The 57671-nt window shown below is 61.9% G+C and carries 49 protein-coding genes (1 of these 49 running past the window's edge); 30 read left to right on the top strand and 19 right to left on the bottom strand.

What is annotated here, in order from left to right:
• The 3 genes from HOC_RS14280 to HOC_RS14270 form a co-directional block, all read right to left on the bottom strand.
• On the bottom strand, positions 1-997 hold the 5' portion of the coding sequence (locus HOC_RS14280) for an acyl-CoA dehydrogenase family protein (RefSeq protein WP_035539727.1). It extends 158 nt beyond the left edge of the window; 997 of the gene's 1155 nt are visible here — the first part of the coding sequence; it begins with the start codon at positions 995-997; its stop codon lies beyond the left edge, outside the window.
• Positions 998-1022: 25 nt separating this feature from the next.
• Positions 1023-2219 (bottom strand): acyl-CoA dehydrogenase family protein, encoded by a 1197-nt coding sequence (locus HOC_RS14275; RefSeq protein WP_035539724.1) that lies wholly within the window; start codon positions 2217-2219, stop codon positions 1023-1025.
• Positions 2220-2367: 148 nt separating this feature from the next.
• Positions 2368-3369, bottom strand: a complete 1002-nt coding sequence (locus HOC_RS14270) for a nicotinate-nucleotide--dimethylbenzimidazole phosphoribosyltransferase (protein ID WP_035539722.1) — start codon at positions 3367-3369, stop codon at positions 2368-2370.
• A gap of 138 nt (positions 3370-3507) precedes the next feature.
• Here HOC_RS14270 and HOC_RS14265 point away from each other — a divergent pair, with 138 nt between their 5' ends.
• Both HOC_RS14265 and HOC_RS14260 read left to right on the top strand, forming a co-directional pair.
• Positions 3508-3702 (top strand): DUF1289 domain-containing protein, encoded by a 195-nt coding sequence (locus tag HOC_RS14265; RefSeq protein ID WP_035539758.1) that lies wholly within the window; start codon positions 3508-3510, stop codon positions 3700-3702.
• A gap of 2 nt (positions 3703-3704) precedes the next feature.
• Complete coding sequence (locus tag HOC_RS14260; protein ID WP_051624916.1) at positions 3705-4235, top strand: retropepsin-like aspartic protease family protein; 531 nt, start codon at positions 3705-3707, stop codon at positions 4233-4235.
• Here HOC_RS14260 and pyk read toward each other — a convergent pair.
• The 6 genes from pyk to HOC_RS14230 form a co-directional block, all read right to left on the bottom strand.
• The gene (gene pyk, locus HOC_RS14255) at positions 4222-5646 is read right to left on the bottom strand and encodes a pyruvate kinase (RefSeq protein ID WP_035539719.1); all 1425 of its coding nucleotides are present in this window, start codon (positions 5644-5646) and stop codon (positions 4222-4224) included. The genes HOC_RS14260 and pyk overlap by 14 nt on opposite strands.
• Positions 5647-5737: 91 nt before the next feature.
• Positions 5738-8386, bottom strand: coding sequence for a methionine synthase (gene metH / locus HOC_RS14250; RefSeq protein WP_051624915.1), 2649 nt, complete (start codon positions 8384-8386; stop codon positions 5738-5740).
• Complete coding sequence (locus HOC_RS14245; RefSeq protein WP_035539716.1) at positions 8383-8811, bottom strand: gamma-glutamylcyclotransferase family protein; 429 nt, start codon at positions 8809-8811, stop codon at positions 8383-8385. The genes metH and HOC_RS14245 overlap by 4 nt, the downstream gene beginning before the upstream one ends.
• On the bottom strand, positions 8808-9875 hold the full coding sequence (locus HOC_RS14240) for a homocysteine S-methyltransferase family protein (RefSeq protein ID WP_156950497.1): 1068 nt from the start codon (positions 9873-9875) through the stop codon (positions 8808-8810). Before HOC_RS14240 ends, HOC_RS14245 begins: the two co-directional genes overlap by 4 nt.
• 8 nt (positions 9876-9883) lie before the next feature.
• A complete protein-coding gene (metF, locus tag HOC_RS14235; protein ID WP_035539712.1) occupies positions 9884-10783 on the bottom strand; it encodes a methylenetetrahydrofolate reductase [NAD(P)H] in 900 nt (299 codons plus the stop codon).
• A complete protein-coding gene (locus HOC_RS14230) occupies positions 10780-11757 on the bottom strand; it encodes an ArsR/SmtB family transcription factor (protein ID WP_035539710.1) in 978 nt (325 codons plus the stop codon). Before HOC_RS14230 ends, metF begins: the two co-directional genes overlap by 4 nt.
• A gap of 145 nt (positions 11758-11902) precedes the next feature.
• Here HOC_RS14230 and HOC_RS14225 point away from each other — a divergent pair, with 145 nt between their 5' ends.
• From HOC_RS14225 to HOC_RS14210, 4 genes are all read left to right on the top strand, one after another.
• A complete protein-coding gene (locus HOC_RS14225) occupies positions 11903-12649 on the top strand; it encodes an MlaA family lipoprotein (protein ID WP_035539707.1) in 747 nt (248 codons plus the stop codon).
• Between the two features lie 43 nt (positions 12650-12692).
• Positions 12693-13319: an MlaC/ttg2D family ABC transporter substrate-binding protein gene (locus HOC_RS14220; protein WP_035539706.1), complete on the top strand. Its 627-nt coding sequence runs from the start codon at positions 12693-12695 to the stop codon at positions 13317-13319.
• Between the two features lie 188 nt (positions 13320-13507).
• Positions 13508-14719, top strand: a complete 1212-nt coding sequence (locus HOC_RS14215) for a glycosyltransferase family 4 protein (RefSeq protein ID WP_084146341.1) — start codon at positions 13508-13510, stop codon at positions 14717-14719.
• Positions 14720-14803: 84 nt separating this feature from the next.
• On the top strand, positions 14804-16168 hold the full coding sequence (locus tag HOC_RS14210; RefSeq protein WP_084146342.1) for a mechanosensitive ion channel domain-containing protein: 1365 nt from the start codon (positions 14804-14806) through the stop codon (positions 16166-16168).
• A gap of 21 nt (positions 16169-16189) precedes the next feature.
• On the opposite strand, the gene HOC_RS14205 is transcribed toward HOC_RS14210, so the two are convergent.
• From HOC_RS14205 to HOC_RS14195, 3 genes are all read right to left on the bottom strand, one after another.
• Complete coding sequence (locus HOC_RS14205) at positions 16190-17068, bottom strand: DUF1444 domain-containing protein (protein WP_035539704.1); 879 nt, start codon at positions 17066-17068, stop codon at positions 16190-16192.
• A gap of 62 nt (positions 17069-17130) precedes the next feature.
• The gene (ettA, locus tag HOC_RS14200) at positions 17131-18795 is read right to left on the bottom strand and encodes an energy-dependent translational throttle protein EttA (protein ID WP_035539703.1); all 1665 of its coding nucleotides are present in this window, start codon (positions 18793-18795) and stop codon (positions 17131-17133) included.
• Between the two features lie 83 nt (positions 18796-18878).
• A complete protein-coding gene (locus HOC_RS14195) occupies positions 18879-19811 on the bottom strand; it encodes an MBL fold metallo-hydrolase (RefSeq protein WP_035539702.1) in 933 nt (310 codons plus the stop codon).
• A gap of 127 nt (positions 19812-19938) precedes the next feature.
• Here HOC_RS14195 and HOC_RS14190 point away from each other — a divergent pair, with 127 nt between their 5' ends.
• A complete protein-coding gene (locus HOC_RS14190) occupies positions 19939-20688 on the top strand; it encodes a hypothetical protein (RefSeq protein ID WP_035539701.1) in 750 nt (249 codons plus the stop codon).
• Here the strand turns inward: HOC_RS14190 and HOC_RS14185 are convergent.
• Positions 20685-21320 carry a tetratricopeptide repeat protein gene (locus HOC_RS14185; RefSeq protein WP_051624913.1) on the bottom strand — a complete coding sequence of 212 codons (636 nt, stop codon included), beginning with the start codon at positions 21318-21320 and terminating at the stop codon, positions 20685-20687. The two genes, HOC_RS14190 and HOC_RS14185, sit on opposite strands and share 4 nt — an antisense overlap.
• A 148-nt stretch (positions 21321-21468) precedes the next feature.
• Between HOC_RS14185 and HOC_RS14180 the strand changes: the two genes are divergently transcribed.
• The 6 genes from HOC_RS14180 to HOC_RS14155 all read left to right on the top strand — a co-directional run bounded on the left by HOC_RS14180 (position 21469) and on the right by HOC_RS14155 (position 28776).
• Positions 21469-23739, top strand: coding sequence for a S9 family peptidase (locus tag HOC_RS14180; RefSeq protein ID WP_035539700.1), 2271 nt, complete (start codon positions 21469-21471; stop codon positions 23737-23739).
• A 91-nt stretch (positions 23740-23830) separates the two neighbouring features.
• Positions 23831-24391 carry an NUDIX hydrolase gene (locus HOC_RS14175; protein WP_051624912.1) on the top strand — a complete coding sequence of 187 codons (561 nt, stop codon included), beginning with the start codon at positions 23831-23833 and terminating at the stop codon, positions 24389-24391.
• A 24-nt stretch (positions 24392-24415) separates the two neighbouring features.
• The gene (locus tag HOC_RS14170) at positions 24416-24838 is read left to right on the top strand and encodes a DUF1330 domain-containing protein (RefSeq protein WP_035539698.1); all 423 of its coding nucleotides are present in this window, start codon (positions 24416-24418) and stop codon (positions 24836-24838) included.
• Complete coding sequence (locus HOC_RS14165) at positions 24835-25818, top strand: glutathione S-transferase family protein (protein WP_035539696.1); 984 nt, start codon at positions 24835-24837, stop codon at positions 25816-25818. The genes HOC_RS14170 and HOC_RS14165 overlap by 4 nt, the downstream gene beginning before the upstream one ends.
• Positions 25811-26920: a cystathionine gamma-lyase gene (locus tag HOC_RS14160; protein ID WP_035539693.1), complete on the top strand. Its 1110-nt coding sequence runs from the start codon at positions 25811-25813 to the stop codon at positions 26918-26920. The genes HOC_RS14165 and HOC_RS14160 overlap by 8 nt, the downstream gene beginning before the upstream one ends.
• Before the next feature lie 71 nt (positions 26921-26991).
• Positions 26992-28776 carry a carboxylesterase/lipase family protein gene (locus tag HOC_RS14155; protein ID WP_035539691.1) on the top strand — a complete coding sequence of 595 codons (1785 nt, stop codon included), beginning with the start codon at positions 26992-26994 and terminating at the stop codon, positions 28774-28776.
• Here the strand turns inward: HOC_RS14155 and HOC_RS14150 are convergent.
• Positions 28741-29208 carry a GAF domain-containing protein gene (locus HOC_RS14150; RefSeq protein WP_084146339.1) on the bottom strand — a complete coding sequence of 156 codons (468 nt, stop codon included), beginning with the start codon at positions 29206-29208 and terminating at the stop codon, positions 28741-28743. The two genes, HOC_RS14155 and HOC_RS14150, sit on opposite strands and share 36 nt — an antisense overlap.
• A gap of 143 nt (positions 29209-29351) precedes the next feature.
• On the opposite strand from HOC_RS14150, the gene HOC_RS21375 reads away from it, so the two are divergent.
• The 6 genes from HOC_RS21375 to HOC_RS14120 are packed head-to-tail and all read left to right on the top strand — an operon-like array spanning position 29352 to position 35597.
• Positions 29352-30179 (top strand): hypothetical protein, encoded by an 828-nt coding sequence (locus HOC_RS21375; RefSeq protein ID WP_156950495.1) that lies wholly within the window; start codon positions 29352-29354, stop codon positions 30177-30179.
• Complete coding sequence (locus HOC_RS14140) at positions 30176-31396, top strand: DUF4350 domain-containing protein (protein ID WP_035539687.1); 1221 nt, start codon at positions 30176-30178, stop codon at positions 31394-31396. Before HOC_RS21375 ends, HOC_RS14140 begins: the two co-directional genes overlap by 4 nt.
• Positions 31383-32339, top strand: a complete 957-nt coding sequence (locus HOC_RS14135) for an AAA family ATPase (protein WP_035539685.1) — start codon at positions 31383-31385, stop codon at positions 32337-32339. The genes HOC_RS14140 and HOC_RS14135 overlap by 14 nt, the downstream gene beginning before the upstream one ends.
• A complete protein-coding gene (locus tag HOC_RS14130) occupies positions 32336-33649 on the top strand; it encodes a DUF58 domain-containing protein (RefSeq protein WP_035539684.1) in 1314 nt (437 codons plus the stop codon). Before HOC_RS14135 ends, HOC_RS14130 begins: the two co-directional genes overlap by 4 nt.
• Positions 33646-34650, top strand: coding sequence for a stage II sporulation protein M (locus HOC_RS14125; protein WP_035539682.1), 1005 nt, complete (start codon positions 33646-33648; stop codon positions 34648-34650). The genes HOC_RS14130 and HOC_RS14125 overlap by 4 nt, the downstream gene beginning before the upstream one ends.
• On the top strand, positions 34647-35597 hold the full coding sequence (locus HOC_RS14120) for an RDD family protein (protein WP_241767034.1): 951 nt from the start codon (positions 34647-34649) through the stop codon (positions 35595-35597). Before HOC_RS14125 ends, HOC_RS14120 begins: the two co-directional genes overlap by 4 nt.
• 3 nt (positions 35598-35600) lie before the next feature.
• On the opposite strand, the gene HOC_RS14115 is transcribed toward HOC_RS14120, so the two are convergent.
• The 3 genes from HOC_RS14115 to HOC_RS21370 all read right to left on the bottom strand — a co-directional run bounded on the left by HOC_RS14115 (position 35601) and on the right by HOC_RS21370 (position 39218).
• Positions 35601-36272, bottom strand: coding sequence for a hypothetical protein (locus tag HOC_RS14115; RefSeq protein WP_035539679.1), 672 nt, complete (start codon positions 36270-36272; stop codon positions 35601-35603).
• Positions 36273-36362: 90 nt separating this feature from the next.
• Positions 36363-37892 (bottom strand): M20/M25/M40 family metallo-hydrolase, encoded by a 1530-nt coding sequence (locus HOC_RS14110; RefSeq protein ID WP_035539676.1) that lies wholly within the window; start codon positions 37890-37892, stop codon positions 36363-36365.
• A 144-nt stretch (positions 37893-38036) separates the two neighbouring features.
• Positions 38037-39218: a DUF3137 domain-containing protein gene (locus tag HOC_RS21370; RefSeq protein ID WP_051624910.1), complete on the bottom strand. Its 1182-nt coding sequence runs from the start codon at positions 39216-39218 to the stop codon at positions 38037-38039.
• A gap of 212 nt (positions 39219-39430) precedes the next feature.
• Here HOC_RS21370 and groES point away from each other — a divergent pair, with 212 nt between their 5' ends.
• The 7 genes from groES to HOC_RS14070 all read left to right on the top strand — a co-directional run bounded on the left by groES (position 39431) and on the right by HOC_RS14070 (position 49778).
• Positions 39431-39724 carry a co-chaperone GroES gene (gene groES, locus HOC_RS14100; protein ID WP_035539675.1) on the top strand — a complete coding sequence of 98 codons (294 nt, stop codon included), beginning with the start codon at positions 39431-39433 and terminating at the stop codon, positions 39722-39724.
• A gap of 58 nt (positions 39725-39782) precedes the next feature.
• Positions 39783-41426: a chaperonin GroEL gene (gene groL, locus HOC_RS14095; RefSeq protein WP_035539673.1), complete on the top strand. Its 1644-nt coding sequence runs from the start codon at positions 39783-39785 to the stop codon at positions 41424-41426.
• Between the two features lie 116 nt (positions 41427-41542).
• Complete coding sequence (locus tag HOC_RS14090) at positions 41543-41989, top strand: hypothetical protein (RefSeq protein ID WP_035539671.1); 447 nt, start codon at positions 41543-41545, stop codon at positions 41987-41989.
• A 69-nt stretch (positions 41990-42058) separates the two neighbouring features.
• Positions 42059-44065: a TonB-dependent receptor family protein gene (locus HOC_RS14085; protein ID WP_035539669.1), complete on the top strand. Its 2007-nt coding sequence runs from the start codon at positions 42059-42061 to the stop codon at positions 44063-44065.
• A 4-nt stretch (positions 44066-44069) separates the two neighbouring features.
• Entirely contained in the window at positions 44070-45428 is a 1359-nt protein-coding gene (locus HOC_RS14080; RefSeq protein ID WP_084146338.1) for a PepSY-associated TM helix domain-containing protein, read from the top strand.
• 228 nt (positions 45429-45656) lie between these two features.
• Positions 45657-47993, top strand: coding sequence for a TonB-dependent receptor domain-containing protein (locus tag HOC_RS14075; protein WP_035539666.1), 2337 nt, complete (start codon positions 45657-45659; stop codon positions 47991-47993).
• Between the two features lie 102 nt (positions 47994-48095).
• A complete protein-coding gene (locus HOC_RS14070; protein WP_035539664.1) occupies positions 48096-49778 on the top strand; it encodes an alkaline phosphatase D family protein in 1683 nt (560 codons plus the stop codon).
• Positions 49779-49796: 18 nt separating this feature from the next.
• Here HOC_RS14070 and HOC_RS14065 read toward each other — a convergent pair whose 3' ends face one another.
• Entirely contained in the window at positions 49797-51032 is a 1236-nt protein-coding gene (locus HOC_RS14065; protein WP_035539662.1) for an acyl-CoA dehydrogenase family protein, read from the bottom strand.
• 141 nt (positions 51033-51173) lie between these two features.
• Between HOC_RS14065 and HOC_RS14060 the strand changes: the two genes are divergently transcribed.
• The 4 genes from HOC_RS14060 to HOC_RS14045 all read left to right on the top strand — a co-directional run bounded on the left by HOC_RS14060 (position 51174) and on the right by HOC_RS14045 (position 56888).
• Entirely contained in the window at positions 51174-53078 is a 1905-nt protein-coding gene (locus HOC_RS14060) for a CocE/NonD family hydrolase (protein ID WP_035539659.1), read from the top strand.
• Positions 53079-53171: 93 nt separating this feature from the next.
• The gene (locus HOC_RS14055; protein WP_035539657.1) at positions 53172-53957 is read left to right on the top strand and encodes an SDR family oxidoreductase; all 786 of its coding nucleotides are present in this window, start codon (positions 53172-53174) and stop codon (positions 53955-53957) included.
• Positions 53958-54086: 129 nt separating this feature from the next.
• Complete coding sequence (locus HOC_RS14050; protein ID WP_035539740.1) at positions 54087-55673, top strand: acyl-CoA synthetase; 1587 nt, start codon at positions 54087-54089, stop codon at positions 55671-55673.
• Between the two features lie 48 nt (positions 55674-55721).
• Positions 55722-56888, top strand: coding sequence for a CaiB/BaiF CoA transferase family protein (locus tag HOC_RS14045; protein WP_035539655.1), 1167 nt, complete (start codon positions 55722-55724; stop codon positions 56886-56888).
• On the opposite strand, the gene HOC_RS14040 is transcribed toward HOC_RS14045, so the two are convergent.
• Positions 56885-57586, bottom strand: a complete 702-nt coding sequence (locus HOC_RS14040) for a VOC family protein (protein ID WP_035539651.1) — start codon at positions 57584-57586, stop codon at positions 56885-56887. The genes HOC_RS14045 and HOC_RS14040 overlap by 4 nt on opposite strands.
• Positions 57587-57671 lie beyond the last annotated feature (85 nt).

The following is a 57671-nucleotide window of genomic DNA, read 5'->3' as shown; positions in this document are numbered from 1 at the left end:
TCGCCTGTTGGCCGACATAGCGCCCGCCCTGGCCGATACGCACTTTGGCAGCTGATGTAGCCTTCTTGCGGATCACTTCGTCTTCATCAAGCTTCAGCGTGGCCATATAGGTCATGGAAACCGACTGCTCGTGCTCCATGAACATGTCGACCATGCGGTGCTGCAGCACCTGGAATTTGCCGATCGCCGTGCCGAACTGCTTGCGGTTACGCGAGTATTCAACCGTCATGGCGTGGGCAACCTTCATCGCACCACAGGCCTCTGCACATAGGGCGGCAATCGCCTCGTCCGCGACTAGCTCAATAAGCGGCAAGCCATTGTCGACTTCGCCGATCACGGCATCGGCGCTGACAGCCACATTCTCGAAATACACTTCCGATGCGCGGCGGCCGTCGACCGTTGGATAATCACGCGTCGAAACGCCTTTGGCATCCTTGGCAACAACGAACACAGTCACGCCCTTGGCATCGCGGCGATCGCCCGATGTGCGAGCTGTCACGACGAAATGCGTGGCCCATGGTGCGCCGATAACCACGGCCTTGTGACCGTTCAGGACAAAGCCCGAACCGTCTTTCTTGGCGGTGGTTTCGAGGTCAGCCAGATTATAGCGGCCGCGTGGCTCTGCATAAGCGAATGCAAAGATCGCTTCGCCTGACATGATGCCGCCGAGATACTCGGCCTTCTGCGCATCAGAGCCGCGCTTCAGGAAGCCGCCGCCGCACACAACGCTCGGCAAATAGGGCTCGACCACGAGGCCTTTGCCGAATTCTTCCATGACCACCATGGCGTCGATCGGGCCGCCACCGAGGCCGCCGTCTTCTTCGCTGAACGGCGCCATCAGCAGCCCGAGTTCGGCAAACTGGGCCCACATTTCCGGGCGCCAGCCGTCTTTCGACGCAACGACCTTGCGGCGCGTGTCGAAATCATACTGCTCCCGGATCAACCTCGAGAGGCTGTCGCGGATCATGGTCTGCTCTTCGGTGAAATTGAAATCCATAAAGTTTCTCCCTGCCCCGAGTGCCCTAAAGGCCCAGGATCATTTTGCTGATGATGCCGCGCTGAATCTCGTTCGATCCGCCATAGATCGACGTCTTGCGCATGTTGAAATAAGTCTCTGCGACGAAGTGCGAGTGATCCGGGCCAACACCCAGTTCATTCGAGCCATCGGACTCCATACCAGCCGTGTAAGGCTCGGCATAATTACCCACCGCTTCAAGCGTCAGCTCGGTAAGACGCTGCTGGATTTCGGTGCCCTTGATCTTGAGGATCGAGCTTTCAGGTCCGGGACCTTTACCGGCCGATTCTGAAGCAAGTGTGCGAAGTTCGGTGAATTCAAGCGCCGTCAGATCGATCTCAAGCTGGCTGATCTTGCGAGCAAAATCATTGGTCTGGATCAGCGGTTCGCCATCAACAAGCTCGGTGCTTGCAATCGCGCGCAGCTTCTCGACACCGCGCTTCGAACGGGCAACGCCCGCAATACCGGAACGCTCATGAGCGAGAAGGAACTTGGCGCATGTCCAGCCTTCGTTTTCCTTGCCGACAAGGTTCTCGACAGGCACGCGAACGTCTGTCAGCCAGACTTCGTTCACTTCGTGGCCGCCATCGAGCAGTTTGATCGGACGCACTTCAACGCCGGGTGTTTTCATGTCGACGAGGATGAAGCTGATACCTTCCTGCGGCTTGGCAGCCGTCGGGTCGGTGCGGCAAAGGAAGAAGCCCCAGTCAGCGAACTGGGCGAGTGTCGTCCAGGTCTTCTGGCCGTTGATGACCCATTCGTCGCCATCGCGAACAGCGGTGGTCTTAACGCTGGCAAGGTCAGAGCCGGCACCAGGCTCGGAATAGCCCTGACACCACCACACATCGCCCGAGAGGATGCCCGGAAGATACTTCTCTTTCTGCTCTTCGGTGCCGAACGTGTAGATAACCGGCGCAACCATCGCCATGCCGAACGGAAGCGGCATGATGGCGTCAACGCGCGCATTCTCTTCGGACCAGATGTAGCGCTGCGTCGAGGTCCAGCCCGTGCCGCCATACTTCTTAGGCCAGGCGGCTGCAGACCAGCCCTTCTTGCCGAGGATCTTGTGCCAGGCGAGGAATTGCTCGCGTGTCAGGTCTTCGCGCGTACCGACGCCTGCGAGTTCCTTGGGATAATTTTCGCTGATGAAGGCACGTACTTCATCCCGAAAGGCGATTTCCTCGGGGGAAAATTCAAGGTTCATGGGTGGACGACTCCTCCGGACAATTTTTGAGTGGGGTGACTTGAACCCTCTATGTCAGTCAAATGTGGCCCGTGGCAAGGTTACGCGCACGTAAACGTAAACTTTGCCGCAGCTTTTCACTGCATTTTCGCAAACTAACCATGCAGAATCAGGAGGCGGCCGGTTCCGCAATGAACGGTGCACATGCGGTCTTGAGCAGGCCGATGGCCGAAGCTGATCCGAGTCCGCCACCCGTCTGGAATTCGAGCTGCATGAGCGGACGCAGGCCAAGGCGCTCAAGCGCTGCCTCATGCGCCGGGCGCTGCGTACTATGCGAGGCCAGGCAATGGCTGATGGCTTTCGGGTCAATGGCATGAACCACACCGGCCGCAATCGTCGTCGCGAACCCGTCCAGCACAACAGGCACACCCTCATGACGCGCAGCAATGATGGCGCCCACGCAGGCCGCAAGCTCACGCCCACCAAGGCAGCGCAAGGCTTCCAGCGGGTCTGACAGGTGCCCCCGGTGCAGGGTCAGGGCGCGACTCACCAGTTCGCTCCGCCGTTTCGAGATGGCCGGCGGTGTATGGTTGCTCGGCCGCACCCAGTAATCCGGCGAACCGCCATAGAGCGCACAGGCAACAGCCGCAGCTGCCGTACCAACACCCGCGCCGGACACGGCAAGGGCCAGAAGGTCCGGCTTGTCTTCGATAGCCTCAAATCCGAAGGCAATCGTGGCGGCACATTCGCGCTCAGACATGGCCGCCGTCTCGGCAATGCTTGGCGTTGGCCTGTCCAATGCAAGCTCGAAAACCCGAATATTGGCGCCCGCCTGGGTGGCGATCGCCGACAGCGGGGCCTTGCCCTCACGAAGCGCATCGACATGGGCACGGGTGTCGACATCGCTCGACAGCGACACGCCCTCGTCCACAAGACCGTGCGAACCGGCAAAGATCGCCAGGACCGGGTTTTCGATGCGCGGCGGATACCGGCGCTGCCAGTTGGCCAGCCATTCGGCCGCTTCGCCCAAGCGACCAAAATCGCCCTCACGCCCCATGGTCAGGAGCGCCTCGCGCACCTGCTTGCCCGGCTCGGTATCAAGCGGAATCCGCTTCAGAACGAGCGCACGAACATCATCAAGCGGCGCTGCGGAATTGGCAGGTTCAGTCACGTCAGTAAGTCTCCCGGTCCCGCGCAAATGGGGACAGTGCGAATCTATCAGAGAAAACGGCTATTGCACGACAAGGATTTGTTACCTTGAAGCATGGCATACTTGCCCATTCTGCTCCATGAATTACGCTGTATATTGATGACCGACCAACCAATAAAGACCCCGTGTATCAAAGTCTGCGCAATCGACGCCTCCACAGGGTGGTGCCTCGGTTGTGGCCGCACACTGCCCGAGATCGGCGGATGGATGGCCATGGGAGGCGATTCGCGTGACCTGGTGATGGAGTCGCTTCCTGAGCGCATCTCGAAACTCCAGGCCATGGGAAAACGCTGACCGTGGGCAGCTGGGTCGCAAATACGGTCTCGATGGTTGCGGCAGCTGCCATGATTACAGCCGGTGTCGTCATTTTCATCGTGCCAAAGCTGCAGGAAAATCACGCGGCCGCCGAAACGCCCATCGTCGCCAGCGCCGTCGTTTCCACTCCAAGGGCGGCATTTGACAACGCCGCCATCATTGATCGCGAAGCGGATGGCCATTACTGGACCCGTGCGGACGTCGACGGCACAGCCGTCAAATTCATGGTGGACACTGGCGCCAGTACAGTCGCCATCACGTTCCGGGATGCTCAGCGCATTGGCCTGAAACCGGAAGACCTCGATTTCAAATGGGAAATCCGTACAGCCGGTGGAATCGTCCACGGCGCCGCCGTCACACTGGAAAAGATCAGCATTGGCCGGGTCGAGGTCGATAATGTCGAGGCTATGGTCCTGCGTGAAGGCCTCGATCAATCCCTATTGGGTATGACCTTCCTCGGCGAACTTTACTCTTACGAGTTCCGCAAGAGCCAACTGGTCATACGCCAGTAACAGGCGTGCCGTCCTTGCCGACGCCAATACCGATTTCCCAGGCAAACCGACCGTCCTCTCCGGCCCACCGCGCATAGGCCACGCGCCCATCCAGACCCGCCGCATTCATGAGGTCACGATACCAGTGAGCTTCGCCAGCATTCAGCTTCTGTGGATGCACGCCCCAGAGCAGGCAGGCCTGACGCAGGCGCTGGTCGTCGAGCGAACCATATAGAATTGGCGCCGCCCCCCTCACGCGGGAGAATCGCGCCAGGCGGTCAAACGCTCCCGTACGCAGCGCCAGCGCCGACGCGCCCGCAGCCTCCGCCATCGCCTGCGCTGTGCGGGCCACAACATCGACCGCACTCTCACCCACGGAATCCCCGTCGAACTGCTCAATCGACCGGCGATAGTCCTCGGCATTCTCTGTCGCGCGGATGATACGGGACATGATCGCAACCGCCGTCGCCGGATGGCGCCCCACCGCCGTCTCAGCAGACAGCATCACCGCATCGGCGCCTTGATAAATCGCCGTCGCCACGTCGCTGGCCTCGGCACGCGTCGGCGCCGCATTCTCGATCATCGATTCCAGCATCTGCGTCGCCACGATCACTGGCCGCCCCGCCGCGCGCGCGGCCCGCACAATGCGCCTCTGGATAACTGGCACTTCCTCGGGCGCGAACTCCACGCCCAGATCGCCCCGCGCAACCATCACAGCATCCGCCGCCTCAACGATGGCCAACAGGTTTGTGATCGCCGCCGGCTTTTCGATTTTCGCCACCAGTGGCGCCCTGCCCGCAATGATGGCTTTCGCCTCCATCACGTCCTCCACCGTCTGCACGAACGAGAGCGCAACAAGATCCACGCCGATCTCGAGCGCAAACGCAAGATCGCGGCGATCCTTGTCCGTCAGCGCCTGCACCGGCAGCGCTTTGCCGCGCACAGTAAAGCCCTTCTTATCTCCCAACTTGCCGGGCACTTCGGCCCGCACGCGCGGCTTGTCACCGGCCTGTGTCACCGTGAGGATCAGCTTGCCGTCATCGACCAGGATCGTATCGCCCTCTTCCAGCATCGCGACGATCTCTGCGTGCGGCACCGGGATCGCATCATCGCGGTCCGTGTTCTCGGCCGCAATCAGGTCATATTCCGCCCGGAAGCCCAGCCGCATCGTCCCACCGGGAAAACTGCCCACGCGCACCTTTGGCCCCTGCATGTCGGCGAGCACAGCCAGTGGCTGGCCCGTCGCCGCCTCGGCGGCACGCACAGAATCAAGCGCCTCACGGTGGGCCTCGTGCTCGCCATGGCTGAAGTTCAGCCGGAAGACATCGACGCCCGCTTCAGCCAGCGCACGGATCTCCTTGCGCGAGCGGCTGCCCGGCCCAAGCGTTGCGACAATCTTTGCATTCTCAGCGCGTAGTCGGTTCTGGCCCATTCTTCATCTCCCCTGCCGCGCGGTGCGCTGGTTACGTCATATGCGACTCGTGGCCCGGCCACCAGTAGTCATGATAGCGCAAACATTTATGTCAGGCGACACCATCCGCCAGAACGGCCAGCGGGTCATAGTTCAGGATTGGCGCCAGCCAGCGTTCGGCCGTCCGCATGTCCCAGCCCTTGCGGCGCGCATAATCCTCAACCTGGTCCCGTTCGATCCGGCCGACAGCGAAATAGACGCTTTCCGGGTGCGCGAAATACATGCCCGACACGCTGGCCGCTGGCGTCATCGCAAAGCTCGATGTCAGCGAAACGCCGATCTGGTTCTCGGCATCGAGAAGCTTGAACAGGGTCGCTTTTTCCGTGTGCTCCGGCTGGCTCGGATAGCCGGGGGCCGGGCGGATGCCCCGATAGCTTTCAGCGATCAACTCGGCAGGGCTCATGTCCTCGTCGGACGCATAAGCCCACAGCTCCTTACGCACGCGCTCGTGCATATATTCCGCCATGGCCTCGGCAAACCGGTCCGCCAATGCCTTGACCATGATGGATGAATAATCGTCGCCCTGCGCCGCGAAGTCCGCTGCGATCGCCTCGACCTCCGGCCCAGCCGTCACGCAGAAGCCGCCGATCCAGTCTTCACCTTCCGGCGCGACAAAGTCCGACAGCGCAAAGTTCGCGCGCGTATTGTCCTTCACCATCTGCTGTCGCAGCGTATGGAACACGTCGCCTGTTTCGAGATGGATGTCGTCAACGTCGCCATTTGCTTTCCAGAACCCGACAACCGCCTTCGGCCGGAACCAAGCCTCGCCAACAAGGCGCTGCATCATGGCTTCAGTGTCGCGCCAGAGACCGCTCGCCGCCTCACCGACCACTTTGTCCGTCAGGATAGCCGGGTACTTGCCCGCCAAATCCCACGCCGAGAAATAGGGCGTCCAGTCGATATAGCGCGCCAATGTGGCCAGATCGATGTCGTCAAATGTCCGCACACCGGAATAGGTCGGCACAGGCCGCTCATAGGCGTCCCAGTCGATTTTCATGGCGGCGGCCCGCGCCTCTGCCAGCGGCAGGCGCGGCTTGGGCGGTCCATCCTTGCGTGCATCCCGCATACGCTGGTAGCGCGCCTTGGTCTGCGCCAGGAAACCGGGCTTGTCCGTCTCGCTCAGCAATGTGCTCACCACACCCACAGCCCGGCTCGCGTCGGACACATGGATCACGGGCGCGCACTGGATCGCCGGCTCCACCTTCACCGCGGTGTGCGCCGGGCTCGTCGTCGCCCCGCCGATCATCAGCGGTTGCGTCATGCCGCGCCGCTGCATCTCGGAGGCCACATAGACCATCTCGTCTAGGCTTGGCGTAATCAGCCCTGACAGACCGATGATATCAACGTTCTGCTCAATGGCCGTGTCGAGAATCTTCTCCGCCGCGACCATGACACCAAGGTCGATGATCTCGTATCCGTTACAGGCGAGCACTACGCCGACAATGTTCTTGCCGATGTCGTGCACATCGCCCTTCACGGTCGCCATCAGCACCTTGCCATTGGACACATCAACCGTCCCGAGACGAATCTTCTCTTCTTCCAGATAGGGCTCGAGATAGGCCACAGCCGCCTTCATCACGCGGGCCGACTTCACGACCTGCGGCAGGAACATCTTGCCGGATCCAAACAGGTCGCCGACGACATTCATGCCGTCCATCAGCGGCCCTTCGATCACATGCAGCGGACGCTCGAACGACTGGCGCGCTTCTTCCGTGTCCACCTCGATGAACTCCGTGATGCCGTGCACAAGGCTGTGCTCAAGCCGCTTGGCGACCGGCGCCTCGCGCCAGCGCGTATCCTTCTCCTGAACCTTGCCCTTCTGGCCGCGAAATGTCTCGGCAATATCGACAAGGCGCTCTGTCGCTTCAGGGTTCCGGTTGAGGATCACATCCTCGACCGCATCGCGCAGCGCGGGCTCGATATCGTCATAAATATCCAGCTGGCCTGCATTCACGATGCCCATGTCCATGCCTGCGGGAATTGCATAATACAGGAACACAGAGTGCATCGCCCGGCGCACCGGCTCATTGCCCCGGAAGCTGAACGACACGTTCGAAAGCCCGCCCGAGATATGACAGCCCGGGCACGTCTCGCGGATCACCTTTGCGGCCTCGATAAAGTCCACCGCGTAATTGTTATGCTCCTCAATCCCCGTCGCTACCGCGAAGATGTTCGGGTCGAAAATGATGTCTTCAGCCGGGAAGCCAACCTCTTCGGTCAGTATCTTGAACGCCCGCTGGCAGATCTCGATCTTGCGCGCGGCTGTATCGGCCTGCCCTGCCTCATCGAATGCCATCACGACCACGGCTGCGCCATAGGCGAGGCACGCCCTGGCATGCTTGCGGAAAATGTCCTCGCCTTCCTTCATGGAGATCGAATTGACCACAGCCTTGCCCTGCACGCATTTCAGGCCCGCCTCGATGACATCCCATTTCGAGCTGTCGATCATCACCGGCACGCGCGCGATATCAGGTTCGGCCGCGATCAGATTCAGGAACGTGCGCATGGCCTCGGCCCCGTCGAGCATGCCTTCGTCCATGTTCACATCAATGATCTGCGCCCCATTCTCGACCTGGTTGCGCGCCACTTCCACGGCGTCAGCATAGCGCCCTTCGGTAATCATCTTCCGGAACACGGCAGACCCGGTCACGTTCGTGCGTTCGCCGATATTGATAAAGCGGGTGGAGGCAGATGAAGTCATTTGCGGGTGCGTCCCCTGTCGAGCGGCCAGTTGCCGTCCGGAATGTCAGTGAAGCCCTCTGTGGGCTGATTGTACCAGTAGATCCAGGCCCGCTCGCCGGTCGGCGCGCCATGGTCATCCAGCAGCGGAATTTGTTGTCTCGTATAAAGCGACGTTGCTGGATCGTCCGTCACGTCCTCGAATTCATCCATCGCGTCAATGATCGACACATCGTTCAGCTCATAGCGCACGCCATGGCACAGCTGCTCGCCCTCAACGACACCCGGAAAGCCGCCAAGGTCCAGCAATCGCCCGCGAAACCGGCAGGCCCCGAGAAACTTGCCCGACACTTCCAGCGGCAAATCTGCCGGCTGCCCCGCCGAGCCCTGTTTCAGCAGGCCGTAAAACACGAACAGGTCGCCTTTTTTGACCGCTCCGCCACTCATGATGCCAGCACGAAAGGTTCAAGCCCGGAAAGACGCATGTCATGCGATGTCGGCGCCGGGTCACGTGGCTTCAGGCCCGCCGTCGCCTTGGCGATCGCCGCGATATGCTCCGGCGTCGTGCCGCAGCAGCCACCCAGGATGTTGACAATCCCGTCCTTCGCCCAGCCGCCCACGGCGCCGGATGTCTGGCCAGGCGTCTCGTCATACTGGCCCATCTCGTTCGGGAGGCCCGCATTCGGATAGGCAGCCACCAGCGTATCGGCAATCCGCGACAGCGACGCGATGTGCGGCCGCATCAGGTCCGCGCCGAGTGCGCAATTGAACCCGATGGCGAATGGCTTCGCATGTCGCACCGAATTCCAGAACGCTTCGACCGTCTGGCCGGACAGCGTGCGTCCGGACCGATCGGTGATCGTGCCTGAAATCCAGATCGGCAACTGATCCATGCCCTCGGCTTCAAGGTCCATGATCGCCTTGATACAGGCCTTGCAGTTCAGCGTGTCTGTGATCGTCTCGATCAGATAAAGATCGACCCCACCTTCGTTCAGCGCCTGAACCTGCATCCGATAGGCCTCATAGACCTCATCAAATGTCACCGCGCGGTGGCCCGGATCGTTCACGTCCGACGACATGGACAGCATCTTGTTCAGCGGCCCGATCGAACCGGCCGCAAAGCGTGGCTTGTCCGGTGTCTTCGCCGTCCACGCATCCGCCGCCGCTCGTGCCAGTTTGGCGCCTTCAAGATTGATGTCGCGCACGGCCTCAGCGTCCAGCTTGTAGTCATCCTGCGCAATGGTCGTCGCCGAGAACGTATTGGTCTCGGAGATGTCCGCGCCCGCTTCGTAATAAGCATTGTGCAGGTCGGTCACGATATCCGGTCGCGTCAGACAAAGGATGTCATTGTTGCCCTTCATCTGCCCTTCATGACCAACGAAACGGTCTCCGAGGAAATCGGCCTCGTCCAGTCCGCGCCGCTGGATCATCACGCCCCACGATCCGTCGAGGATGAGGATGCGCTCTTTGGCGGCGGCTTTGAGCGCGGCGATACGGTCTTTGCGTGTCATTTGGGGCCTCATGCAGCCTGTACAGGCTTGGGTTTCATGCCGAGCAGGCGGCAGGTCGACAGCGCCAGCCCCGCCCGGTTCAGCGTGTAGAAGTGAAAGTCGCTGACGCCTTCATCAGCCAGCTTGTGGCACAGTTCGGCGGCCACAGTCGCTGTTACAAGGTCTCTTGTCTCGTCATCGCTGTCGAGCCCGTCATACAGTCGGTCCAGCCAAGCCGGAACACTCGCCTGCACCATGCTTGCCATCCGCTTCAAGCCGGCAAAATTGGGCTGCAGCATGATGCCAGGCACCAGCGGCATGGTGATGCCCTTCGCGCGCGCCTTTTCGACAAAGCGCAGGTAAGTATCCGGCTCGAAGAAGAACTGCGTGATCGCGCGCTTGGCGCCTGCATCCTGCTTCGCCTTCAGGAAGGCGAGGTCCTCGTCCCAACCCCGGCTGTTGGGGTGGGGCTCCGGGTAACACGACACCGAGATCTCGAACTTGCCAGCTTCCGACAGCGCCTCGATCAGCTCGACCGAATTGGCAAACCCGTCCGGATGAGGCGTGAAAGCAGCGCCCATGCCCTCGGGCGGATCGCCGCGCAGGGCCACGATATGATGTACGCCAGCAGCGGCGTAGGAATCCGCGACGTCCAGCACTTCGGCCTTGGTCGCCGACACGCAGGTCAGGTGCGCCGCCGGGCGCAGTGCCGTGTCACTGGCAATCCGCTTCACCGTGTCATGCGTGCGCTCACGCGTGGACCCACCGGCGCCATAGGTCACCGACACAAATTCCGGCGACATCGGCTCCAACCGCTGCACGGTCTCCCACAGGCGCGTCGCCATGGCCTCGCTCTTCGGCGGGAAGAATTCAAACGACACGGACGGCGCTGCATCCTTCTGACGGTTGGCAATCGACAGACTGCTCATGCTTTGGCCTCCTCAGGCAGGGCCGGCTTATCAGCGACCCAGATATTGACCACCAGTCCCGGGCCAGAGGCCTCGGGCGGCGCGAATGAAGCGGGCTGGGACAGCTTCAGCTGCGCATCCTGGGCCCAGGCTTCCATATTATCGTTCCGCATCCCGAGCCGGTGGTGACCGTGCTCGGAGCGCAGGAATTCGAGATCATGCGCGGCAAAATCAACCACGAGCAGGCGCCCGCCGGGTTTCAGCACCCGGCTCGCCTCGGCAATCACCCTGCCCGGCGCATCCATGAAGTGCAGCACCTGGTGAATAATGACGAGATCGGCCGACGCATCCTCAAACGGCGCAGACGTAACATCGCCCTGGCGCACGCGTGCGCCCGTTATGCCCGCCCGCTCAAGATTGGCGCGCGCCACGGTCAACATCTGGTGGCTAAGGTCGATGCCTTCGGCCTCGCGTGCCAATGGTGCAAACAGCGCCAGCATGCGGCCTGTGCCTGTGCCGAAATCAACAACCCGCTCAAACGGTCCGGGACCAGCCATGTCCAGAAGCGCCGCTTCGATGGCCTCGTTCGGATAGTGAAGCGAACGGATCGTGTCCCATGTACCGGCCAACTCCGAAAAATAGGACTCAGCCGAGGCTGCCCGCAGGGCCGTCACTTCTTCAAGCTGCTCTGAATCGCGCTGGAATGTCGGCGATTCGACAGCGATCTGCTCGAACAGGGAATCAAGAAAGGCTCTCCCGTCGCCGCGGCTGGCCGCGCGATAAAAAACAAACGAGCCCTCCGGCATGCGCTCCACCAGTCCCGCGCTCGTCAGGGCCTTCAGATGGTGAGATAATCGCGGCTGGGACTGCGCAAGGACCTGCACAAGCTCACCAACCGACAGGTCTCGCCCCCGCAATAGCGCCAGGATGCGCAGCCGCGTTGGCTCGCCCGCTGCGCGGAGCCGGTCGAGGATGGGAACGAGATCAGGCTTCATATCATTATATAAACATGGGTTTATATGTTCCGCAATAAACATTTCATGTGTTCATGCAGAATGAATTTACCAAACTATGAGTTGATGGAGCGGTTTCGAATTACCATTCTAATAATCCAACCCAACCTCCCAGAGGGCTTTCCTCATGCAAATACGTTTCCTTGGCGCCGCCCTGACACTGGGTTTGGGCGCCTGCGCATCGGCTCCCCCGCCCGAACCCGGCACGATTGCCGACCCCTATGAAGGCTTTAATCGCCAGATGTTCGCCTTCAACAACGGTGTTGATCGCTACGCGCTGGAGCCCGCTGCCAATGTCTATGAGACGGTCACGCCATCCTTCGCGCGCGACCGCGTCGGTGACTTCCTGAGCAACCTCAAATCGCCTGTCATCTTTGTGAATGACGTGCTGCAGGCCGAGCCAGGGCGCGCAAGCGACACGTTCTTCCGATTCACCCTCAATACCACGATCGGGCTCGTCGGCCTGTGGGATGCGGCGCATTATTTCGGCCTCGAAGGCCACTCCGAAGACTTTGGCCAGACGCTCGCGGTATGGGGCGTCGACAGCGGCCCGTACCTCGTCATGCCCCTCCTCGGCCCGACAAACCCCCGCGATCTTCTCGGAACCGGCGTCGATGTGGCATTCGATCCGTTGAACTGGACCGAATTCGAAGGCCAACCCGATCTCGATGACCAGATCGCCATGGGCCGCCGTGTACTGGGCGGCCTCAACGCGCGGGTCGAATTTGATGATCAAATCAAGACCCTCAATGAGCAGCCCGAACCCTACATCGCCCTTCGTAGAATCTATTCATCTCAGCGTCAGGCAGACATCCGTAATGGTAAGCCGGTCGATGACGCGGATGCGTACGAAGATCTCCCTGATTTTGACTAATTTGGGACTTAGCAAGGCGCTTACGAAAAGCAGGAGCAGTCGCTTGAAACGCACTATCACACTAGGTCTGGCCATGGTCGGTCTGGCGCTCACCGCTTTGCCTGCAGCAGCAGACGCAAAGACAGAGGCCTACGTCCAGACCAATGCGAGCGAAGTCCTGGCAACGCTTAATGACCCCTCTTTGACCGCTGAAGAGCGGACGAAGGCGTTCAGCGTGTACATGGACAAGTTCACCGACCTCGACGCCGTCTCCAACTTCGTTATTGGCAAATATAGCCGCCGCTTTACAGACGCGGAACTTTCCGCCTATCGCAAGGCATTCCGCGCCTACGCCCTGGCTGTCTATGAATCCCAGCTTGATGACTATCGCGGCAAGGAAGTGATCGTGAAGGATTCCGTTGACCGTTCGGCCGATGATTCCATCGTGAATACGGTCATCAAGCGCCAGGACGGTAAGGATATGGATGTTCGCTGGCGCGTACTTAACCGCGACGGCAAATATCAGGTCGTCGATGTGGCCCTCAATCTCGACGGAAACCTGATCTGGCTCGGCATAGAACAAAGGGCCCAATTTATCGCCCTGCTCGACCGCTCGAACGGGTCGGCTGAAGTATTAATCAAGAAGATCGAGAGCAGGACCACTGAGCTGAAAACGTCAAAACGCAGCTAGATTCTGTTAAACTTTATACGTTTCAGTGCATTAACCTGCATTTCCCGGAAAAATTCGCGATTTAGTCATATACTTGGACTAGAACTCGGGAATTGAATGGTCAGTGCGGCGTTTACCTCAACATTTGGCGCGTCTGGCCCGTTTCCTGCACACCCCGGGGGTGATTTCCGGATGGGTACAACGTTGCGATGAGAGTCTCAGTTTACAAAGACAGGTATCCCACCTCTTTCGTGGTGCCCCGTCGTAGCGGGCACCAGATCAATAGTCGCTTGTTCCTGCCCTTCGACAAACTGCTCAACAAGCTCGACGGCATCGCCTGGATGGCGCCTTTTCACAACGCAGATCTGGTCCACGCCTTCAACCGCGTGCCAATCGGCGAGCGCAAATATGTCATCTCGTTCGAGAGCCACCTTCCCCGCCGGTTCAGCATTGCACGGGACAACGCCTATACGGATTGGATGACGCGCGAGATCTCGAGCCGGCATTGTCGCCGTATCATTGCCCTGTCGCACTACGCCCGTAATCAGTTCATCGACCAGACCAAGGACGCGTGCACGGCGGAAGCCCTGAAGGCCAAACTGCTGGTGCGCCACCCGAACGTGCTCATGGGCCCGGATGTCGACCCGCTCGCTGCAGAGCTGAGAGACGGCCGTATGGACGAACTCGTGATCACCTTCGTCGGCGCCCACTTTGCACGCAAGGGCGGTTGCGTCGCGGTGAAGCTCGCGCAGAAGGCGCTTGAACAGAACCTGCCCGTACGTATCCAGATCGTCTCATCGATGACCGTCGGCGCATCCGTCTGGACGGACCCGGCCTCCGAAGCCTTTTTCAAGCCTTACATGGACCTGCTCGACCTGCCCAATGTCACGCGCTTTGAAGGCCTGCCAAATGGCGCCGTCCGTCAGATGCTGGGCCGCTCGCACTTCGGCTTTCTCCCGACATTCTCCGATACGTTCGGCTATTCAATCATTGAGGCCATGGCAGAGCACACGCCCTCCATTGCCACGCCAGTTCAGGCGATCCCGGAATTTGTGAAGGACGGACTGAACGGCCTGATGCTGCCACTTGATGTCGATGAGCTTGGCCACTGGAAGCAACCCGTCGGCGTCAAGCATAATGAAAACGCCTACGAGGACTTCTTTGCGGACGAAATCGAAAAGCTGGCAGATCACGCGCTGGCAGCGATACGGCCCTACATCGGCGCGCCCGAAAAGCTGTTGCCCCTGCGCCGCGCAGCCCGTTTGACGGCCGAGAAGATGTTCTCCCCCGCCGTTTCCGCGGCCTTTTACGACCCCTTCTATGACCGCGTTGCGTCCGAAAACCCGTCCACAGACCCGAAAAACGACCCGCTGGATGTGTCATCGCCGACAATTTCGGATATCGAAGACCAACTGGCCTGACAGCGATCCACGCAAACCTGCGGAACACATGCGTCGCTCATGCCTTTACAGCACATGGCTGAGGGAAACGGCGCGATGGCCATAATGACAAAAAGATTGACCCACTTGCTGGCCGGCCTCTGCCTGCTCGCCATCATGCCCACGCTTCAAACACACGCACAGGCGCCCGTCGAACAGCCCGCGCCGCAAATCGTCCAGACGGCGAGCGATGCTCCGTCAGACAATGCCATTGAAAGCCGTATCGTCGCGATCTTTTCGGAGATCGACTCGCTCAAGCGCGTTGAGGTCGATGTCAGCGAGGGCGTTGTCACGCTTTCCGGCGGCGTTTCGAACTCAGCTGCCGCGAACCGTGCCATCGACATTGCAGGACGGCTCGTGGGCGTCGTGACAGTCGAGGACAAGATTGACCGCACGCTGGACATTGAAGGCAACGTCTCCCCCCTCGTCGACACGTTCCATGCCCGGCTCAAGAGCTATTACCGCGCCCTGCCCCTGCTCGGCCTTGGCCTCGCGCTCTTCCTGATCATCAGCCTTCTGGGCCACCTTCTGGCCAGCTGGATGTGGTTGTGGCGCCGCCTGCTGCGTAACGTCTTCCTCGCCGAACTCGTCTCGCAGGCCGTCCGTGTCATTGCCATCGGCATAGCGCTGGTACTGGCGCTCAGCCTTGTCGGCGCTACCGCGCTGATGGGTACGCTGCTCGGCGGCATAGGCGTGCTCGGTATCGCGGTGGGCTTTGCGGTGCGTGACAGTCTTGAGAACTATATCTCGTCCATCATGCTCAGCCTGCGCCAGCCTTTCCGCGCCAACGAGCATGTCGTGATTGGCGATCAGGAGGGCAAGGTCGTCCGCCTCACATCCCGCGCCACGGTGCTGATGACGCTCGACGGCAACCATTTGCGCATTCCGAATGCGGTGGTCTTCAAGGCCGTGATCCTGAACTACAGCCGCAACCCCGAACGCCGCTTCGAGTTCGACCTTGGCGTCGATGCCGAAGATGACCCGATCGCCGCGATGAACCTAGGGCTCGACACGCTGGACACGTTGCCCTTCGTGCTGAAACAACCTGACGCGAGCGCCTTCATACAGACGGTTGGCGATTCCAATATCGTGCTGCGCTTCCAGGGCTGGGTGAACCAGAACCAGACCGACTTCAACAAGGCGCGCGGCCTTGCCATCAGCGCCACGAAGGATGCCCTCGAAACCGGCGGCTTCACCCTGCCCGAACCCATCTATCGCCTGCGCTTTGACGGCCCGGTCGATGCAGCCAAGGTCGTGCAGGACATGGGCGGCACGACGACAGAGCGCCGCAAGCCGGAACGCCCCACCTTGCCGACAGGCTCGGACGCGCTCAGCGTCGCGCCGGATGATCACATCGAGAAAAAGGTCGATGAAGAACGCGCCGAAACCAAGGAGACCGATCTCCTCGATTCCGACCGTCCTGTGGAATAGAACTGCGCCTGCGGTTACCGGTTATTGCGCCAGTGCGTAAACGTCAGCGGCGGACCATATGCCAGAATCGCAGCTCAATAACGTCTGGGAAAAACCGGCATTCTGCTTTCTGGCTTTCACCAGATAGCTCGCCAGTGCTGCGACACCCTTCGTCGCAGAAGCTGGCGTTCGAGCATACGTATCCCTGTCCAGAACAACGGCATAGTAGGGCGCCGTATCGGCGTCACATGATTCAGGAAGCGACAGATGGCCAGTCGCCAAACCTGAAACAGCCGATACGAACTCAATGTCCTTATCCGTCTGTATCTGAAGTTCATCAACACGTTCGCGCGTGTTTTCAAACGCAAGCGCATATAGTTCGCTTTCCTGCATATCGACATCGCCTAACATCTCTTTAGTCACAGCCGCGAGACTATCCGGGCTATCGAGTGCCAGCAGGACGACCATGTCACCAGCGAAGGGCTTCTTTACGACTGGAATGGCCGGTACGCCGGGTATGCTTTCGCCATATCCTGCTGGCCGCAACAGGACGACGATGCGTTCGCGAAAATCATCGGGCATCAAACCGATCTTATCCTGGTCTGTCAGTGATGCGACCGACATAGACACAAGCCTGGCTATCACCGCGTCCTTGGCTAAAGGGTCGGCCAGATAAGCTTCATACATGTTGTCGGTAAAAAAGGTGTGGGTCTGGCAGTCTTCCGAATCCGCTCCGAAACTGAAACTGCCATCGTCTATCGGCTCAACGCACGCAACCTGCTCGTTCGCCTTCACCGCAGACATCGCCTCTTGGGTGAAACTAGCTCGCGAAAGATGTTCGCGCATTACGGAATGCTCGTCACTGTCCGCCGGGCTACAGGCCGCAACCATTAATCCGATCGCTGAAATGATCCACCGCATCAACCTCTCCCCAATAAAATCGAAGTGAGTTGATGCGAAAGATCCTACAAACGCAACCTATACTACCGTCCGAACTTCTTGAATTTCAGGCGCTTCGGATTGACGGCGTCTTCGCCGAGGCGGCGCTTCTTGTCTTCAAGGTAGGACGAGAAATCGCCCTCGAACCACTCAACGTGACTGTCGCCCTCGAAGGCGAGGATGTGCGTCGCCATGCGGTCAAGGAACCAGCGATCGTGCGAGATGATAACGGCGCAGCCGGGGAAATTGTCGAGGCCTTCTTCGAGGGCCTGCAGCGTTTCCACGTCAAGGTCGTTGGTCGGTTCATCGAGGAGGAGCAGGTTGTGGCTGCCCTTCAGCATCTTGGCGAGGTGGACGCGGTTGCGCTCACCGCCTGAGAGCAGGCCGACCTTCTTCTGCTGGTCGGTGCCCTTGAAGTTGAAGGCGCCGACATAGGCGCGCGACATGACCTGCACACCGCCAAGGTCGATCATGTCCGTGCCGCCCGAGATTTCCTCCCAGACGTTCTTGCCCGGATCGAGCTTGTCGCGGCTCTGGTCGACATAACCGATTTTCACCGTCTCGCCGACGCGCAGGCTGCCCGAATCCGGCTTTTCCTGATCGAGGATCATCTTGAACAGCGTCGATTTACCAGCGCCGTTCGGGCCGATCACACCGACAATGCCACCCGGTGGCAGTTTGAAATCGAGGTCTTCGATCAGCACGTTCTCGCCAAAGGCCTTGTTGAGGCCTTCCGCTTCCAGCACGACGCCGCCAAGGCGCGGGCCGGGCGGGATGCGGATCTGCGCGGTCATCACCTGCTCGCGCTCGGCCTTGGAGGCCATTTCCTCATAGGCGTTGATACGGGCCTTGGATTTCGCTTGACGGGCCTTCTGGCCGGAGCGGACCCATTCAAGTTCCTTGGCCAGCGTGCGCTTGCGGCCGGTATCCTCGCGGGCTTCCTGCTCCATCCGCTTGGCCTTCTGCTCGACCCAGCCGGAATAGTTGCCCTGGAAGGGCACGCCGCGGCCGCGGTCGAGTTCGAGGATCCAGCTGGTGATATCGTCAAGGAAGTAACGGTCGTGGGTCACGAGGATGACGCAGCCGGGGAAATTGATCAGGTAGTTCTGCAGCCAGGCAACCGTCTCGGCGTCGAGGTGGTTGGTCGGTTCATCCATCAGGATCATGTCGGGCTTGGACAGCAGCAGCTGGCAGATCGCCACGCGGCGGGCTTCACCGCCGGAGAGGGCCGACACGTCGGCATCATTCTCGGGGCAGCCGAGCGCCGTCAGCGCCATGTCGATCTTGGAATCGATGTCCCATGCGTCAGCGGCGTCGATCTGCTCCTGCAGCTTGGTCATCTCTTCCATCAGCTCGTCGGAATAGTCTTCGCCGAGTTTTTCGGAGATGGCGTTGAACTGTTCCAGCATCTGCTTTTCAGGGCATTTGGAGGCGACATTCTCGAACACGGTGAGCGTCGGGTCGAGCTTCGGCTCCTGTGGCAGGTAGCCGACCTTGATGCCGTCAGCGGCCCAGGCCTCGCCCTGATAATCCTTGTCCTCGCCCGCCATGATGCGCAGCAGGGTCGACTTACCGGAACCGTTGACGCCGACCACACCGATCTTGGCGTCAGGCAGGAAGTTCAGGTGGATGTTCTCGAACACCTTCTTGCCGCCAGGATAGGCCTTTGTGAGGCCTTGCATGTGGAAAACAATCTGGGGACCGGCCATGGCGCGTATTCCTGTTCGAGCGGGAGGGAGAATGCGCTCTACTCGCGCGCGCGCAGCGGAAAATCAAGCCGTCAATGGCAATGCTAGTCCTGAAAACTCCAGCTGATCAGGCCTTGCTGCTCCAGCATTTCCAGCCATGTGCGGTCGTGACTCGGGAAAATGGTCAGTTCCGGATTGGCCTCCCAGAGGTCGTGCAGGGCGCGGATCTGGTCCTTGACGGCTGTGCGGTCCTCGTTCGGATCGATCACGGCGTACTGGGTAAAGACGGGACGCATCACCAGCTCGTCGAGCGAAGTCATGGTCCAGACGATATCGCCGATCATCAGGTATTCATGACCATTCTCCAGCGTGATGAAGACCATCTGGCTGCCCGCCGTATGGCCGGGCACGGGGATCGCAACGACACCCGGCGCCACTAGCTGAACCGAACCATCGAGACGCGGGGCAACATCGCGCACGGCTGGCGCCAGCTCACCAATCGCAAACTGCGGCATGGCGGCAATCTGCGGCGCGTTGAGCACAAGTCGCGGGGCCAGTGCGTCCGGCTGCGGGTGGCGCGCAATGGCCATGACATGATCAAGATGCTCATGCGTGATCAGCACCTGATCGGCGCGCAGCATGGCCGCCGTCAGCTGCTCATAGGCTGCGTCATCGAATGACCAGTCCTTGGGGGCGGCCACCATGCCTTCGGATGTCTGACGGTCGAGGGCGCCACCGATAATGATGGTCTTGTCCGGATAGACCAGCTGGACGGAATTGTAGCTCGTCTGCCATTTGCCGCCGAACGCCCCGGCACGCGCCGCCACCATGGGCGCGGAATCCCGGCCGACTTCCAGCACGCGCACCTCTGTCGGCAGCGTGCCACCGCCTTCGCGCACCATGCTGCGCCATTGGTCCATGTCCATCAGGCCCGCCGCTGCCTTTGGCGCGTGACTGAACCCGACAAACAGCCACCAGCCAGCTGCTGCCGCCACGACGACAAGCGCTCCGGCGATACCCAGAATCCATTTCAGCATTTTGTGTCCTCCCGCTGGTAGCCTAGCAGCATTCTGAACGGGGTAAAATTTGTTTATCGTTCAGAGCCTTTTGCCCCATGCTTGATTTCACGCGCAAATAGCCTCCAATGGACTGAGGAGTCCCGCTATGAGCGAACCGGTGACACAGGCCAGACCGGCCGATGACGACATGAGCCGCGCGTCCGGCTGGGACGCGCTGCTGGACGACCTGTTCGGCCTGAATGTCCGGGCGCTGGCCTCGATGTGGGCCATCCTCGCCACGCCCCGCAAAGTGTTCGCGGCGGCGCGGGATGCGGACTGGCTTGGCAAGTATACGCCGTCGATCCGGCTGGTCTTCACGCTGATCGCCGCCATGGTCTTCCTGCGCTTCCTCTGGGGCGGCGCGAATAGCGCGCTGCACGAGATGACGAAGTCAGGGCTCACCGATTCCAATGTGCTCGGCTATGGCGACATGGACACGTTCACCCAGGACTATCTCGGCCTGTGGCTGATCATGTTCCCGTTCAGCTATTTTTTCGTTCACGGGCTGCTGGCCCTTGTGGTGCGGATCTGGGGCAAAGGCACCGGCGCACCTGTGCGGCTGCGCCTTTATTTCGCGGCCCTGCTGCCGGGCCTGTTGCTGGGCGTCCTGTCGACGGTGGCCATCCCCCTGCTGGATGTGGCCCTGTTCGAGCGGACACTCATGCCGGCGCTTGTGCTGACAGGTGTGATCTATGCACTGACTGTGTTCCGGGGGCTGCCTGCGGCCGTGAGCAAGATGGGCCGGGCGTGGCGCAGCCTTCTGTTCGCGTGTGTTGCGCTTTGCGGCGACCTGTTCATCGCCTTGTCGACCTTCGTGATCGGCTATGCCTGGCTCTATGAGCGCGGGCCGGTCTAGCGCGCGGCGCAAGCCTTGGCGGCGGCGTGTTCCTCGTCGGACATGACGCTTTCCAGCCGCTCAAGCTCTACGACTGCCCCGGCATTGCCGAGCCTCTCAGCTTCCCGGAACCAGTGCCATGCGGCGATGAAGTCGGACTCGCCCCAATGGCCGCCGGCATGGGCGATGCCAAGATTGAAGGCGCAGCGGCTGTCGCCCAGCCGGGCGCCGCGTGTCCACCATTCGCGGGCAGCGCCAAAATCCTGATCACCGCCCGTTGCAGTCATCATCATGGCGCCAAGGTGGGTGATCGCGTCGACCTCGCCATCCTCTGCCGCCAGCAGGAACAGGGTGCGCGCGCGGGGCAAATCCTTCTCGCCGCCGAGGCCGCGCACGAGCATGAAACCCAGGTTGAAGCGCGCCGTGGGCAAGCCGGTTTCGGCCGCCTGATGGTAATAGGCACGGGCCGCAGCGAGGTCCTTGTGGACCCCCCGACCGTGATGGAGCATGGTTCCGAAATTGTTGGCCGCCGCTGCGTGGCCGGCATTCGCCGCCTTACGCATCGCCTCAGCCGCTTTCACGAGCGACTCGCCCCCCTCACTGCCCGCGAGCAGTGCCTGAGCGTGTTCGTAGATGGCGTTCCCCTCATCCATAGGTGTACTTTAATTCACGTCTTCAACCTGACCAGACAGGAAACACAGTTTCGCCACAAATTATCAATCTGTGCGCGATTTCAGGGCTGCGGGATGACACAAGCCCGATGATCGCTAGTGTGCGCTACAGAACACGCGGAGAGCACCATTGCCTGAATCCCCTACAGTCCTGACGATTGAACGCCTGTATGGCTCGCCTTCCCTGTCAGGCCCGGCTCCACGGGGAGTAAAATTCTCGCCGGATGGCCAGCGCGTGACCTTCCTGAAAGGCCGTCCGGACGAACAGGACCGGTTCGATCTCTGGCAGTTTGACGTGAAAACGGGCCTGCAGAGCCGCCTGATCGATTCGCAACTGCTTCAACCTGTCGAAGCAGAACTCTCCGAAATGGAGAAAGCCACGCGCGAGCGCAAGCGGATTGCAGGCGCAAAAGGCATCGTTGATTACGATTGGGGCACGGCGGATACGCTGCTGGTCCCGATGGGCGGCGACCTGTTCCTGGTGACGCTTGGCGACGGGGCGCCTGAGGTTCGCCAGCTGACCGAGAACGACGCTTTCGAGACGGATGCGAAGGTCTCGCCGGGCGGGCGGTATGCCAGTTTTGTGCGCGACGGGACACTCTACGCGATTGACCTGCCCAGCGGTGAGGAGACCCGCCTCTCCCCCGCCGCCGAGCCGGACAAGGCCATTTCGTATGGTGTCGCCGAATTCGTGGCACAGGAAGAGATGCATCGTTTCACCGGTTACTGGTGGAGCCCCGACGACCCCTATGTCGCCTATACGCGCGTGGACGAATCCACGGTCGACATCATACCACGCTTCGACATAGAGGCGGATAAGGTCAGCGTCATCGAACAGCGCTATCCGCGCGCCGGACGGCCAAATGCCGTGGTGGACCTGTTCGTTCGCGACATGGCGACGGGGGAGACTGTCGAGATCAAATGGCGGAGAGATGATTGGGGGCCTGCGACGGACCAGTATCTCGCGCGAGTGAACTGGGCGCAGGATACGCTCTTCGTACAACGTGTGAACCGCGATCAGACGGATCTCGATCTTGTACAATTCATGGCTTTCCAGCATCCGTCAAAAGGCGTGCGCCTCTACGAGGCCTCCCATCGAACCCTGGACCGGCAGCCGAACTGGATCAATCTCTCAACAGACTTCAAGAGCCTTGGCGGATGGGGCAGCGCGCTCAGCGACGAAACGACTGGTTATCGTCAGATTTGCCTGCTTCCCGCTTCAGGCAGCGCGCCGCCCCGTCACATCGGTGGTGACTGGACGGTCGACGAGTTGAAGATGGCCAGCGCCGCGCGCATGGATATCCACTTCACGGGCTTCAAGGATTCTCCCCTTGAACGCCACCTGTACCGGGCTGGAATTCCGGCGCTTGGCGGCACCACTGCCCAGCGCCTGTCGCGTGATGTCGATCTCGCGCCCACGCGCATCACCGAACCCGGCAAGTCATGGGCGATCACCATGGCGCCGGACGGCAAGTCCTTCGTCGGCACCAGCTCCTCGCCGGGCCAGCCGCCGCAGGTCGGGCTGTACAGGGCCGACGGGTCGCTGATTGCGTGGATCGAGGAAAACCGGCTGGACGAAAACCATCCCTATGCGCCGTTTCTTGCCAATCATTCCGAACCGGAATTCGGGACGCTGAAAGCCGAGGACGGGCAGGACCTCCATTACTCCATCCTGAAGCCGCCGGGCTTTGACCCCGCCAAAAAGTATCCCGTGATCGTCGAAGTCTATGGCGGGCCGCATGTGCAGACCGTGGTGAATGAATGGGCCCGTGTGTCGGACCAGTTCTATGCGCGTGAGGGATACATCCTCTTCCGGCTGGACAATCGCGGCTCGGCCAACCGGGGCAAGCAGTTCGAGGACGTCATCTATCGCCGCACGGGCGGGCCGGAAGTGCGCGACCAGCTGGTCGGCGTCGACTGGCTGAAAAGCCAGCCCTTCGTGGACGCGAGCCGCATCGCCATTCAGGGCTGGTCCTACGGTGGCTACATGACGCTGATGACGGTGCTGCAGGCTCCGGAGGGCACGTTCGCCGCTGCCGCCGCCGGCGCGCCCGTCACCGACTGGCGCCTCTATGACACGTTCTATACCGAGCGCTACATGGACACGCCGGAAGACAATCCGGACGGCTACGAGGCCTCCAGCGTTTTCCCCTATGTCGACAATCTGACAACGCCCCTGCTGCTGATGCACGGCATGGCCGACGACAATGTCACCTTCGACAACACGACCCGCCTGATGGCCGCGCTGCAGGAGAAGGGCAAGGCGTTCGAGCTGATGACCTATCCCGGCCAGCGCCACGGCATTCGCGGCGAGAAACTGCAGGTGCACCTGATGAGAACGCGCATGGCGTTCCTGAACAGGCACCTGAAGTCACCCAATATCCCCGAAGGCTCACCCTGAGCGACGTCGAAGGGCGAGCCGGGCTAACACACGTCTCGCGCGCGCCCGTCCTTCGACGTCGCTCAGGATGAGCGCTCACATGAGGCAGTCAATGATCAAACCCTGGACGACACTCGAGAGCCACCAGACCTTCAAGGACAAGTTCCTGTCGGTGCGCACAGACAGGTGCGAGCGCGATGACGGCCATGTCGTGCCGACCTATCATGTGCTGGAATTCACCGAATGGGTGACGCTGATCCCCATAACGGATGAAGGCAATGTGGTGTTGATCCGCGAGTATCGCCATGCGGGCGGCATCGTGCTGCTCGGCGTTCCGGGCGGTGTGATGGATCCGGGCGAGACGGACAAGGAATCGGCGGGGCGGCGCGAGCTGCAGGAGGAGACCGGCTATACCGCACGCGAGATGGTGCATGTCGGGACCTGCTTTGCGAACCCGGCGCTGCAGAACAATCAGGTGCATTATTTCCTCGCCACTGGCTGCACAAAGACGCACGCGCAGTCGCTCGACCCGAACGAGGAGATCGAAGTGCTGGAAATGCCGTATGAGGAATTTCTCGCCTATGAAGACCTCGACGCCCAGCACGGCCTTCACGCGGCGGCATTGTTTTACACCGAGCGCTATTTCGGCAAGCATCCGGACAAACGCCCTTAAGGGCCATCACCACGAGGAAACAAGATGCCAGCCTTCCAGCCCACCGCCGACCAGTTCCGCGCCTTCCGAGATGACCCCCATGACGGGCCCGTCGCGCAGGTGAACCTGCTCAAGTTCCGCGTGAAGGCGGAATACGGGCCGGACGATCCGGAACATGGCGAGGCGATCAGCGGCGAGGCAGCCTATATGCGCTATTCCGAAGCCTTCACGGAAGCCGCAAAAGAAGTCGGCGGCTCGACCCTGCTGCTGGCATCGACCGAACGCTACTTCATCGGACAGGGCGACTGGGACGGCGTGCTGGTGAACCACTTCCCGACGCGGCAGGCCTTCATCGCCACGCTGAACCACAAGGATTACAAATCAATGTCGCGCCACCGCGAGGCAGGCCTGCTCTGCCAGGAGCTGATCGTGACGCGGCCGAGCTGGGTGAATGGAGAGAAGACATGAGCGGCTATGAAGTCTACGGCGCGCTCGGCTCGCCCTATTCGATGAAAGTGCGCGCGGCGATGCGGGCGAAGCGCCTGCCTCACACATGGACCGGCATGACGGGCGAGGAACGCGGGCAGATCATGCCGAACGTCAAGGCGCCGGTCATCCCGGTCATCAAGCGCCCTGATGGGACGTGGACGAATGATTCCACGCCGTTCCTCCTATCAATCGAAAGCGAGGGCCGCTCCCTGCTGCCGCCGGACCCGGCCCAGCGTTTTGCCTGCCTGCTGCTGGAGGACATGGCGGACGAATGGTTCATGAAGGCCATGTTCCACTATCGCTGGTTCTACGAGGACGACGCAGAATGGTGCGCCAACTGGCTGATCTTTGACACGCTGCCGAATGGTGGGCGCGCAGCCGTTGAAGAGACGGCGGCGGGCATCCGCGCGCGGCAGATTTCGCGCATGGCGCTTGTCGGCTGCACGCCGGAAACCGCGCCGCTGATCGAGGCGAGCTGGAAGCGGGTGAACCGGGCGCTCGAGGCCATGGCGCTGGGGCCGACGCGCTTCCTGTTCGGCGATGCGGTGTCGCTGGCGGACCTCGGCTTTTACGGGCAGCTGAAGGTCATGTCCTATGACCCGACGCCGATGGCGTGGCTGCGCGCCGAGACGCCTTACCTCTATCGCTGGCTGGACCATGCCGATGATGCGGGCGGCATCGAAGGCGGCTGGACGGACGGCCTCAGCGACCCGGTCAAGGACCTGCTGGCGATTTGCGGCGACACCTACCTGCCCTTCCTGCAGGCCAATGTGGAGGCGCTGGCGGCGGGAGCGGAGACGTTCAGCCTGACCGTCGAAGGCGGGCGCTATGAGCAGGGCGTGTTCAAGTATCAGGCAAAATGCCTTGAGGCCCTGAAGCGCGAATGGGCCGCACTGGACAGCGATGCCAAGGCAGCCCTTTCTGCCGCCATTGGCAAAGGAGCCTCCCTGCTTGACTGACACAACATCGCCGATCAGCCGGCTGCTGCATTACCGCACCGAGCACCTTGCAAAGGGCGAGGCGGTGGCGCTGCCGATCCATGCCTCATCCACGTTCCACCTGCCCGGTGACCCGGACGGCAGCCATTTCTATGGCCGCAACGGCAACCCGACCGTGGAAACGGTGGAGGCTGAAATCGGCATCCTGGAAGCGGCGGACGTGATCTGCTTCCCGTCCGGCATGGCGGCGATTGCCTCGGTTTTCTATTCCGTGCTGCGGACTGGCGACACGGTTCTGGTGCCGTCCGATGGCTATTACAATGTGCGCAACCTGCTGAGCACCCAGTTCGAGCCGATGGGCGTGACCATGCGCACCTGTCCGACGGCGGAGATGGCCGAGGCGGATTTCAAGGGCTGCAAGCTGGTGCTGATCGAGACGCCGTCCAATCCGGGCCTCGCTGTGTGTGACATCGCCAAAACCGCCCAACGCGCGAAAGCGGCGGGCGCGCTGGTCATGGTCGACAACACGACCGCATCGCCGCTGATCCAGCAACCGCTCGACCTTGGCGCCGATTTCAGCGTCATGTCGGACACCAAGGCCATGGCAGGCCATTCGGACGTGCTGTGCGGCCATGTGGCGACGCGCGACGCGAAACTGTTCGAGGGCGTGAAGACATGGCGGCGACTGGCGGGGGCGATTGTCAGCCCGTTCGATGCCTTCCTGCTTCATCGGGGGCTCGCGACCGTGGAGGTGCGCCTCGCCCGGATGAACGCCAATGCGCTGGCCGTGGCGGAGGCCGTTCAGGGCCATGTGGCCGTGAATGCCGTGCATTACCCCGGATTGGGGAATGACCCGTTTCACCAGGTGGCGCTGAAGCAAATGAACGGTTTCGGGCCGATTGTGAGTTTCGTACTCGCCGACAAGGCGAATGCCGAACGCTTCATCGCAGACTGCCACCTGCTCTCTCCGGCCACCAGTTTCGGCGGCGTCCATTCGAGTGCGGAGCGCCGCGCCCGATGGGGCGACGACGTGCCGGAGGGCTTCATCCGCTTCGCCGCGGGTATTGAGCCGACCGCTGATCTTGTGTCCGCCGTGACGCGGGCCCTCGACACACTGTCCTGAGACGGACCGGTTATCGTGACATAGCTCTCAATCTGGTATAGTTCTTGCGAATTGCAGGTGGGAACCACGCAATGAAACGTCTTAGTATAGTCCTCTTCTTTATTCTGGTCGCCGGAGTGGCCTGGGGCTGGTTCAAACTGAACCAGCCGGCCGCGCCGTTGGAGCGCACCGAACCGCTGCGCATTGCGCAAGGCGTGATCATCGGCGGCGTGGACGAGGATAACCCAGATATTCAGGTCTATAATGGGCTGCCCTATGCCACCGCGCAGCGCTGGAGCGCGCCGGATATACCGCCGCAATGGGGCGCCATCCCCCGCGATTCCCGCACCTTTGGTCCCGAATGCCTGCAGGGCCGTGACAGCCTCACCGGCTTTGTCGATGACATCCTGAAGGGCAATGGCCTGCCTTGGTGGAAACGGTTCGTGGCCGAGAAATACCTCGCCGCACAGCCCGCTCCGCAGGAATCCGAAAGCTGCCTCTTCGTGAATGTCCGCACGGGCAACATGAGCGGCGCAGCGCCGGCTCCTGTCATGGTCTGGATCCATGGCGGCGCACACAAGGCGGGCTCGGGCTCCTCCAGCTTCTATCAGGCGAACGGCCTTGTCGAAAAAGGCGTCGTTCTGGTCACGATCAATTACCGTCTCGGCGCCCTCGGCTATCTCGCCCATCCGGCGCTGACGGAAGTCGACGGCACGTCCGGCAATTACGGCCTGCTGGACCAGATGGCCGCGCTCAAATGGGTGCGCCAGAACATTGCAAGCTTTGGCGGCGACCCTGAAAACGTGACCGTGTTCGGCGAGAGCGCCGGCGCCGGATCGGTGAGTGAACTCATGGCCTCTCCGATGTCGGCCGGCCTGTTCGACAAGGTGATCCTCGAAAGCGGATCAAGCAGCGGCAATGCCATCCACCTGTCGAAATCCCCACTGGCCAGCGTGCGCAGCGCCGAGGATGTGGGCACGGAATTCCTGTCGACCCTTGCGCCGCCTGCCGCGACCGCTGCTGAGCTGCGCGCAATTCCGGCGGCTGCGATCATCTCGCGCGCGAAGGTGCGGGGCGACCTCGGCGACTATTTCCTTCCCGTCGTTGACGGCAAGGTGCTGCCGGAAATGATCGGCAAGGCCATCCGTGATGGCGAAGTCCCCCACCTGCCGATGCTGGCAGGCTACAATGCCGATGAAGGCACACTGTTCTATGATGGCATCCGGTCGCCGACCCTGTTGGCGGGCCCGATGACGGGCACACTGGACGAACGCGAAGAGATGCTGGCCGATGTGTTCGGCGCCAATCCGGCCAAGGCGCTGCAGTCGCTTTATGGCATGGAGAGCCTGGAGACCTGGGACAAGGGCGCGGTGGACATGCTGGGCGATGATACGTTCGGCGTGCACATGCGCTTCCTCGGCAAGCATAATGCCGATAAGGGCCAACCGACCTGGATGTATATTTTCTCGCGCGTGCCGCCCTCCAAACACCAGACACTTGGCGCCTACCATGCCGCCGAAGTGCCGTTCGTTTTCGGCAAGCCCTTCCCGCTTCTGCCTGTCACGCATAGCGACGAGAAACTGTCCGAGACGATGGTGACCTATTGGACCAATTTCGCGAAGACGGGCAATCCGAACAGCAATGGCGTGCCGGTATGGCCGCCCTACACGTCCGAAACGGATACGTGGATGGAGCTGCACTATCCGCTGGCGCCGCACCGCGAATTGCGCGCCCGCAAGCTTGATATCCTTGAAGAAAAGCTCAACGAGCGGATCGACATGGTGACCGAAGTTGTGGCCCCGCGCGACATGGCGCTGAACGTTGACCCGCTGGCCGTGGTGTCAGGCGATGAGGAGGCTGTTGCAGATAGCAACTAGACCTGCCTGATCCACATCATCGAACGCGTCGAGCAAGGTTGAATCCACATCCAGAACCGCCGCCAGTTTGCCCTCGGCATCAAAGACCGGGACGACGATTTCCGAATTCGAGGCCGAATCGCATGCGATGTGACCCGGGAAGGCGTGCACGTCCGGCACGATGATGGGTTCGCCTGTGGCCGCGACATGACCGCAGACGCCCCGGCCGAAGGGAATTCGCAGGCAGCCGAGCGTGCCCTGATAGGGCCCGACCACGAGTTCAGCCTCCTTCAGCGGGTCAACCACATAGAAACCCGTCCAGAAGAAACGCGGCGCCATGGCCTGGGCCAGGATGCAGGCCGCCGTGGCATAGCGCGCCGTAATTGAGGTTTCGCCAGCCACGACGCTGTCGATTTCGGCCTTCAACTCGCGATAGTGTTCTGCCTTGTCCATATTCCGCCTCATCCTTGCCGTGGAGCGGCTATATCGGGTGGATGGCCCGATAGGGCAATAGGTCGTTGAAGCGGCGCGCAACCTCTGGAATAGTCTGCCAGACGCGCAGGCAAACGGGGTGCCTGAAGCAGGAGGGTCGACACGTGCGCATTCCGGTCCGGATGGGAGCCTTGCTCGCGCTTTGCGTCGCGATGGCCTCGCCCGTGGGACTGGCGCAAAACACGCTGCCGAAAATGACACCCTCCCCCGCGACGGACGGCCTGCACGATGACAGCGTCGACACCTATGATGACGACACTTATGTCTATGATGAAGACGACGATTACGGCCCGCAGACCGACCTTGAGGCGCTGGATCAGGCCCATGCGGCCTATCTGAAGAAAACGGACCTGCAGCTGAAGCGGCCGGAATATGATGCGCCGCCCAAGGACTTCAAGCCACCCAAGCCGCCGCCACGCTGGCTGCAGGCGATCTTCAGATTTATCGGGAACCTCGGGCCACTCTTGCAGGTGGTCTTCTGGATTGCATTGGCACTGGTTATTGTCGGCGTGCTCTATTTCCTGTTTGGCGAGGCGCTCCGCGTGCGCTTTGGCCGTGACGGCAAGGGAAAGGTGGACAATCCGGATGATGTGCTGCCTGACCTGCGGCCCGACACGCAGGAGGCGCTGACCCTGCTGGAAGAGGCCGATGCGCTGGCTAGGGCTGGCAAGTTTGCCGAGGCCGTGCACCTGCTGCTTTTCCGCTCGATCAACGACATCCAGCAGCGCCTTGAAGGCGGCGTCCCGCGCTCGCTGACGGCGCGGGAGATTGGCAGCCTGCGTCACCTGCCGGAGCGGGCGAAGCGCGGCCTTGGCCCGATCATCCAGATTGTGGAGCACAGCTTCTTTGGCGGACGTGACGTGGACGCGGCAGGCTGGAAGACGGCGCGCGAATCCTATGAGCATTTCGCCTTCGGTGAGGGCTGGGCATGAGCGAGACGAATACCGGCTCTCCCTTCGCGGCGCGGACCGTGGCGATCATGCTGACAATTGCGATTGTCTCGTTCGGCGCGGTGATGGTGCTGGCTGGCTGGTCGCCGGAGCTGCGGGATCGCAACCATGCGGGCGACCATCCCTTCTCGACCTCTGCCATAGGCTATAATGGCATCGTCCAGCTGCTGGAGGCGCAGGGCTATCCGGTGGAAGTCTCGCGGCTGGAAAGTCGACTGAGCAATCGTGACTGGGGCGTGATGGTGCTGACTCTGCCCGCACGGGGCGCTGGCGATCTTGAGAATACAGTCATGCAACCGACGACGCTGGTCGTTCTGCCCAAATGGAACGGCGAGACCGACCCGTTCAACACCAAGCGCCAGCGCGATACCAAGTTCACCGATGCCAGCGCCGTGAACGACCTGCTGGGCAAGCTGAATGTGACGGGCGAGATCGGGCGGATCGATGTGCCGCGCCTGACCGAGACTCCGTTTGGCGACATGAAGCTGAAGCCCGACGTGAAGATGCAGGTGATCAAGTCAGACACGCTGGTCGAGATTGCCGGCACCGAGGATGGCATCCTTCTGGGCAAGATGGCTGACGAGGACATCTACATTCTCGCCGACCCCGACATGCTGAACACGTTCGGCCTGGCCGAACGGGAGAATGCGCTTTTCGCCGTGCAGCTGATGGACTGGATTCGCTATGACGAAGCCGAGCCGATCATCTTCGATGCGACGCTGCACGGCTTCGTCCGCTCGGAAAACCTGATGCAGATGATGTTCGATATTCCCTATGTCGGCGCGACGCTGGCGGCGCTGGCAGCGGCCTTCCTGCTCGGATGGGCGGCACTCGTTCGCTTTGGCCCGACCGTGCGGGATGGCCGCGTTATCGCGCTGGGCAAGCAGGCATTGGTGGACAATTCAGCCGGGCTTTTCACCATGTCGCATCGTGAAACGCGGATGGCGCCGGGATACCTCGCCATGATGCGGCGGCGCGTTGCGCGCGAGATCGCCGCACCGAAGACAATGACCGAGGCACAGCTGTCGGACCTGTTCGACCGGCTCGGTCCCGAAGAACAATCCGGCAAGCGGTTCTCGCAAATGGAGGCGGGCCTCAGAAATCCCTCCGCCAACCGCGAGGAACTGATGACAAAGGCCCGCGAACTCTATCGCTGGCGACGCGACATTCTCAGGAGAGGCACACATGAACGTAAGTGACATCAAGGACCTGGCGGCGAAGATCCGCGGCGAGGTACGCAAGGCCGTGGTTGGCCAGGACACGACGGTCGACATATTGCTGACGGCGCTGTTCTCGTCCGGACATGTGCTGCTGGAAGGGCCGCCCGGAACGGCGAAGACGCTGCTGGCGCAATGCTTTGCCAAGGCGATCTCGCTGGACTTTGGCCGCATCCAGTTCACGCCGGACCTTATGCCGGGGGATGTTCTGGGCACGAACCTGTTCAATTTCCAGACCAATGAATTCAGCCTGACCAAGGGGCCGATCTTTACAGACCTGCTGCTGGCCGACGAGATCAACCGGACGCCGCCAAAGACGCAGGCCGCGCTGCTGGAGGCGATGCAGGAGCGCAAGGTGACGATCGACGGCGACGCCTATCCGCTGAACCCACGCTTCACCGTGATCGCGACGCAGAACCCGATCGAGCAGCAGGGCACCTATCCCCTGCCCGAAGCGCAGCTGGACCGTTTCCTGTTCAAACATACGCTGGCCTATCCGAGCCGTGAGGAAGAGTTCGCCATCGTCGCGCAGCACGGCACGCGCACCGGCATGAACACGCCAGCCTCGTTCGGCATCGAGTCCGCCATCAGCGCGGCGGAGCTGGACACGGCCGTGGATACGGTCGCCGGGGTCAAGCTGAAGGATGATATCATCTCCTATATTGTCGACCTGATCCGGGCGACGCGGGAGACACCGGCGCTGGAGACAGGCGCGAGCCCGCGCGCGGCGGCGGCGTTGGCCACGGCAGCACGGGCGCGTGCGGCGATTGACGGACGTGACTTCGTGATCCCGGATGATGTGAAGACGCTGGCCTTGCCCGCACTTCGCCACCGGATCCTGCTGTCACCCGGCGCCGAGATCGAGGGCAAGACGACCGACGAAACGCTGGCGGGCATTATCGAACAGACGGCGGCGCCCCGGTGATTTCGCCGACGCCCCGCGCGATCTTCCTGATGCTGCTCGGCGTACCGCTGATGCTGGCCATCGCATTGATGGCGCCTGCGCTGTGGATCGTGTCGGCGGGCTGGATTGTGGGCGTGGGGGCGCTGATCCTGCTGGACGCAATGATGGGCGCCTCGCTGCGCGCCTATGCGCCTGAGCTGGAGATACCACCGCTGCTCTATGTCGGCGGGAGCGATCCGCTGCCACTGGTGTTGCGCTTCAACGGGGGGCCGCTGCCGCGCCGGGTGCAGGTGAAGCTGGAGATGAATGAGCTGCTGGAAGACATTCCCGCCAAGGGCCTGCGTGGCTGGGAGGGCAATGAGCGGCCCTATGAGTTTGACCTGACGCCGAAGCGCCGCGGCATGGCGAAACTGGTGCGCCTGTGGAGCCGGTGGCAGGGGCCGCTGGGCCTCATCCAGAAGCGGCACATACTCGAACTGGACCGGGATATTCCTGTGACGCCGAACATTCGCTGGGTGAAGGACGAGGCGATCCGCCTGTTCTCGCGCGACGCAGCCTTTGGCATCAAGACGCAGATCGAGCGCGGCGACGGAAGCGAGTTTGATGCGCTGCGCGAATTTTCCAGCGGCATGGACCGGCGGGCCATCGACTGGAAACATTCGGCGCGGCACCGAAACCTGCTCGCCAAGGAGTTCCGCACCGAGCGCAACCACAATATCGTCTTCGCCTTCGATACCGGGCGGCTGATGAGCGAGCCGCTGGGCGGGGTTCCGAAGATCGACCGGGCAATCAATGCGGGCCTGCTGCTGTCCTATGTCTCGCTGCGCCAGGGCGACCGGACCATGTTCTATGGCTTCGATTCCCGGCCCGGCCTGACGACCGGGTTCCTGAGCGGGCCACGCGGCTTTCCCAAGGCGCAGGGCATGGCGGCAGGCCTCGAATATTCGACGCAGGAAACCAATTACACGCTGGCCCTTTCCACGCTGGCGAGCCGGCTGGAGCGGCGCAGCCTTGTCATCATCTTCTCTGATTTCGTCGATACGATCTCGGCCGAGCTGATGCTGGAAAATGTAAAACGGCTGACGGACCGGCACCTGGTGCTGTTCGCGACCTTCGAGGACGAAGCCCTGTCGGGCATGGTGGATGCACCGCCGGAAACCACAGAGGACGTGACGCGCGCGGTGATCGCAGACGGGCTACTGGCCGAGCGGGACGTCGTGTTCCGGCGTCTGCAGCGGATGGGCGTGCAGATCATCGAGACGAAACCGGAAGCCTTTGGTGGCGCGCTGATTTCGCGCTACCTGCAGATCAAGCAGAGGGACATGCTGTGAGAGGCGATACGCTGAAATCCTATCGCTTCCGCGAGGAGCGCGAAGCCGACTGGCGCAAGCTGGACCTGATCCTGACGCGGGCCGAGAATAGCGGCGTCAACGCGCTGAGCGACGAAGACATGACGGCCCTGCCCCGGCTGTACCGGCAGGCGGTGAGTTCGCTGTCCGTGGCGCGGTCGATCTCGCTGGACCAGAACGTCATCACCTATCTGGAGAGCCTGTGCACGCGGGCCTATTTCTTTGTCTACGGCGCGCGCACGACGCTGGGCGAGCGCATCATGGACTTCCTGCGGCGTGGCTGGCCACAGGCGGTGAGCGGCGCGGTTGGGCCCACCTTGCTAGCCTTCCTGTTTTTCTTTGGCGGCATCGCGCTCGCCTTCTTCCTGTGCATGCAGGATATGGACTGGTTCTGGACCTTCCATAATGAAAGCCTGTTCGACGGGCGCAACCCGGATGCGACGGTCGAATATTTGCGCTCGACCATCTATACCGATCCGAACGATCACGGGCAGAGTGACCTGGCCGCGTTTTCGGGATTCCTGTTCAACAATAATGCGCGGGTTTCGCTGTTCGCCTTTGCACTCGGCTTTGCCTTCGGCCTGCCGACGGCGTGGCTGCTGCTATACAATGGCGTTACAATCGGGTCGCTCTATGCCGTGTTCTGGCAGAAGGGCCTCGGCTTCGAGTTTACCGGCTGGCTGATGATCCATGGCGTGACGGAACTGTTCGCGATCACGCTGGCGGGCGCGGCCGGTTTTGTGATTGGCGGGGCGGTGGCCTTTCCGGGGCGGATGACCCGGATGGACTCGGCGCGGGCCGCGGGACAAAAGGCGGCAACCATCGCGATGGGCTGTGTGATCATGCTGGTGATTGCGGCGCTGCTGGAAGGTTTCGGGCGGCAGCTGATCAATTCCGACGTGGCGCGCTACACGATTGCGGGCGTGAGCCTGTTCCTCTGGTGCGCCTATTTCTACCTGCCGCGTGCGGGGCGTGACACATGACGAACACTGCTGTTCCTCCCGGTCGTCCGGGCATCAGCATGGAGGCGGCCCAACGCCGCCGGGCGCGCATGGCCGAGCAGATGCGCGTGGGCAAGATGACGCGCACGCTGGTGACGCCGGAAGGCGCTGAGATAAAGCTGAAGCTGGCCAGTGTGGCCGAGCGCGCCGGGGCCTTTGCCATCGACGTAGCGATCCAGTGGGCCATCGTGATCGGCGTGCTGTTGGGCATGATTTTCACCATGGGCGCGATGGGCATGGAGCAGGCGAATTTCGCCTTTGCCTTCTGGATGGTGTTCTACTTTTTCGTGCGGAACTTCTATTACATCTTCTTCGAGATCGGCCGGAAGGCGGCGACGCCGGGCAAGCGGGCGCTTGGCCTGAGGGTGGCGACACGCGATGGCGGGCGGCTGACGGCGGATGCCGTGCTCGCGCGCAATTTCATGCGGGAGGTGGAGCTGGGCCTGCCGCTGCAATTCGTTTTCATGGGACTGGGCGGCGACCAGGTCGGCGGATGGATGGCACTGTTCGGGCTTTGCTGGTCCTGCGTGTTCCTGTTCTTCCCGGTGTTCAACAGGGACAAGATGCGGGTGGGCGACCTGCTGGCCGGAACATGGGTGATCAAGTCGCCCAAGGCGCAGCTGATGAGCGACATCACCTCGGCCATCATGACGCCGGAACAGGGCGCGCGCTTTGCCTTCACGCCGGCGCAGGCGGATGCCTATGGCATTCATGAGCTGCATGTCCTGGAGGATGTGCTGCGCCAGTCCACGCCTGAAATCAAACAGCAGGTGGCCGGGCGAATCCGCGACAAGATCGGCTGGGCACGGACGGCGGGCGAGACGGACCTCGCTTTCCTGGAGGCCTATTATGCCGCCCTGCGCAAACGCCTCGAACAGCGCATGTTGCTGGGCGAGCGGAAGACCGACAAGTTTGACATGGGGCGATAGGGGCTAGCCTGGCGGGGCGTGTGCCTTGTAGTGGGCGGCGGCGTTGAGAAATTCGGCGTCGGCGCGCAGGTCAGGGTCGAGGCGCTGGCGGTTGAGGCCCGGAACATTGTCGAAATTGAAGGGCACGGGGCGCGTGGCGCCCGCAGCGCGGCGCCGGGCGAGCCAGCGGGCAAGACGTTTGGCGTGGGCGTCGGGATGATTGATGACATCCCGCAGGGCCATGATGCGGGCCAGAAGCCTTGCACCGGACTGCGGCGCGCGCGGGGGGCGTTGCGGCCTGGGGGGAAGCGGCGGGCCGTCGAGGAAGCGGATGCGGGGGCCTTGGGGTTTCGGTGCGGAGCCGAGGGGTTCTGTGAAGCGGAATGTGGCCTTCCGGGATGCCGCTCCTGCCTGCGCAGGGGACACGGGAGATGGGTGAGTGGGAGCGTTAACCGCGTGGCCGGAGGGGCCGGCTTTCATAAGAGGCACGGACATTTCAGGTGCAATCAGGTAGAGGAGACGCCGGGCCATGGCTTCACCGGGTTTGAGGACTGCCAACACTTTCGCGGCAAGGCCGCGTGGCAGGACGTCGAGGGCTTCACCGAAGAAGGCAAGGGCCATGGCCACGATCGAGCCGAGGCGCAGCCAGCTCTCGGGCGCCACAATGTCCATATCCTGATCATCGAGCGGAAACATGGAGGCATTGTAGGCATGGTTTTGAAGGGGGTGGAGAGAGCGCCCTCTTTCCTCCCCCTCTTCCCTGCCCTGCCGGGCGATGTGGCCTGACTAGTCCGCAGGAATAGTCTCGAAGGGCGTGAGGAAAAGGCCGTGGAGGGCGCGGACGCCGTCATAGTAGTTGCCGACGCGCATGTTCTCGTTGGCGGCGTGCTGGTTATTGTCGGCATTGACCAGCGGCAGGAGCATGATGGGCGCGTCAAGCGACAGGAGGCCGGACGTGGGGACGGAGCCACCCATGAGCGGTATACGGACGGGCTCGGCGTTGAATGTCTCTTTCAGAGAGGCCGTGATCCACTTGCCGACGGGGGCGCCGAGCGGCGTTTGCAGGGCCTTGCCGCCGCCGCCACCCTTCATGGAGGCGAGGCGGGGATATTTCATGCGTTCCTCTTCGGTCGGTTCGCCGTCGACCAGATGGTAGCCCTGCGCCTCGATATGGGTGCGCACGAGTGCGATGAGGCGCTCGGGCGGCGTAGCAGGCACGGTGCGCATGCCGATGGCGGCGGTGGCATATTCGGGAATGATCGTGCGGCGGTTGGCGCCAACATCAGCGGCCTTGAGGCCCGCAATATTGAACGAGGGATAGTTGATCGCCTCCTGATAGGAGAGGCCGACGCAATCGGGCTGGGCAATGCCGAGGCGAGCATTGATGGCGGCTTCATCATCGGGCACCGAGGCGAAGGCGGCTTTGGTCTCATCATCAAAAACGACGCCGTCATAGAAGCCCGCGACCGTAACGCGGCCGCATTCATCCTTGAACGTGGCGAGGAGTGCGGCAAGCAGCTGGGCGGGGTTGGGCGAGTAATTACCATAGTGGCCGGAGTGAAGCTCGGTGCGGGCGCCGAAGACGGTGAGTTCGAAGCCAGCGCCGCCCCGGTGGCCGTAGACCACGGTGGGGCGGTTGGAGATGTGCATGGGCCCATCGAGCATGATGACGGCATCGGCGGCGAGCAGGTCGGCGTTGCGTTTGACGACATCCTTGAGCGTGGGCGGGCCGCCCTCTTCATGGGAGTCGAGCAGGATCTTGATATTGATGGCGGGTCCGCGGCCTTCCGCTTTCAGGGCGTTCATGGCGGCGAGCAACATCATGATGGGCGCCTTGTCGTCAGCGGCGGAGCGGGCGAAAAGGCGGTCGTCGGGATCGGACTCTCCGTTCAGGAGGCGGTCGAGGGGCAAGTCTGTCCACGCGCCGTCCGCCATTGTTTTGAGGACGGGGGAGAACGGGCTCTCCTGGTCCCATTCTTCGGGCTTCACGGCCTGGCCATCCATGTGGGCATAGAAGAGGACGGTCTTGCGACCCGGCGACTGGGTCGGCCACGCGGCATAGACCATGGGTGTTTCGCCGTCTTCGAGTTGCTGGGCGGTGTAGCCGTAGCGCTGGAAGGCATCCTCGATCCAGTCGGCATTGGCGCGGATTTCCGCTGTGGAGCGCTTGGTGATGTTGGGCAGGCGCAGGAAGGCGACCCATTCCTTGAGGCTGTCCTTTGTGGCGGTTTCGACGGGCGTGTCTGCGAGGGCGGGCTGGGCGAGGCAGGACAGGAGGGCGAGCGCGGCGAGGAATGGACGGGGAAGAAGACGCATGCGGGCAGACCTGTCTGATTAGGGAAAACAGGGATCACCTAATCAGCGGGCCACGCGGCACGGCAAGCGATATGGCGCGGCGTTCGGGAATATCGCAGCGTGTTGCCTGCAGACGTGGCAGCGGGCGCGAACCTGCCCTGTTTCCTACAGTTTGTCCTGCACCCAGTCGCGCGTGAGGAAGCCATCGATGACGTCGCAGACGAGGCCGAGTTCGATGAGGGCGGTGGCGAAGCGGGCGGGGTCGACGAGGGGTTTGAAGATGGAGCCGGCCTCGAACTGGTTGGGGGCTTCGAGGGCGAGCGTCATGTGGCCGTCCTCGAACACACCGCGCAGCTTGCCGCCGGAGAAATGGCGCTCCAGCGCGATGAGGCGTTCGAGGCGGTCGGGCGTGAGCAGGATGCGGGCTTCGACCTGATCATTGGAATAGACGGTGAAGGCCTTGTCGAGTTCGGCGGAGATGAGGCGGACCTTGTTGAGGTCTTTCGAGGCCTTGCCGCGTTTCCACCAGCGCGACCGGGCGAGGAGCGTGCGGCCGAGGAAGCGTTCGGGATACTGGACGTGGAACAGGAGACCCTGGAAGACGGTGCCGCCATTGTCGCCGCTGGTTTCGAGGCGGCATTCGACGAGGGCGAAGTCGGCGCCGGCGCGCGTGCCCTTGATGAGGTCTTCGAAGGCGCGGGAATCGTGGCCCGGCAGGAGGCTGGCGCTTTCGAGTATGTCGTAAGCGGGGGTTGGGCAGTCCGGGCCGGAGGCATTGGAACTGCCGAAGCTGGCGCTGCCGAAGGGCGTGGTGACGCGCGTTTGCGCGCCGCGTTTGCGCTTCTTCGCCGTCTTGGCGCCCGGCGTGCCGTATTTCTTCTGGTAGGCGCGGCCGACGGCGACGAAGCTTTTCAGGTCGGTGATGCGGGAGACATCGGGCGAGAGGGTTTCGTAGGTGAAGTCGAAGCATTGGCAGGCGGCGCCGAGGACGAGTTCCTTCGTGGTGGCCTTCATATGGTAGACCTTGAGCCAGTCGAGCCCGGCGACGAGGACGACGGAAATGCCGGAGCCGAAGAAGAGCACGATGGGCCAGCCGCCGAACAGGAACGGGTATGGCACCGACAGGACCAGCAGCAGGAGCATGGGGAGCAAACCGGCGATGATGGTCTTGCGCCAGGCCTTTTTGACGGTCGTGCGCCGGTCGGCCTCGCGGGCCTGAAGGGCGGGCGCGAGGGTTTCGCCCCAGATGCGCGGACCGGAGAAGAATTCGGGCCGTGTGAGCGCAATCGCTTCCAGTGCAGGCACTTTAACGGGCTGGCCCGAAGCATCATATGCGAGTTTAACCATGCCCTGCCCCTCTAGATGCCTGTTTTTATAGCATCTGCACGCCCTGTTTGAGCAAAAAATTCACGGTTGGCCCGTTGACGTGCGCCTCCGGCCCTCCTACTTCCGCTGCAGCGTTAGCAGTCGGAACGGGTGAGTGCTAACAGTGCCCTCCGTTCCTGAGCCAACGCCCCAGATTCAACCCCGAACCTACGTAGAAAAGCGAGAGGCTCAATATGAAACTTCGTCCCCTCCACGACCGCGTTGTCGTGCGCCGCGTCAAGGAAGAAGAGAAATCCAAAGGCGGGATCATCATTCCCGACACCGCCAAGGAAAAACCACAGGAAGGCGTCGTTGTCGCCGTTGGCGCAGGCCTTCTTGATGATAACGGCAAGCGCATCCCGCTCGACGTGAAAGCGAAAGACCGTGTCCTGTTCGGCAAATGGTCCGGTACCGAAGTCACGGTCGAAGGCGAAGAGCTGCTGATCATGAAAGAGAGCGACATCATGGGCGTGCTGGACGCCAAATAGGCTCCCGCCCCTGCTGCGATCTCCTGAAATTCCAAACCATTCAAAGAGGTAACTCACTATGGCTGCCAAAAATGTAGTTTTCGGCTCCGACGCCCGCGAAAAGATGCTCAAAGGCGTCGACACGCTGGCTAACGCCGTGAAAGTCACGCTCGGCCCTAAAGGCCGCAACGTCGTCATCGAAAAATCCTTCGGCGCACCGCGCACCACGAAGGACGGCGTCACCGTCGCTAAAGAAATCGAGCTTGAAGACAAGCTGGAAAACATGGGCGCACAAATGCTGCGCGAAGTCGCTTCCAAGGCCAACGACGTTGCCGGCGACGGCACGACGACGGCCACGGTTCTCGCACAGGCCATCGTTCGCGAAGGCATGAAGCGCGTTGCCGCTGGCATGAACCCAATGGACCTGAAGCGCGGTATCGAGAAAGCCGCTGCGGAAGTCGTTCGCGACCTCGCACACAGCTCCAAGAAAGTGAAAACCAACGAAGAGATCGCCCAAGTCGGCACGATCTCCGCAAACGGTGACACGGAAGTCGGCGCGATGATTGCTGAAGCCATGGCGAAAGTCGGCAACGAAGGCGTCATCACGGTTGAAGAAGCCAAGTCGCTCGAAACCGAACTTGATGTCGTCGAAGGCATGCAGTTCGACCGCGGCTACCTGTCGCCTTACTTCGTGACCAATGCTGACAAGATGAACGTCGAACTCGAAGATGTCCTCATCCTGCTTCACGAGTCGAAGCTTTCCTCGCTCCAGCCAATGCTGCCGATCCTCGAAGCTGTTGTTCAGTCGCAGAAGCCGCTGCTGATCATCGCTGAAGACGTCGACGGCGAAGCACTTGCCACGCTGGTCGTGAACAAGCTGCGCGGCGGCCTGAAAATCGCTGCTGTCAAAGCACCGGGCTTCGGCGATCGTCGTAAAGCCATGCTGCAGGACATCGCTGTCCTCACAGGCGGCCAGGTCATCTCCGAAGACCTCGGCATCAAGCTTGAGAACGTCGGCATGGAAATGCTCGGCAAAGCCAAGCGCGTGTCGATCACGAAAGACGACACGACCATCGTTGATGGCGCTGGCAAGAAGAAAGACATCGAAGCACGCGTTTCGCAGATCCGCGCGCAAATCGAAGATACGTCTTCCGACTATGACCGTGAGAAACTGCAAGAGCGCCTGGCCAAACTGGCTGGCGGTGTTGCCGTGATCAAGGTTGGCGGTGCGACCGAAGTCGAAGTGAAAGAGAAGAAAGACCGTGTCGACGACGCGCTGAACGCTACGCGCGCAGCTGTTGAAGAAGGCATTGTTCCCGGCGGTGGCGTGGCCCTGCTGCGCGCCTCGAAAAACATCCAGGTCGTTGGCCTGAATGATGACGAGAAAGCCGGCATCGACATCGTCCGCAAGGCACTGGAAGCTCCGCTTCGTCAGATCGTCGAAAACGCAGGCGTCGAAGGTTCGGTCGTGGTCAACGCGATCCTGCAGAACAAGTCGCGCTCGTACGGCTTCAACGCCCAGACTGAAGAATATGGCGACCTGGTTGCCATGGGCGTCATCGACCCGGTTAAAGTTGTCCGCTCTGCCCTGCAGAACGCAGCTTCGGTCGCAGCGCTGCTGATCACGACGGAATGCTCGATCTCCGAAGCACCGAAGAAAGATTCGGGCGGCGGCGGTGGCGGCATGCCTGACATGGGCGGCATGGGCGGCATGGGCTTCTAGTCCAGGCCCCAAGCCTACCGAAACGAACAGACGGCCCTCCGGAAACGGAGGGCCGTTTTGCTATGTGCGACACTATCGCAATTGCCGGTTTCATGCCGGCTGGCTAAGGGAGCCGCATGCGCAAGGGCCTGCTCTCTCGTCTTTCCATGTTCCGGGCGGTCGCCACCCTGATGCTGGTGGCGCTGCTGGTGCGCGCCGCTGTGCCGACCGGCTGGATGATTGCCCCCGCCGAGGCAGGCACCGGCTTCACGATCGAGCTGTGCTCCGGGCGGACCGTTGTGCTGGATCCGGTGAGCCGCAAGGTGACCGGCCTGCATGGCGACGCGCAGCCAGACACGCCTTCCGATAGCGCGCCTGATGGCGACCATGGCGACCCGGGCCATATGGCGCCGTGTCCGTTTGCGGTCGCCTCGATCATGGTGCAGGCGGATTCGGGCCATGTGTTCGATGTGCCTGCAATGCGCCGTGACAATGACCGCATGCTGCCGCCACTGCGGGCACCGCCTGCATCGCGCGTCATTACCGCCCCCCTGCCCGCACGCGGCCCCCCTCTCTTCAGCTGACACTGAGCCTTTAATCCTGCCAGACCAAGCGCGCGCCCATGGCCGCGCCAGAAGAGAAAATACCTTTCAATGAAACATCTCAAATCGGGCTCCCATGTGAGCCTCATCGCGCTGAGTGCCATGCTCGGCTGTGCGCCATTTGCTGCTGCGGATGATGCAACGCTCTATCAGGACACGATCATCGTGACCTCCAATGCCAGCACGCTGGAAGCCGAAGCGCTGGTGGCGAAGACGGCCGGCGGCGCGGAAGTCGTGTCGCATGACGCATATGCTGACCGGTTCCTCGTCTCGCTGCGCGACACGCTGGCCTTCTCGCCGGGCGTCTACACGCAGCCACGCTATGGGCAGGAAGTACGGATTTCCATTCGCGGATCGGGCCTGAGCCGGGGCTATCACATGCGCGGCCTGACGCTGTTGCAGGACGGCGTGCCGATCAACCTGGCCGATGACAATGGCGACTTCCAGGAACTGGAGCCGATCTTCTTCGACCATCTCGAAGTGTTCCGGGGATCGAACGCGTTGCGTTTTGGCTCGGGCACGCTGGGCGGGGCGATCAATGGCGTGACGCCGACGGGCCGGACAGCGCCGGGCGTGTATGTGCGGGCGGATGTGGGCAGCAATGATACGGCGCGCCTGCTGGTTTCAGGCGGCATGGCGGGTGACCGGCTGGATGCGTGGGGCGCGATCAGCACCGATACGTCCGACGGTGACCGCGACCACGCCAAGCGCGAGTCCGTGCGTTTCAATGGCAATGTGGGCTATGCGGTGACGGACCGGATCACGACGCGCTTCTATGCCAGCGTGAACCAGCTGAACCAGGAATTGCCGGGCGCACTGACCGAAGCGGTTGCGCTTACCGATCCGAAGACCGGCAACTTCGTCGGCGACCAGGGCCGCGATATCGAGTCTGTCCGTCTGCAGAACCAGACGGTGATTGCCTTCGACAACAGCGAGTTGAAGGTCGGCGTGTTCATGAATGACAAGTCGCTGCACCACCCGATCTTTCAGGTGATCGAGCAGGACACGCAGGACCGCGGCGCCTTTGCGCGCTGGGACTGGGCGGGCGACAGGTGGGAAGCCACGATTGGCGGCGAGGCCCGCTTCGGCGATGTCGATTACCAGCGCTATATCAACAATAATGGCGCGAGCGGCATGCTGAGCTTCGATGCCGACCAGAAGGCCTATACGAGCAATGTCTATTCCGAAGTGCGCTATCATGCGACCGACAGGCTGACGCTGATCGGCGGCGGCATCTATGCCAATGGCAAGCGCGAACAGTTCGAGAAATTCAACCTGTTCTCGGGTGGCGCGACCGGCATAAAGGGCGAAAAGGAATTCAATGCCTTCTCGCCGAAATTCGGGGCGCTTTATCAAGCGACGCCAGACATTCAGGTCTATGGCAATTACAGCAAGTCTGCCGAGTTCCCTGGCTATGCCGAACTGGCGCAAGTGGCGGGTTTCGTTCCGGTTGAGAAGCAGACCGCATGGACGATGGAAGCCGGCACGCGCGGCCACCACGGCATCGCGGAATGGGATGTGACCGCCTATCGCTCGGAGATCGACGGGGAACTTCTTCAGTACACAGTGAATGCTGAAATCCCCGCATCGACCTTCAATAGCGACCAGACGATCCACCAGGGCATTGAGGCCGGGCTGTCGCTGCAGCTGAACGACTGGCTGCGCCTGCGGCAGGTGTACACCTATTCAGACTTCAGGTTTGATGGCGACGTGCAATATGGCGACAACCAGCTGCCGGTTGTGCCAGAGCATGTCTACCGCGCCGAGCTGCGCATCGGGACGGAACGGCTGCACGTGGCGCCGAGCGTGGAATGGGTGCCCGAGGGACCCTATGCCGACTATAACAACACGAAGAAGGTCGACGGCTATGTGTTGCTGGGCGCAACAGCCAGCTGGAGCGTGAATGACCGCATGGACCTGTTCCTTGATGCAAGGAACCTGGCCGACGAGAAAGCCATTGGCGATGCCAGCGCGGCGATCACGGCGACCGATGCGTCGGCAATCTACTATCCTGTAGAGCGCCGGGCAGTGTTCGGCGGCATTCGGGCGAGGTTCTAGGACCATGGCGAGTGCGTTCCGATCAGGACTTCAGCACCGTGTGTGGCGCTGGCATTTCATCGCCGGTCTGGTGGTGATCCCATTCGTTGTGATCCTGGCCCTCACGGGGTCGGCCTACCTGTTCAAGCCGCAGGTGGAGGCCGCGATTGAAGCGGGGATCAATGCGACGGCGTCACGGGAGGCGGGCACCATTGTGCCGGCCGACACGCTGGTCGCGAATGCGCTCGCTGCCCATAAGGGCTATGTTCTCAAACGCTATGTGTTGCCGGACGGACCGGACGACCTGACCGCGGAAGCGGAGATCGTGGGTGACGGCCCGGCGCGCTATATCTGGCTCGACACGCATACGGGCGCCATCCTGCATGATGTGAAATCCGATGCGCGTATCATGACATTCGTATCGCGCATCCATGGCACACTGCTGGGCGGCAATCGCGGCTCGCTGGTGGTGGAGACGATGGCGTCTTGGACGATCATCCTGATCGTGACGGGCCTGTATCTGTGGTGGCCGCGCGGCGTGGCGTGGTGGCGCGTGTTCGTGCCGGACTTTTCGGTACGCGTTGGGCGGCGGGATGTGTGGAAGAAGCTGCATGGCGCGACGGGCGCATGGATCGGCGTGCTGGTGCTGGTCATGCTGCTGTCGGGCCTGCCGTGGACGCAGGTGTGGGGCGCGGGCTTCACGCGGGCGAAGGCGCTCGCGGGGCTGAAGACGCCGGGGCAGGAATGGTTCGTGACGTTGCAGTCCGGTGATCCGCATGCGGGCCACGACATGGGCGGTGCGGCCCTCTGGAAGACCGGCAGCGACGCGGACGAGAATGCCATGATTGCCGAGATGGGCGAGATGGCGGCGGCCGGGATTTCGCTGCAGGACGTGGTGGACAAGGTGGTGCCGCAGGGCCTTTGGGCGCCGGTGAACATCCAGCCGCCGCGCGGAGAGAATGGCGTGTGGACAGTGCGGGCGATGCCGCAGTTCCGGCCACGCTACGAGACCGTGCATTATGACAAGTGGAGCGGCGACGAGGTAATGCGCATCCGTTTTGCCGACCAGAACGTGGCTGACCAGACGGTGGCCTACGGCGTCGCTTTCCATGAGGGCGCGCTGTTTGGCTGGCCGAACCAGGTGCTAGGCGTGATCGCCGCCCTGGGCGTGGTGATGCTGAGCGTGACAGGCGGCGTGATGTGGTGGAAGCGGAAACCGCAGGGCCAGATCGGCGTGCCGCCCATGCCGGAGGACCGGCGGATCGCAGCGGGCGTCATTGTACTGATTGTCTGCCTTGCATTACTCCTGCCGATGGCGGGTGTGACACTGTTTGCCGCACTTGTTCTGGATACGGCGTGGCGCGCGGTGAGCACGAAACGTTGAAGCCCGATCACGGGAGCTTTTGTGACGGAACGGACAATAAATTGTGGCGACAGTTACTTGTAAGCTAACTGTCACGTGATCGTCACCTAGAGGTCGTAGCTGACCAAATCAGCAGCACAGATCATCCCTTCCGCAGAGTCGCGGAAGGGACCCCAACACACAGGCCAGTGGCCTGCGTGAACGGGGAAGTGCGCGCGCGGATCATACGTCTTAAACAAGGGAATAGAGATGAATACTTACTGGAAAGCCGGCCTTCTGGCCGGTGTCAGCATGGGCCTGGTTCTTGGCGCCTATGCCGACGATGCTGCAACGACCGAGGATGAGTCCCGGTCGCTCGACACGATCATCGTGCTCGGCTCGCAGCAGACCTATTCGTCAGCTGAATCAACAGAGGCCATGGCGCTGCAACAGTCGCCGATCACGAGCCTTCTGGCACAGATCGACAACCTGCCCGGCGTGCTGGTGACCGAAGGCGACGCGTTCGGCTTTGACGACTGGTCGACTGGCGTTGCCGTTCGCGGCTTCCAGAACAGCCTTGGCGAACAGCAAGTCGGCATCACGGTCGACGGCATTCCGAACGGCGGTTCGGGCTATGGCGGCGGCTCGAAAGCCAACCGCTTCATCGACACGCAGAACGCCGGGGCGATCGAAGTGTCGCAAGGCACGGCGGACATTGCCACACGCTCGAACGAAGCGCTGGGCGGCACGCTGAACTTCACGACGCAGAACCCGCTCGATGAGCGCCGCGTCCGCGTTTCAGCCTCGCTTGGCGACTATGATGCACAGCGCTTCTATGGCCGTTATGATAGCGGCCTGCTGGCTGACAACAAGACCAAGTTCTGGGTGTCGCTGTCGACGCAATCTGCCACCGACCATGTGAACCAGTCTGCCGACAACCAGCGCGACCATTTTGCAGCCAAGCTGCAGACCGAGCAGTTCGGCATCGACTGGACGAGCTACCTTTCCTATGATGACACGACCGAGAACAACTATCAGCGCCTGTTCTCGCCTGCCGATTATGCCACTGATCCGAACTCGGACCAGCTGACAGCTGAATGGACCGGCATTCCCTATATCGACCAGCTTTACCGGAAAGCCTGGGGCACGCTGCGCGAAAACAGCCTTTTCTACCTCAAGGGCGAGAAGGAATTGTTTGACGGCGTGACGCTGGAAGCCGGCGTCTACCGGCATGACAATGCGGGCCGCGGCGACTGGGTGCCACCTTACCTCGTGAACGTCGGCCAGTTCGGTGCCTCGACCAATCCGCTGGTCTACTATGTCGACGCTGGCGGCACGCCGCTGAGCCCCACGGACGGCTGCGTTTCTTCGATCACGTTCCCCTATGGCGGCGCTGGCGCTCAGTATGACCCGGCCTGCTACCAATCGGGCGCTGTTCCGGTCCAGTCCTACCGTCATACGCATTACCAGAAGGAACGCACGGGCGTTTATGGCGATGTGGAATGGCAGACCCAGATCAGTGACGCGGTCAACAACACGGTTCGCGGCGGTGTCTGGTACGAAGACGCAACACGCTTCGAGTACCGTGACTGGCACAAGCTGATCGATGCCCGCATCGGTGCCGACTATGACAACACGGCCTACTGGGTGCAGTACAATCGCGAGTTCCCGCAGACGACCTTCAAATGGTATGCTGAGGACGTCGTGGAAGTGGCGGACTTCACCTTCCGCGTCGGTGTGAAACAGTTCTCGAACGAACTCGAGCGCGTCGACAATTTCACGCCGAACGACCCGACCCTGAACTTCAAGATCTCGAGCGACTCTGACGTGCTGTTTTCGGGCGGTGCCGCCTGGACACCTTCGGCCATGCCGGGCGTGGAACTGTTCGCCGGTTATGCCGAGAACTTCAAGGCCATCCCCGATGGCGTGCTGGAAGTGCTGGGTGGTACGGGCGTGCCTGATCCGGAAACCTCGAAGAACATGGAAGCTGGCGTGCGCTATGTCGGTGACCGGCTTCGCGGTTCGGTCGTGTACTTTGAATCGACCTTCGAGAACCGCCTGTTCCCTGCCCCGACCGAGTCGGTCGATGGCATCGACTACCTGGAATCGTCGAATGGCGGCTTCATCAATGGCGGCGGTATCGACTCCAGCGGCATCGAAATGGCCGGCGAGTTCCGTGCAACCGACAGTCTGTCGCTGTTCGCATCGTACACATACAATGATGCGACCATCCTCGGCACTGGCGACACAGTGCTCGACGCAGCGGCTGGAATCTTTGTCGGCAACACGGTGCCGAACATCCCCGAGAACATGTTCGTTCTCAGCGCCGACTATACGCAGGGCAACTTCAATGCCGGCCTGTCGACGAAATGGATTGATGACCGGTTCGTGAACCTGTCGAACACCTGGGTGGCAGACAGCCATGTCGAGGCTGACCTCTATGCCGGCATCTCCGGTTCAGCCCTGTCGGACGACCTGTCGAATGTCGACTTCAGGCTGACAGTGAACAACCTGTTCGACCAGAACTACCTGGCGGGCATTTCAGGCAACGGTGCCTGGATCTCCGCGCCGCGTACGGTCGTGTTCACGGTCACGGCTGATTTCTAGTAGAGTTGTATATTGAGAAGGCAGGCCCGCGCGGGCCTGCCTTTTTCCATTTCACATTCCGATAACAAGGCCGCACTGTGCGGCACCGCCGAGGAGGCCGAGATGCCGAAACTGGATCGCCGACAGACACTGGCCCTGATGGCCGCAGGCACGCTGCACGCGTGCGCCACGTCACCCGAGACAGCGACGGCGTTCGCCCCGACTGTCTCGCCGATGTTCGAGCATGGCGTGGCAAGTGGCGACCCGCAGGCGACCAGTGTGGTGCTGTGGACGCGCGTGACGACGGATGCAGGCGATCTTGCCGGGACCTTCCAGCTGGCGCGGGACGACGCTTTCACGGAGATGGTTCTTGAAGGCGCCGCGGTCGCGACTGCCGACGCCGATCATACAGTGAAGCTGATCCCGACGGGACTGACACCCGGCACGACCTACTATTACCGCTTCGTGTTTGACGGTGCGATGTCGCCCGTGGGCCGGACACGCACACTGCCGGTGGGCGAACTGAAAAAGCTGGGCATCGCGCTGGTGTCCTGCTCGAACTATCCGTTCGGGCACTTCAATGCCTATGACGCCATCGCAAAGGATACTGCGATCGACGTGGTGCTACACACGGGCGACTATATCTACGAATATGGTGCGAAGGGCTGGGGCGCGGAAACCGGCGCCAGCATCGGACGGGTCCATGTGCCCGCGAACGAGATTGTCAGCCTGGCCGACTATCGCGCCCGTCACGCGCAATACAAGACCGATGCGGGAGCGCGGGCCATGCATGCGGCGCATCCCTTCGTCGCTTGCTGGGACGACCACGAGAGCGCGAACAATCCGTGGGTGGGCGGCGCGCAGAACCATCAACCCGATACCGAAGGCGCGTGGGATGATCGGCGCACGGCGGCGATCCGCGCGTATTATGAGTGGATGCCGATCCGGGAACCTGCACCCGGCTTCACGCGCGCAGAATTCTGGCGGACTTATGCGTTCGGTGATCTTGCGACGCTGGTGACGCTGGAATCGCGCCATACCGCGCGTGGCAAGCAGGTCGACTATGCCGAATACTACGCGACGATCACATCACCGGAAGCCCGTGACGCGTTCATGCACGACGTGATGGATGACCCGGACCGCAAGATGATCTCGCCCAAAATGGAAGCGGCGCTGACCAAGGGCCTGATGGCTTCCGTGGCGAATGCCCAGCCTTGGCGGCTGATCGGCAATGCGAGCCCGATTGCACGCATGCGCGTTCCGGACGTCGTGGCTCTTGGAATCGACCCTGCGAAGGCGCCCAAAGGCGAAGCGCCGGGTGACGGGCCGAACATGCTCTGGAAAGCCAAGTGGAACCTGCCCTTCTATACCGACACCTGGGATGGCTATCCCGCGGCGCGCGAAGCCTTCTATGCGCTGAGCCGCGATGCCGGGGCCGAAGACCTGCTCTTCCTGACAGGCGACAGCCACAGCTTCTGGGCAAACCAGGTGGCTGACGATGAAGGCCGCCCGATGGGCATCGAGCTTGGCACGGCCGGCGTATCCTCACCGGGAGACTTTGTGGATACCGGCTGGGACGCCGAGACTGCGGAGAAACTGGACCGCGTGTTCGAGCAGGCGCTGGATGAAGTGCGCTGGACCGACAATTTCCATCAAGGCTATGTGCGCGTGGTGTTGACGCCCGAGAAGGCGGACGCCGCCTTTGTAGCCATGGACACGGTGCTGCTGCCCGATTACCGCACCGAGGTCATCCGGACGGAAACGATCATCAGGGACGGCAAGACGATTAAGTTCGCCGACGCCTGACGCCGATTCCGAGCTGGCCTAGAGCAGGTCGCCGCCAGCGGCAGCGGCTGTTGTGCCATCCTTCTTGTAGGCGCGTATGACGTTCTTGCCGGTGATCCATTTGTGCACTTCGTCCGGGCCGTCAACGAGACGCTGGGAGCGGATGTGCGTGTACCAGGCGGCAAGCGGGGTATCGAGGCTGTAGCCGAGCGCGCCGTGGAGCTGGATGGCCGTGTCGACGACCTTGTGGACCATGTTAGCGAGGAAGACCTTAGCGATACCGTTCTCCTGGCGCAGGTCCATGCCGTTCTCGGCCTTGTAGGCGATGTGCATGAGCATGAGGCGGGCGATGTAGAGTTCGCTGGCGCATTCGGCGAGCATGAACTGGACGCCCTGACGGTCTTCGAGGCCCTTGCCGAACGTGGTGCGCTTGGTGACGTGCTCTGTTGCGAGGTCCAGCGCGCGCTGGGCCATTGCGACGTTGTGCATGCCGTGGCGCAGGCGACCGTAGGCGAGACGGTGCTGGCCCATGGAGAAGCCGCCGCCCTCGCCGCCGAGCAGGTTTTCTTCCGGCACGATGAGGTTGTCGATCTTCACCTCGGCATGGCCGCCGCCCATTTCCTCATAATGTGCACCGTGTACGGCCATTGTGGGAATGTCGCGGAGGATCTTGTAGCCGGGATTAGGCAGCTCGACGATGAAGGTGGAGTATTGCTGGTGGCGGGGCGCGTCCGGGTTGGTCTTCGCCATGACGACGGCGATGTCAGCGGCGCTTGCGGCGCTGGAGAACCATTTCTCGCCGTTCAGGACATAGTTGCCCTTGCCATCCTTGACCGCGGTGGTCTGCATGCCGGTGGCATCGGCGCCGGCGGCCTTCTCGGTCATCGAGTAGCAGATGCGCTTCTCACCATTGAACAGCGGCTTCAGGTATTTCTCTTTCTGGAAATCGGTGCCGTGGGCGAGCAGCGTGAGCATGGTCGCGTCATCGGGGCCCTGCGAGTTCATTGAGAGCGCACCGAGATGGCTCTGGCCGAGTTCCATCTGGACGAGGGCGTTGGCGAGAGGGCCGAGGCCCATGCCGCCATGCTCGACCGGAATGAAGGGCAGCCAGAGGCCCTGCGCGCGGGCCTTCTTGCGCAGTTCCGCCAGAACGGTCTTGTAGGCCTTGCCGGCGGACATTTCCTTTTCGGCGGGGATGCATTCATCCTGCACCCATTGGCGCACGCGCTCGCGGACTTCTTTTGCGTCATCCGGAATGGTGAAATCGATGGCCATTGTCATTTACTCCCTGTTTTTCTGGGGCTGAGGCTAAGGCGTTAGCGGGCGCTTGCCTATGGGTGCCGCATGGTCAGGCTCTGGACGATGCTTGCCGACAGGCGCTAGGGTTTCACGGGTGAACTTATGGGAGCTGCCCTGATGCAAAAGAAGCGTCTTCGTCGCCTGATGGCCGCCTGTTCTGCGCTGGCGCTGGGCGCTTGTGTGGCGGCGCCGGAGCCGGCGGCCACGCCTGCTGCGCCCGAGCCAGCCGCTGCGCCGGTGGCGGCGACGGAGGTGCTGCCCGCTGCGAAAGTGCGGATGCAGCACGTACAGGTGGCGATGCGCGACGGGGCGCGGCTGGACACGGACGTCTACCTGCCCGAAACGGAGGGCAAGTTTCCTACCGTGCTGATCCGCACGCCCTATGAGCGTGAGCTGAGCCTCAAGGGCAACCAGTATGATGCCTTCCTCGCGGCAGGATATGCGGTGGTGCAACAGCACGAACGGGGTCGCTTCCTGTCGGAAGGTGCGATGCACATGCTGGGCAATGCCGACGAGGATGGCTGGGACACGCTGAGCTGGATTGCGGCGCAGGACTGGTCGGACGGAAGCGTGGCGACGTCGGGCTGTTCGTCATCCGCCGAGAACCAGCTGAAGCTGTCGACGCTGGGACACCCGGCGCTGAAGGCAGTGATCGCCTATTCGTCAGGTGTGGGCATTGCCGAGGCAGGACCCTATCGCGAGCAGGGCAATTTCTGGCGCGGCGGCGTGTGGCAGATGGGCTGGGCGAACTATTTCTATGCCGAGATGCAGGTAAACCAGCCGCAATTGCCCGCCGGGCTTTCGGATGAGGAACGCCAGCGGCTGATGCGGGATTTCTCGATCAAGCAGGACACCGCCATTACGCAGGAAGATTACTTGAAGGCGCGGATGCACTTGCCGGTGATCGAGCTTGGCGAGGTACTCGGCGCACCGCAGACGGAGCTGGAAGACTATCTAAGGCGTGGGCCGTCTGACCCGGCCTGGGACGATGACCGGATCACGAATGGCGAGACGCCGAAAGTGCCGGGCCTCTATGCCGAGGCGCTGTATGATATTTCGGCCCGGTCTGGCACCGCGCGCTTCGAGCAGACGCGCAAGGCGAGCGCGCCGGGCACGCAGGCGCTGATGCTGATCAATGGGCAGCACTGTTCCTACCGACAGCAGAAGAAAGACGGCACGATTGGCGAACGGCCGATTGGCAACATGGAATTTGACTATACGGCGCGGGAGCTGGCCTTCCTGAACCATTGGCTGAAAGGCGAAGCCGAGGCGGCGCTGCCTGCGCAGCCGGTGAGCGTCTACATGGCGGGCGTGAACCGCTGGGTCTCGTTTGATGCCGTGCCCGAAGCAGGAACGGGCGAGACGCGGACTTTCTATCTTTCGGGCGGGGGCGCAGCGAATACGCTGGAGGGCGACGGGGCGTTGCTGGCGGATGCGCCGGACGACGCGGCGACGGATACATTCGAATATGACCCGGCTGACCCGGTGATCTCGCATGGCGGCGAGATTTCGGGATTAGGGCCCGATCAGGAAGACGGCGCCTTCGACCAACGCGGAATCGAGGCACGCAACGATGTGCTGGTCTATACGAGCGACGTGCTGGAGGAAGACCTGCCGGTGTTCGGCTTTATCAATACCGAGCTATTTGTTTCTTCCGATGCGCCGGACACGGACTTCACCGTGAAGCTGGTGGATGTCGCGCCCGATGGGACAGCCTGGAACATTGCCGACACGATTCTGCGGATGCGCTATCGTGAGGGCGCGGACCAAGCGGTATTCATGACCGACGGCGAGACCTATGCGATCACGCCGCCGCCCATGCTGGCCGGGAACGTGTTCCTCAAGGGGCACCGGGTGCGGGTGGAGGTATCGTCGAGCAACTTCCCGACCTATGCGCGCAGCCTGAACACGGCGGGCGACCCGTACACGACGACCGAAACGGCAGTGGCGACAAATGCGGTTCATCACGGGCCCACGGCGCTGTCGCGGATCGAATTGCCCGTGGTGGCGCTGCCGGAATGAGCTGACGTAACGGCCTGTCGCTGCGGCAGGCGTTTTCAGGATGAAAGAGTGGGTCTACAAATTCGGCAAAACATAATCCGGAGGAGAGACCCCATGCAGATCAGTAAGAACACACCGCTCGTTGTAACCGGCGGCGCATCCGGCCTTGGCCGTGCCACGGCCGAAGCCTTTGCCGAAGCTGGCGCGCCTGTCGCCATTTTCGACATCAACGAAGAAAAGGGCGAAGCCGTCGCCAAGGAGATTGGCGGCCTGTTCTGCAAGGTGAACATCCTCGACGAACAATCCGTGCTGGATGGCTTCGAGAAAGCTCGCGCGGCGCATGGGCAGGAACGCGTCACCGTGCATTGCGCGATGACGGCCAAGGGCGGCAAGACGCTGCGCTTCGACAAGGAAACCCACGCCTTCAAGCGCCTGCCGACCGAAGATTATGCCTTTGGCGCGCAGGGCATTCTGATCTCGTCCTATCGCGTTGCGTCCATCTCTGCCCTTGGCATGGCAAATGCCGAGCCGATCACCGAGGATGGCGAGCGCGGCTGTATCACGCTGACGGCCTCTGTGGCGGCCATGGACGCGCAGATTGGCCAGGTGGTCTATGGCTCGTGCAAGGCGGGCGTGAACGGGCTGGTTCTGCCGCTGGCGCGTGACCTGATGGACCTTGGCATCCGCGTGAACTCGATCATGCCGGGCATCTTTGCCACGCCGCTGATGCTAGGCGCGCCGCAGAGCGTGCTGGACAGCCTTGCGGCCTCCGTGCCCTTCCCCAAGCGGCTCGGCAATCCGAAGGAATTCGGCTCGCTGGCGATGGAATTTGCGCGCAACGGCTATTTCAACGGCCAGACGATCCGCCTCGACGGCGCGATCCGGATGGCGCCGCGCTGATCCCACGGACGCTGCGTCCATCGACGTTTCAGGCTTTGCTGCCCCGGCGGCAAGGTCGTAGAGTCGCGCAAAATAATAATCAGGGAGAGAAACACCGTGGCCAAGGCTTTTGACTGGAATTTCGGGGATATGCTGGATGCGCTGGGCGAGGTGCTCGGTGACGATGCCCCTGCCCTGATCCATGGTGACCGTGTGGTGAGCTGGCCGGAAATGACGGCGCGCTCCAACCGGCTGGCGCGGAACCTGCGCGAGATGGGCGCGAAGACCGGCGACAAGGCCGGCTTCTACCTGCGCAACCAACCGGAATATACCGAGGCGCTGGCGGCCTGTTTCAAGGCGCGGCTGACGCATGTGAACGTCAACTACCGCTATCTCGACGACGAGCTGGTCTACATTTTCGACAATTCGGATTCGACGGTCGTGTTCTACGACGTGGAATTCATCGAACAGGTGGAGCGCGTACGCGGGCGACTGCCGGGCGTGCTCGCCTGGGTGCAGATCGGCGGCGACAGCGTGCCGGACTTTGCGGTGGCCTATGAAGACCTCGCCAGCAAGGGCGATGCCTCGCCGCTGGGCATTGAACGGTCGGGCGATGACCTCTTGTTCCTCTACACCGGCGGCACGACGGGCATGCCGAAGGGCGTGATGTGGTCACACGGCATCTGGCGTCAGGCGGGCATGGAGGGCGTAGCCAAGGCGGGCGGCGTTGTGCCGAAGGACCTGGAGGCACATGTCGCCAATGCGCTCGAACTTGGCCGTCACGCGCGGATCATTCCGGCCTGCCCGCTGATGCACGGCACGGGCCTGTTCACGGCCATGGGCGTGATGCTGAACGGCGGCACCGTGGTGACGCTGACCGAGAACAAGAATTTCAGCCCGCAGAACCTGTGGGAAACGGTCGAGAAGAATGGCGTCACAAATATGGCAATTGTCGGCGACGCGTTCGGCAAGCCGATGCTGAAGGAACTGGAAGAGAACCCCGGCAAGTATGACCTGTCGACGGTTGTGGCCATCGTGTCTTCCGGCGTGATGTGGTCTGTCGAGATCAAGCGCGGGCTACTGAAGCATATGCCGCAAGCGGCGATGATGGACAGTTTCGGCGCGTCTGAGGCGGTGGGCTTTGGCTCTTCCGCGATGACGGCGGATGGCGAGGTGAAGACCTCCAAGTTCGAACTCGGCCCGAACTGCAAGGTGTTCAGCGAGGACCATCGCGAAATCCAGCCGGGCAGCGGCGAAGCAGGCTTTGTGGCGCGCGGCGGCGCGGTGCCGCTCGGCTATTACAAGGACCCGGAGAAGACGGCGAAGACCTTCCCGACGATCAATGGCATGCGCTATTCCATTCCGGGCGACTGGTGCACGGTGGAGGCCGATGGTTCGATGACGCTGCTGGGGCGCGGGTCGAACTGCATCAATACTGCCGGCGAGAAGGTCTATCCCGAAGAAGTGGAAGAGGCACTGAAGCTGCATGATGCGGTGATCGACGCGCTGGTCGTGGGCCTTCCGGACGACAAGTGGGGACAGGCCGTGACGGCCGTCGTGTCCACGGACGGTGAGGTGAGCGAGGAAGAGCTACGCGCTTTCGTGGCGACCAAGATCGCCCGCTTCAAGGCACCCAAGCGCATCTTCTTCAAGCCGGACCTTGGCCGCGCCGTGAACGGCAAGGCGGACTACAAGACGATCAAGGCGTTTGCTGTCCAGCAGGCCGAGAAAGCCTAGACCGAAGGCGCGCCTGTTGTGGCGTCTGCGAATGCGCTAAAGGCAGGCATGACCGATACACCGAAAACGAATGGGCCGCTGCATGGCCTGCGCGTCGTGGAGATGGGCCAGCTGATTGCGGGCCCGTTCTGCGGACAATTGCTGGGCGACATGGGCGCGGAAGTCGTAAAGATTGAGCCACCCGGCAAGGGCGACCCGATGCGCGAATGGGGACAGGGCGACAAGCCTGCCTGGTGGCGCGTGATCGGACGCAACAAGTATTCGGTGGCGGTGGACCTGCGCACCGAGGAAGGCCAGGAGCTGGCGCGTGACCTGATTGGTGAGGCGGATGTGCTGGTCGAGAATTTCCGGCCGGGCGCACTGGAGAAGTGGGGGCTTGACCCGCTCAAGCTGCGCGAGACCAATCAGGGGCTGATCGTGGCGCGCATGTCAGGCTATGGCCAGACAGGGCCCTATGCGGACCGGCCGGGCTTCGGCCTGATCGGCGAGGGTTTTGGAGGCCTGCGCGGGATTACCGGCGAGCCGGACCGGATGCCATCGCGTGTGGGCATTTCCATCGGGGATACGCTGGCGGCCTCCTATGGCGCCATGGGCATTCTCGCGGCGCTGCACCACAGGGACAAGACCGGAGATGGCCAGATCATCGACGTGGCGCTGTATGAAAGCGTGCTCCAGGTGATGGAAAGCTATGTGGCGGACTATTCGACTTCTGGCTTCATGCGCCAGCGTACAGGAGCGATCTTGCCGAAGATTGCGCCGTCGAATGTCTATCCGTGCAAGGATGGGGAGTTCCTTATCGGGGCGAACCAGGACCCGATCTTCAGGCGCCTGTGTGATGCGATGGGCCAGCCCGAGCTTGCGACGGATGCCCGCTATGCGACGCATCTTGCACGCGGCGAACATCAGGCGGAACTGGACGGGATCATCAGTGACTGGACGCGCACGCTGACGGTGGCGGAACTGGAAAAGCTTCTGCTGAAAAATGCGGTGCCATCGGGCAAGATCTACACCGCCGCCGACATGGTGAGCGACCCGCACTATGCAGCGCGCGAGGCCATCGTGACGGTAGACGACCCGGAGCTTGGGCCGGTGAAGATGCAGAACACGTTCCCGAAATTCTCTGCGACACCGGGATCCATCCGCAAGCAGGCACCGCGCAGTGTCGGCGAAGACACGGCGGCAGTTCTTGAGCGCTGGCTGGGTCGGCCTGCTTAGGCGGGGATTGGCACAGGCGGGCCGGGGAACTTCGCAGCATTGGCGAGAACGTCATCCGGCGTCTTCAGCATGGCCTGGTACATTTCCGGCGGGTAGACCATGTGCGGCTTGGCGGGGTCGTAGGGCGGCTGCGGCTCGTTGCCCTTTCCTGCATAAGGCGCTGGCGCCTTGTAGCTTTCCGCTTCTGCCGCCGAGATACCGGCCTTCTCGAGCACTGTGGGATCAATCCATTGCTGCGGGTCGACGGGCGTTGCGGGCGCGGCGACTTCGAGCGTCATCTGGTCTGGTCCGGCGAAATAGATCGACTTGCAGAAGCCGTGATCGAGCGGGCCGATGACGTTGATGCCGTGGCTGCGCAGGCGGTCGCGCATGCCGAGGAGGCCTTCTTCATCATCAGCGCGGAAGGCGAGATGCTGCATCGTGCCGGCGGCGCTGGGCAATGCGCCATTGCCGGAATGGGTGACGCCGAGCGTAACCGGGATCTTGTCGACGTCCGGCAGCTGGACAATCGAGAAGAAGCTGTGATCGTTCATGCGCAGGAAGGCATGCAGGCCGCCGGGCACGCCGTGCATGTCGAATAGCGCGACGAGCGGGAAGTTCATGACCTCCGAGAAGAAGGCGATATGCTTCTTTATGTCGGACGACATGATGGCGATGTGGTGTATGCCGCTTGGCTGCGGCCGGGACTGTTCAATCATTCCTCGGACCTTTCCTGCTTTCCCCTTGATAGTGTTTGCGCAAGTATGCGCTTCATAAAATGTATGGTCCGCCCCGTCATTGCAA

It is taken from the genome of Hyphomonas oceanitis SCH89 (genome assembly GCF_000685295.1).
Taxonomy (GTDB): Bacteria; Pseudomonadota; Alphaproteobacteria; order Caulobacterales; family Hyphomonadaceae; genus Hyphomonas; species Hyphomonas oceanitis.
The sequence above is the reverse complement of the archived record's forward strand: the minus strand, read 5'-3'. Positions and strand labels throughout refer to the sequence as shown.

What these genes read in the sequence shown, in the direction of transcription:
- HOC_RS14230 (WP_035539710.1), bottom strand. Translation starts at nt 11,757, where the DNA reads ATGAAGCCTGATCTCGTTCCCATCCTCGACCGGCTCCGCGCAGCGGGC.
- HOC_RS14175 (WP_051624912.1), top strand. Translation starts at nt 23,831, where the DNA reads ATGATCAAACCCTGGACGACACTCGAGAGCCACCAGACCTTCAAGGAC.
- HOC_RS14165 (WP_035539696.1), top strand. Translation starts at nt 24,835, where the DNA reads ATGAGCGGCTATGAAGTCTACGGCGCGCTCGGCTCGCCCTATTCGATG.
- groES (WP_035539675.1), top strand. Translation starts at nt 39,431, where the DNA reads ATGAAACTTCGTCCCCTCCACGACCGCGTTGTCGTGCGCCGCGTCAAG.
- metH (WP_051624915.1), bottom strand. Translation starts at nt 8,386, where the DNA reads ATGACTTCATCTGCCTCCACCCGCTTTATCAATATCGGCGAACGCACG.
- HOC_RS14265 (WP_035539758.1), top strand. Translation starts at nt 3,508, where the DNA reads ATGACCGACCAACCAATAAAGACCCCGTGTATCAAAGTCTGCGCAATC.
- HOC_RS14185 (WP_051624913.1), bottom strand. Translation starts at nt 21,320, where the DNA reads ATGGATGAGGGGAACGCCATCTACGAACACGCTCAGGCACTGCTCGCG.
- HOC_RS14170 (WP_035539698.1), top strand. Translation starts at nt 24,416, where the DNA reads ATGCCAGCCTTCCAGCCCACCGCCGACCAGTTCCGCGCCTTCCGAGAT.
- HOC_RS14120 (WP_241767034.1), top strand. Translation starts at nt 34,647, where the DNA reads ATGACGAACACTGCTGTTCCTCCCGGTCGTCCGGGCATCAGCATGGAG.
- HOC_RS14150 (WP_084146339.1), bottom strand. Translation starts at nt 29,208, where the DNA reads ATGGACAAGGCAGAACACTATCGCGAGTTGAAGGCCGAAATCGACAGC.
- HOC_RS14240 (WP_156950497.1), bottom strand. Translation starts at nt 9,875, where the DNA reads ATGACACGCAAAGACCGTATCGCCGCGCTCAAAGCCGCCGCCAAAGAG.
- HOC_RS14205 (WP_035539704.1), bottom strand. Translation starts at nt 17,068, where the DNA reads ATGCGGTGGATCATTTCAGCGATCGGATTAATGGTTGCGGCCTGTAGC.
- HOC_RS14135 (WP_035539685.1), top strand. Translation starts at nt 31,383, where the DNA reads ATGAACGTAAGTGACATCAAGGACCTGGCGGCGAAGATCCGCGGCGAG.
- HOC_RS14070 (WP_035539664.1), top strand. Translation starts at nt 48,096, where the DNA reads ATGCCGAAACTGGATCGCCGACAGACACTGGCCCTGATGGCCGCAGGC.
- HOC_RS14225 (WP_035539707.1), top strand. Translation starts at nt 11,903, where the DNA reads ATGCAAATACGTTTCCTTGGCGCCGCCCTGACACTGGGTTTGGGCGCC.
- HOC_RS14115 (WP_035539679.1), bottom strand. Translation starts at nt 36,272, where the DNA reads ATGTTTCCGCTCGATGATCAGGATATGGACATTGTGGCGCCCGAGAGC.
- pyk (WP_035539719.1), bottom strand. Translation starts at nt 5,646, where the DNA reads ATGGGCCAGAACCGACTACGCGCTGAGAATGCAAAGATTGTCGCAACG.
- HOC_RS14055 (WP_035539657.1), top strand. Translation starts at nt 53,172, where the DNA reads ATGCAGATCAGTAAGAACACACCGCTCGTTGTAACCGGCGGCGCATCC.
- HOC_RS14140 (WP_035539687.1), top strand. Translation starts at nt 30,176, where the DNA reads ATGAGCGAGACGAATACCGGCTCTCCCTTCGCGGCGCGGACCGTGGCG.
- HOC_RS21370 (WP_051624910.1), bottom strand. Translation starts at nt 39,218, where the DNA reads ATGGTTAAACTCGCATATGATGCTTCGGGCCAGCCCGTTAAAGTGCCT.
- HOC_RS14245 (WP_035539716.1), bottom strand. Translation starts at nt 8,811, where the DNA reads ATGAGTGGCGGAGCGGTCAAAAAAGGCGACCTGTTCGTGTTTTACGGC.
- HOC_RS14060 (WP_035539659.1), top strand. Translation starts at nt 51,174, where the DNA reads ATGCAAAAGAAGCGTCTTCGTCGCCTGATGGCCGCCTGTTCTGCGCTG.
- HOC_RS14075 (WP_035539666.1), top strand. Translation starts at nt 45,657, where the DNA reads ATGAATACTTACTGGAAAGCCGGCCTTCTGGCCGGTGTCAGCATGGGC.
- HOC_RS14210 (WP_084146342.1), top strand. Translation starts at nt 14,804, where the DNA reads ATGACAAAAAGATTGACCCACTTGCTGGCCGGCCTCTGCCTGCTCGCC.
- HOC_RS14215 (WP_084146341.1), top strand. Translation starts at nt 13,508, where the DNA reads ATGAGAGTCTCAGTTTACAAAGACAGGTATCCCACCTCTTTCGTGGTG.
- groL (WP_035539673.1), top strand. Translation starts at nt 39,783, where the DNA reads ATGGCTGCCAAAAATGTAGTTTTCGGCTCCGACGCCCGCGAAAAGATG.
- HOC_RS14040 (WP_035539651.1), bottom strand. Translation starts at nt 57,586, where the DNA reads ATGATTGAACAGTCCCGGCCGCAGCCAAGCGGCATACACCACATCGCC.
- HOC_RS14065 (WP_035539662.1), bottom strand. Translation starts at nt 51,032, where the DNA reads ATGGCCATCGATTTCACCATTCCGGATGACGCAAAAGAAGTCCGCGAG.
- HOC_RS14110 (WP_035539676.1), bottom strand. Translation starts at nt 37,892, where the DNA reads ATGCGTCTTCTTCCCCGTCCATTCCTCGCCGCGCTCGCCCTCCTGTCC.
- HOC_RS14050 (WP_035539740.1), top strand. Translation starts at nt 54,087, where the DNA reads ATGCTGGATGCGCTGGGCGAGGTGCTCGGTGACGATGCCCCTGCCCTG.
- HOC_RS14045 (WP_035539655.1), top strand. Translation starts at nt 55,722, where the DNA reads ATGACCGATACACCGAAAACGAATGGGCCGCTGCATGGCCTGCGCGTC.
- HOC_RS14085 (WP_035539669.1), top strand. Translation starts at nt 42,059, where the DNA reads ATGAAACATCTCAAATCGGGCTCCCATGTGAGCCTCATCGCGCTGAGT.
- ettA (WP_035539703.1), bottom strand. Translation starts at nt 18,795, where the DNA reads ATGGCCGGTCCCCAGATTGTTTTCCACATGCAAGGCCTCACAAAGGCC.
- HOC_RS14275 (WP_035539724.1), bottom strand. Translation starts at nt 2,219, where the DNA reads ATGAACCTTGAATTTTCCCCCGAGGAAATCGCCTTTCGGGATGAAGTA.
- HOC_RS14190 (WP_035539701.1), top strand. Translation starts at nt 19,939, where the DNA reads ATGAGCGAACCGGTGACACAGGCCAGACCGGCCGATGACGACATGAGC.
- metF (WP_035539712.1), bottom strand. Translation starts at nt 10,783, where the DNA reads ATGAGCAGTCTGTCGATTGCCAACCGTCAGAAGGATGCAGCGCCGTCC.
- HOC_RS14080 (WP_084146338.1), top strand. Translation starts at nt 44,070, where the DNA reads ATGGCGAGTGCGTTCCGATCAGGACTTCAGCACCGTGTGTGGCGCTGG.
- HOC_RS14090 (WP_035539671.1), top strand. Translation starts at nt 41,543, where the DNA reads ATGCGCAAGGGCCTGCTCTCTCGTCTTTCCATGTTCCGGGCGGTCGCC.
- HOC_RS14155 (WP_035539691.1), top strand. Translation starts at nt 26,992, where the DNA reads ATGAAACGTCTTAGTATAGTCCTCTTCTTTATTCTGGTCGCCGGAGTG.
- HOC_RS14195 (WP_035539702.1), bottom strand. Translation starts at nt 19,811, where the DNA reads ATGCTGAAATGGATTCTGGGTATCGCCGGAGCGCTTGTCGTCGTGGCG.